This is a genomic window from Flagellimonas oceani (genome assembly GCF_011068285.1).
GTDB lineage: Bacteria > Bacteroidota > Bacteroidia > Flavobacteriales > Flavobacteriaceae > Flagellimonas > Flagellimonas oceani.
The window spans coordinates 1527572-1585242 of the sequence record NZ_CP049616.1 but is presented as its reverse complement, the minus strand read 5'-3'; the positions used below and the strand labels follow the sequence as shown (position 1 = coordinate 1585242).

Annotated in this window: 56 protein-coding genes (2 of these 56 running past the window's edge); 29 read left to right on the top strand and 27 right to left on the bottom strand. The window is 41.3% G+C overall.

Annotation, left to right across the window (positions count from 1 at the left end):
* The 3 genes in view from GVT53_RS07345 to GVT53_RS07335 are tightly spaced (at most 23 nt apart) and all read right to left on the bottom strand, a layout consistent with a single transcriptional unit that may run on beyond the window.
* Window positions 1-625 carry the start of a bifunctional UDP-3-O-[3-hydroxymyristoyl] N-acetylglucosamine deacetylase/3-hydroxyacyl-ACP dehydratase gene (locus tag GVT53_RS07345; RefSeq protein ID WP_166248034.1) on the bottom strand. 788 nt of this gene lie to the left of the window's left edge, so the window shows 625 of its 1413 coding nt (coding positions 1-625); its start codon is at window positions 623-625; its stop codon lies off the left edge, out of view.
* A complete protein-coding gene (gene lpxD, locus GVT53_RS07340; RefSeq protein ID WP_166248033.1) occupies window positions 606-1643 on the bottom strand; it encodes a UDP-3-O-(3-hydroxymyristoyl)glucosamine N-acyltransferase in 1038 nt (345 codons plus the stop codon). Before lpxD ends, GVT53_RS07345 begins: the two co-directional genes overlap by 20 nt.
* A 23-nt stretch (window positions 1644-1666) precedes the next feature.
* Entirely contained in the window at window positions 1667-2890 is a 1224-nt protein-coding gene (locus tag GVT53_RS07335; RefSeq protein ID WP_166248032.1) for an HD domain-containing protein, read from the bottom strand.
* 37 nt (window positions 2891-2927) lie between these two features.
* Here GVT53_RS07335 and porX point away from each other — a divergent pair, with 37 nt between their 5' ends.
* The 6 genes from porX to GVT53_RS07305 all read left to right on the top strand — a co-directional run bounded on the left by porX (window position 2928) and on the right by GVT53_RS07305 (window position 9290).
* Complete coding sequence (gene porX, locus GVT53_RS07330) at window positions 2928-4472, top strand: T9SS response regulator signal transducer PorX (RefSeq protein ID WP_166248031.1); 1545 nt, start codon at window positions 2928-2930, stop codon at window positions 4470-4472.
* Window positions 4473-4479: 7 nt separating this feature from the next.
* Window positions 4480-4896, top strand: coding sequence for a tRNA (adenosine(37)-N6)-threonylcarbamoyltransferase complex ATPase subunit type 1 TsaE (tsaE, locus tag GVT53_RS07325; RefSeq protein WP_166248030.1), 417 nt, complete (start codon window positions 4480-4482; stop codon window positions 4894-4896).
* A gap of 403 nt (window positions 4897-5299) precedes the next feature.
* Window positions 5300-5848, top strand: coding sequence for a hypothetical protein (locus GVT53_RS07320; protein WP_166248029.1), 549 nt, complete (start codon window positions 5300-5302; stop codon window positions 5846-5848).
* Window positions 5849-5893: 45 nt separating this feature from the next.
* Window positions 5894-7093, top strand: a complete 1200-nt coding sequence (locus tag GVT53_RS07315) for an alanine dehydrogenase (RefSeq protein ID WP_166248028.1) — start codon at window positions 5894-5896, stop codon at window positions 7091-7093.
* Between the two features lie 5 nt (window positions 7094-7098).
* The gene (locus GVT53_RS07310; protein ID WP_166248027.1) at window positions 7099-7476 is read left to right on the top strand and encodes a DUF4258 domain-containing protein; all 378 of its coding nucleotides are present in this window, start codon (window positions 7099-7101) and stop codon (window positions 7474-7476) included.
* Window positions 7477-7580: 104 nt separating this feature from the next.
* Window positions 7581-9290 carry a helix-turn-helix domain-containing protein gene (locus tag GVT53_RS07305; RefSeq protein WP_166248026.1) on the top strand — a complete coding sequence of 570 codons (1710 nt, stop codon included), beginning with the start codon at window positions 7581-7583 and terminating at the stop codon, window positions 9288-9290.
* 7 nt (window positions 9291-9297) lie between these two features.
* On the opposite strand, the gene GVT53_RS07300 is transcribed toward GVT53_RS07305, so the two are convergent.
* The 7 genes from GVT53_RS07300 to GVT53_RS07270 form a co-directional block, all read right to left on the bottom strand.
* The gene (locus GVT53_RS07300; RefSeq protein ID WP_240905175.1) at window positions 9298-10170 is read right to left on the bottom strand and encodes a CPBP family intramembrane glutamic endopeptidase; all 873 of its coding nucleotides are present in this window, start codon (window positions 10168-10170) and stop codon (window positions 9298-9300) included.
* A gap of 7 nt (window positions 10171-10177) precedes the next feature.
* The gene (locus GVT53_RS07295; protein ID WP_166248025.1) at window positions 10178-10420 is read right to left on the bottom strand and encodes a hypothetical protein; all 243 of its coding nucleotides are present in this window, start codon (window positions 10418-10420) and stop codon (window positions 10178-10180) included.
* Window positions 10421-10735: 315 nt separating this feature from the next.
* Entirely contained in the window at window positions 10736-10894 is a 159-nt protein-coding gene (locus GVT53_RS07290; protein ID WP_166248024.1) for a hypothetical protein, read from the bottom strand.
* A gap of 134 nt (window positions 10895-11028) precedes the next feature.
* Complete coding sequence (locus GVT53_RS07285) at window positions 11029-11340, bottom strand: HTH domain-containing protein (protein WP_166248023.1); 312 nt, start codon at window positions 11338-11340, stop codon at window positions 11029-11031.
* 14 nt (window positions 11341-11354) lie between these two features.
* Window positions 11355-13532 (bottom strand): peptidase domain-containing ABC transporter, encoded by a 2178-nt coding sequence (locus GVT53_RS07280; RefSeq protein ID WP_166248022.1) that lies wholly within the window; start codon window positions 13530-13532, stop codon window positions 11355-11357.
* 1 nt (window position 13533) lies between these two features.
* Complete coding sequence (locus GVT53_RS07275) at window positions 13534-14565, bottom strand: HlyD family secretion protein (protein ID WP_240905174.1); 1032 nt, start codon at window positions 14563-14565, stop codon at window positions 13534-13536.
* 274 nt (window positions 14566-14839) lie between these two features.
* Complete coding sequence (locus GVT53_RS07270) at window positions 14840-16012, bottom strand: proline dehydrogenase family protein (RefSeq protein ID WP_166248020.1); 1173 nt, start codon at window positions 16010-16012, stop codon at window positions 14840-14842.
* Between the two features lie 515 nt (window positions 16013-16527).
* Between GVT53_RS07270 and aroB the strand changes: the two genes are divergently transcribed.
* Together aroB and GVT53_RS07260 are read left to right on the top strand one after the other, a co-directional pair.
* Window positions 16528-17583, top strand: coding sequence for a 3-dehydroquinate synthase (aroB, locus tag GVT53_RS07265; RefSeq protein ID WP_166248019.1), 1056 nt, complete (start codon window positions 16528-16530; stop codon window positions 17581-17583).
* A 94-nt stretch (window positions 17584-17677) separates the two neighbouring features.
* On the top strand, window positions 17678-18004 hold the full coding sequence (locus tag GVT53_RS07260) for a hypothetical protein (protein ID WP_166248018.1): 327 nt from the start codon (window positions 17678-17680) through the stop codon (window positions 18002-18004).
* Here the strand turns inward: GVT53_RS07260 and GVT53_RS07255 are convergent, their stop codons facing one another.
* The 3 genes from GVT53_RS07255 to GVT53_RS07245 form a co-directional block, all read right to left on the bottom strand.
* Window positions 18005-18523, bottom strand: coding sequence for a DinB family protein (locus GVT53_RS07255; protein WP_166248017.1), 519 nt, complete (start codon window positions 18521-18523; stop codon window positions 18005-18007).
* Window positions 18524-18535: 12 nt separating this feature from the next.
* Window positions 18536-19015: an Lrp/AsnC family transcriptional regulator gene (locus tag GVT53_RS07250; RefSeq protein ID WP_108246105.1), complete on the bottom strand. Its 480-nt coding sequence runs from the start codon at window positions 19013-19015 to the stop codon at window positions 18536-18538.
* A 99-nt stretch (window positions 19016-19114) separates the two neighbouring features.
* Entirely contained in the window at window positions 19115-20218 is a 1104-nt protein-coding gene (locus tag GVT53_RS07245; protein WP_166248016.1) for a M14 family metallopeptidase, read from the bottom strand.
* A gap of 284 nt (window positions 20219-20502) precedes the next feature.
* Here GVT53_RS07245 and GVT53_RS07240 point away from each other — a divergent pair, with 284 nt between their 5' ends.
* Together GVT53_RS07240 and GVT53_RS07235 are read left to right on the top strand one after the other, a co-directional pair.
* Window positions 20503-20907, top strand: coding sequence for a helix-turn-helix transcriptional regulator (locus tag GVT53_RS07240; RefSeq protein ID WP_166248015.1), 405 nt, complete (start codon window positions 20503-20505; stop codon window positions 20905-20907).
* A 32-nt stretch (window positions 20908-20939) separates the two neighbouring features.
* Complete coding sequence (locus tag GVT53_RS07235) at window positions 20940-21317, top strand: DNA topoisomerase IV (RefSeq protein WP_166248014.1); 378 nt, start codon at window positions 20940-20942, stop codon at window positions 21315-21317.
* 27 nt (window positions 21318-21344) lie between these two features.
* Here the strand turns inward: GVT53_RS07235 and GVT53_RS07230 are convergent, their stop codons facing one another.
* From GVT53_RS07230 to GVT53_RS07205, 6 genes are all read right to left on the bottom strand, one after another.
* Window positions 21345-22307, bottom strand: coding sequence for a sterol desaturase family protein (locus GVT53_RS07230; RefSeq protein ID WP_166248013.1), 963 nt, complete (start codon window positions 22305-22307; stop codon window positions 21345-21347).
* Between the two features lie 63 nt (window positions 22308-22370).
* On the bottom strand, window positions 22371-24998 hold the full coding sequence (locus GVT53_RS07225; protein ID WP_166248012.1) for a DNA gyrase/topoisomerase IV subunit A: 2628 nt from the start codon (window positions 24996-24998) through the stop codon (window positions 22371-22373).
* A 14-nt stretch (window positions 24999-25012) separates the two neighbouring features.
* Window positions 25013-26881, bottom strand: a complete 1869-nt coding sequence (locus GVT53_RS07220; protein ID WP_166248011.1) for a DNA topoisomerase IV subunit B — start codon at window positions 26879-26881, stop codon at window positions 25013-25015.
* 102 nt (window positions 26882-26983) lie between these two features.
* The gene (locus GVT53_RS07215) at window positions 26984-27886 is read right to left on the bottom strand and encodes a DMT family transporter (protein ID WP_166248010.1); all 903 of its coding nucleotides are present in this window, start codon (window positions 27884-27886) and stop codon (window positions 26984-26986) included.
* A gap of 67 nt (window positions 27887-27953) precedes the next feature.
* Complete coding sequence (gene ychF, locus GVT53_RS07210; protein WP_166248009.1) at window positions 27954-29048, bottom strand: redox-regulated ATPase YchF; 1095 nt, start codon at window positions 29046-29048, stop codon at window positions 27954-27956.
* Between the two features lie 236 nt (window positions 29049-29284).
* Window positions 29285-29638, bottom strand: a complete 354-nt coding sequence (locus GVT53_RS07205) for a 4Fe-4S dicluster domain-containing protein (RefSeq protein WP_166248008.1) — start codon at window positions 29636-29638, stop codon at window positions 29285-29287.
* A gap of 85 nt (window positions 29639-29723) precedes the next feature.
* Here GVT53_RS07205 and GVT53_RS07200 point away from each other — a divergent pair, with 85 nt between their 5' ends.
* The 8 genes from GVT53_RS07200 to GVT53_RS07165 all read left to right on the top strand — a co-directional run bounded on the left by GVT53_RS07200 (window position 29724) and on the right by GVT53_RS07165 (window position 38091).
* Window positions 29724-30770: an acyl-CoA reductase gene (locus GVT53_RS07200; RefSeq protein ID WP_166248007.1), complete on the top strand. Its 1047-nt coding sequence runs from the start codon at window positions 29724-29726 to the stop codon at window positions 30768-30770.
* Between the two features lie 71 nt (window positions 30771-30841).
* Window positions 30842-31906, top strand: a complete 1065-nt coding sequence (gene serC, locus GVT53_RS07195; protein WP_166248006.1) for a 3-phosphoserine/phosphohydroxythreonine transaminase — start codon at window positions 30842-30844, stop codon at window positions 31904-31906.
* 4 nt (window positions 31907-31910) lie between these two features.
* Entirely contained in the window at window positions 31911-32867 is a 957-nt protein-coding gene (locus GVT53_RS07190) for a D-2-hydroxyacid dehydrogenase (RefSeq protein WP_166248005.1), read from the top strand.
* A 73-nt stretch (window positions 32868-32940) separates the two neighbouring features.
* Window positions 32941-33582, top strand: a complete 642-nt coding sequence (locus tag GVT53_RS07185; RefSeq protein WP_166248004.1) for a DUF937 domain-containing protein — start codon at window positions 32941-32943, stop codon at window positions 33580-33582.
* Window positions 33583-33650: 68 nt separating this feature from the next.
* Window positions 33651-34109 carry a DUF6146 family protein gene (locus GVT53_RS07180; RefSeq protein WP_166248003.1) on the top strand — a complete coding sequence of 153 codons (459 nt, stop codon included), beginning with the start codon at window positions 33651-33653 and terminating at the stop codon, window positions 34107-34109.
* Between the two features lie 37 nt (window positions 34110-34146).
* Window positions 34147-34662 (top strand): DUF6787 family protein, encoded by a 516-nt coding sequence (locus GVT53_RS07175; protein WP_166248002.1) that lies wholly within the window; start codon window positions 34147-34149, stop codon window positions 34660-34662.
* Window positions 34663-35108: 446 nt separating this feature from the next.
* Window positions 35109-37520, top strand: coding sequence for a TonB-dependent receptor (locus GVT53_RS07170; RefSeq protein ID WP_309474602.1), 2412 nt, complete (start codon window positions 35109-35111; stop codon window positions 37518-37520).
* 16 nt (window positions 37521-37536) lie between these two features.
* Entirely contained in the window at window positions 37537-38091 is a 555-nt protein-coding gene (locus tag GVT53_RS07165) for a type 1 periplasmic binding fold superfamily protein (protein ID WP_166248001.1), read from the top strand.
* A 39-nt stretch (window positions 38092-38130) separates the two neighbouring features.
* On the opposite strand, the gene GVT53_RS07160 is transcribed toward GVT53_RS07165, so the two are convergent.
* The 3 genes from GVT53_RS07160 to msrA are packed head-to-tail and all read right to left on the bottom strand — an operon-like array spanning window position 38131 to window position 39611.
* The gene (locus GVT53_RS07160) at window positions 38131-38421 is read right to left on the bottom strand and encodes a hypothetical protein (protein WP_166248000.1); all 291 of its coding nucleotides are present in this window, start codon (window positions 38419-38421) and stop codon (window positions 38131-38133) included.
* A 40-nt stretch (window positions 38422-38461) separates the two neighbouring features.
* Window positions 38462-39061 carry a GTP cyclohydrolase I FolE gene (folE, locus tag GVT53_RS07155; RefSeq protein ID WP_166247999.1) on the bottom strand — a complete coding sequence of 200 codons (600 nt, stop codon included), beginning with the start codon at window positions 39059-39061 and terminating at the stop codon, window positions 38462-38464.
* Window positions 39048-39611: a peptide-methionine (S)-S-oxide reductase MsrA gene (msrA, locus tag GVT53_RS07150; protein WP_166247998.1), complete on the bottom strand. Its 564-nt coding sequence runs from the start codon at window positions 39609-39611 to the stop codon at window positions 39048-39050. Before msrA ends, folE begins: the two co-directional genes overlap by 14 nt.
* Before the next feature lie 299 nt (window positions 39612-39910).
* Between msrA and GVT53_RS07145 the strand changes: the two genes are divergently transcribed.
* From GVT53_RS07145 to GVT53_RS07135, 3 genes are all read left to right on the top strand, one after another.
* Window positions 39911-40579 (top strand): ABC transporter ATP-binding protein, encoded by a 669-nt coding sequence (locus GVT53_RS07145; RefSeq protein ID WP_166247997.1) that lies wholly within the window; start codon window positions 39911-39913, stop codon window positions 40577-40579.
* A 1-nt stretch (window position 40580) separates the two neighbouring features.
* Entirely contained in the window at window positions 40581-41345 is a 765-nt protein-coding gene (locus GVT53_RS07140) for a TIGR02757 family protein (protein WP_166247996.1), read from the top strand.
* Window positions 41346-41421: 76 nt separating this feature from the next.
* Window positions 41422-42333: a hypothetical protein gene (locus GVT53_RS07135; protein ID WP_166247995.1), complete on the top strand. Its 912-nt coding sequence runs from the start codon at window positions 41422-41424 to the stop codon at window positions 42331-42333.
* Window positions 42334-42336: 3 nt separating this feature from the next.
* Here GVT53_RS07135 and GVT53_RS07130 read toward each other — a convergent pair whose 3' ends face one another.
* The 3 genes from GVT53_RS07130 to GVT53_RS07120 form a co-directional block, all read right to left on the bottom strand.
* The gene (locus GVT53_RS07130) at window positions 42337-43476 is read right to left on the bottom strand and encodes a Gfo/Idh/MocA family protein (RefSeq protein WP_166247994.1); all 1140 of its coding nucleotides are present in this window, start codon (window positions 43474-43476) and stop codon (window positions 42337-42339) included.
* Window positions 43477-43585: 109 nt separating this feature from the next.
* A complete protein-coding gene (locus GVT53_RS07125) occupies window positions 43586-45334 on the bottom strand; it encodes a cytochrome-c peroxidase (RefSeq protein WP_166247993.1) in 1749 nt (582 codons plus the stop codon).
* A 170-nt stretch (window positions 45335-45504) separates the two neighbouring features.
* Window positions 45505-47109, bottom strand: coding sequence for a PhoX family protein (locus GVT53_RS07120; RefSeq protein WP_166246866.1), 1605 nt, complete (start codon window positions 47107-47109; stop codon window positions 45505-45507).
* Window positions 47110-47346: 237 nt separating this feature from the next.
* Between GVT53_RS07120 and GVT53_RS07115 the strand changes: the two genes are divergently transcribed.
* The 7 genes from GVT53_RS07115 to GVT53_RS07085 all read left to right on the top strand — a co-directional run bounded on the left by GVT53_RS07115 (window position 47347) and on the right by GVT53_RS07085 (window position 54995).
* Window positions 47347-48831 (top strand): S10 family peptidase, encoded by a 1485-nt coding sequence (locus GVT53_RS07115; RefSeq protein ID WP_166247992.1) that lies wholly within the window; start codon window positions 47347-47349, stop codon window positions 48829-48831.
* Between the two features lie 106 nt (window positions 48832-48937).
* Window positions 48938-49627, top strand: coding sequence for an SGNH/GDSL hydrolase family protein (locus tag GVT53_RS07110; RefSeq protein ID WP_166247991.1), 690 nt, complete (start codon window positions 48938-48940; stop codon window positions 49625-49627).
* A 50-nt stretch (window positions 49628-49677) separates the two neighbouring features.
* On the top strand, window positions 49678-50685 hold the full coding sequence (locus tag GVT53_RS07105; RefSeq protein ID WP_166247990.1) for a glycosyltransferase family 2 protein: 1008 nt from the start codon (window positions 49678-49680) through the stop codon (window positions 50683-50685).
* A 112-nt stretch (window positions 50686-50797) separates the two neighbouring features.
* A complete protein-coding gene (locus GVT53_RS07100) occupies window positions 50798-52750 on the top strand; it encodes a BatA domain-containing protein (RefSeq protein WP_166247989.1) in 1953 nt (650 codons plus the stop codon).
* The gene (locus tag GVT53_RS07095; RefSeq protein WP_166247988.1) at window positions 52747-54000 is read left to right on the top strand and encodes a dihydroorotase; all 1254 of its coding nucleotides are present in this window, start codon (window positions 52747-52749) and stop codon (window positions 53998-54000) included. The genes GVT53_RS07100 and GVT53_RS07095 overlap by 4 nt, the downstream gene beginning before the upstream one ends.
* A complete protein-coding gene (locus GVT53_RS07090) occupies window positions 54000-54326 on the top strand; it encodes a hypothetical protein (protein ID WP_166247987.1) in 327 nt (108 codons plus the stop codon). Before GVT53_RS07095 ends, GVT53_RS07090 begins: the two co-directional genes overlap by 1 nt.
* A 9-nt stretch (window positions 54327-54335) precedes the next feature.
* Entirely contained in the window at window positions 54336-54995 is a 660-nt protein-coding gene (locus GVT53_RS07085) for an alpha/beta hydrolase (protein WP_166247986.1), read from the top strand.
* Window positions 54996-55018: 23 nt separating this feature from the next.
* Here GVT53_RS07085 and GVT53_RS07080 read toward each other — a convergent pair whose 3' ends face one another.
* Entirely contained in the window at window positions 55019-55516 is a 498-nt protein-coding gene (locus GVT53_RS07080) for a hydrolase (protein ID WP_166247985.1), read from the bottom strand.
* Window positions 55517-55521: 5 nt separating this feature from the next.
* Window positions 55522-56286 carry an MBL fold metallo-hydrolase gene (locus GVT53_RS07075; protein ID WP_166250436.1) on the bottom strand — a complete coding sequence of 255 codons (765 nt, stop codon included), beginning with the start codon at window positions 56284-56286 and terminating at the stop codon, window positions 55522-55524.
* 88 nt (window positions 56287-56374) lie between these two features.
* On the opposite strand from GVT53_RS07075, the gene GVT53_RS07070 reads away from it, so the two are divergent.
* Window positions 56375-57671 carry the 5' portion of a TonB-dependent receptor gene (locus GVT53_RS07070; RefSeq protein WP_166247984.1) on the top strand. It continues 155 nt past the right edge of the window, so the window shows 1297 of its 1452 coding nt (coding positions 1-1297); it begins with the start codon at window positions 56375-56377; its stop codon lies beyond the right edge, outside the window.

Genomic DNA, 57671 nt, shown 5'->3' with positions numbered 1-57671 from the left:
TTAGGCCGTTTTCCAACAACATTTCAAGTTCATGAAGAAAACTGAATGTACGGGAATCGGCTATTTCCGTTTTAAAATCGGACATTTTTTCCAATGTCGCATTTTGTGTCCCCAAAACCTTGGTTCCAAAATCCACCATGGTGGTCACTTGGTACTCATCGGCGGGAATAACAGTAATTTCGCTGCCTGTGGCCTCATCTTTATAAGAAACCACATCTTTGACTATGTATTCCTCTCTTTCCTCTTGTTGTTCAACGATACCGGCTTCTTCCAATGCCTTCACAAAAAACTTGGAGGAACCATCCATAATCGGAGGCTCTGGAGCATCGAGTTCAATCAGTACGTTGTCGATATCCAGACCTACAAGCGCAGCAAGCACGTGTTCGGAGGTATGAATTTTGACACCGTTCTTTTCCAGATTGGTGCCCCGTTGCGTGTTTACCACGTAATTGGCATCGGCCTCGATTATGGGTTCTCCTTCCAAATCGATTCTTTGGAACGCAAAACCGTGGTTCTCGTCCGCGGGCAAAAAGCTCATGGTCACGTTTTCGCCCGTATGTAACCCTACACCTTGTAGCGTTACTTTTTTGCCAATGGTGCGTTGTTTATTGCTTGGTTTGCTCACCTTCTACTCTTTTTTCTATGTTAGAGATTTGACTTGCCAGTTTGGGCAAATTCTTAAAGTGTACATATGATTTATTGAAGTCGCCATAGTTCAACGCGGGTGAACCTTGAAGCGCTTCATCATCTTTTACGTTTCTTCCGATACCGGATTGGGCCTGGATTCGGACCCTATCACCTATGGTGATGTGCCCTACGATCCCTACTTGTCCGCCGATCAGGCAGTTCTTGCCGATTTTAGTGGAACCTGCAATTCCTGTCTGGGCCGCAATGGCCGTATGCTCGCCAATTTCCACATTGTGCGCAATCTGGATTTGGTTGTCCAGTTTTACGCCCTTTCTCAAAATTGTAGATCCTAATGTAGCGCGGTCTATGGTAGTCCCGGCGCCAATGTCCACATTATCTTCAATGATCACATTGCCCGTTTGGGGCACTTTACTGTATTCTCCATTGGAATTTGGGGTAAAACCAAATCCGTCCGCACCAATGATCGCACCACCATGGATTACACAATTGTTCCCGATAATGGTCTCCGAATATACTTTTGCCCCTGCAAAAACAATAACATTGTTGCCAATAGTCACATTATCGCCGATGTAAGCGTTCGGGTATATTTTAACGTTGTCCCCAATTTTTACATTATCGCCCAAATAAGCGAATGCGCCAAGGTAAAAACCTTCACCATATTTGGCTGTTTCGGATATGTAGCAGGGATTCTCCACCCCTACCTTATTGTTTTTTACCTGATTGTAATACTCCAATAGTTTGGAAAAGGATTTATAGGCATCCTCCACTTTTATGAGCGTTGTGGAAACGGATTGCTCCGGCACAAAATCCTTGTTTACAATAGTTATCGAGGCTTTGGTGGAATATATGTAAGAAGTGTATTTTGGATTGGCCAAAAAGGTCAACGAGCCTTTTTCCCCCTCTTCGATCTTGGACAATTTATGGACAGCGATTTGAGGATTTCCCTCAACTTCCCCTTCTAGGATTCCGGCAATTTGGGTAGCTGTAAATTTCATTGGTGCAAAAGTAACAAAATTTGTTAAACGGCTTTCTTTGGATAACAGCTGTAATATTTGGTCACGGTTTCGGCCAGTGCCTTTAGGCTAAGTTGGTCGGATTCCTTGAGTACATCTGAAATTTTCCCGTTCTTTTTCAATATTTGAATGGCCTCGTCCTTGCTATATGCCTTATTGGATATTTCTCCTTGGAATACAAAATTGGAAGCTTCCTCAACGGAAAGATCATGCTTTTTGATGATCCATTCCAACTTTTCGTTCAATTTTTCCGGGGCAATGGGCCGCTTTTTAACTTTAATGTGCAAAAGTCGCCTGTTCAATAACATTTCACATAGCTTGGACAGCACAAAATCAGTATGGAACTGCCAATTTTTGAGAGCACTAAGAATGTCAATATCATCTAACTTGGCAAATGTTTTCAAAACCTCTTTATCAAAAGTAATGGTTCCATTGTTTTTCAAGAAGAACAAAAAAGGTTCACTAGCAGTAAGTTTTTCGCCTTGTAAGAGCAGCAGTCGGGCCCTCTGCATGATCCTGACCAAAAGTTGCTCGGCCACCAAGCCCGTTTTGTGAAGATACACCTGCCAGTACATAAACCTGCGGGCCATCAAAAACTTTTCTACAGCATAAATGGCCTTTTCCTCTACCACCAAATTGCCATCAACTACGTTTAGCATGGAAATCAACCTTTCCGAGTTGATGTTTCCCTCGGTGACCCCAGAGTAAAAACTGTCTCTTTTTAAGTAATCCAAACGGTCCATATCCAACTGACTGGAGACCAGTTGGTTTAAAAAGGGTTTGGAATAATCACCTTTGAAAATGGCGATGGCCGTATCTAGCTGCCCTTTGAACTCTTTGTTCAATTCCATCATAAATTTCAGGGAGATCCGCTCATGGCTGATTTCTTTGGCCACAAAGCCTTCCAACGCATGTGAAAATGGACCGTGACCTATATCATGCAATAAAATGGCACACAATAAACCTTTCTCTTCCTCTGGGGTGATTTCTACATTTTTTAACTTTAAGACCTGAATGGCCTTCGTCATTAAATGCATGCTGCCCAACGCATGATGAAATCGCGTGTGATGCGCACCCGGGTAGACCAAATAAGACAGTCCCATTTGCGATATCCGCCTCAGCCTTTGAAAGTAAGGATGCGAGATCAGACTAAAAATTAGTTCGTTGGGAGTTCCAATAAAACCGTAAATTGGGTCGTTGAAAACATTAAGTTTATTGGTTTTTACCAAGGATTTTTGTTTTAATTCCCACAAAGATAAACACTATATGAACAAGATAACAATTCTTTGGGTCGATGATGAAATAGACCTATTAAAACCCCACATATTATTTTTAGAGAGCAAAGGCTACAAAGTTGTGACCAGCCAAAGCGGACAAGATGCCATTGAGGAGGTGACGAGCACTTTTTTTGATATTGTTTTTTTGGACGAGAACATGCCCGGGCTGTCCGGTTTGGAAACCTTGACCGAAATTAAAAAATACGACGGTTCCATTCCCGTGGTAATGATCACCAAAAGTGAGGAGGAATATATTATGGACGAGGCCATTGGTTCCAAGATAGCCGATTACTTGATAAAGCCCGTAAATCCCAATCAAATTCTTTTGTCTTTGAAAAAGAGTTTGGACAATTCCCGTTTGGTTTCAGAAAAGACCACGGCCAATTACCAACAGGAATTCCGTAAGATAGCCATGGACCTTTCTATGATCAACACACAGGAGGAATGGGTGGAACTTTACAAAAAACTGATTTATTGGGAACTGGAACTCGAACAAATAGAGGATTCTGGCATGTTCGAGATATTGGAATCCCAAAAAGTGGAGGCCAATGCACAGTTCGGGAAGTTCGTGGACAAAAACTATAAGGGCTGGTTCCAAGATGGGGATGCCCCAATAATGTCGCATACCTTATTTAAAAATAAAATTCAACCCGAACTGGATGATAGCAAGACCCTCTTGGTAGTTATTGATAATTTACGGTATGACCAATGGTTGGCTTTTGAGAAAACATTGTCCGTCCATTACAAAAAGAAACAAGAATGCGCCTATTTTAGTATTCTGCCAACGGCAACCCAATATGCCCGTAATGCTCTTTTTTCAGGATTGATGCCCTCCGAAATGGAAAAACGGTATCCAGATTGGTGGAAAAACGATACGGACGAAGGCGGCAAAAACCTGCATGAATCAGAGTTTTTGGGGGAACAACTGAAAAGATTGGGACTGAACCTTAAATGGGAATACCATAAAATAAGCAATCTTAAACAAGGGAAACAACTCGCTCAAAACTTCAAAACGCAAAAAAACAATGACCTGACCGTGGTGGTCTACAACTTTGTGGACATGCTCTCCCATTCCAAAACCGAAATGGAAGTGGTCAAAGAACTCGCCTCCAATGATAAGGCCTACCGGTCACTTACCTTGAGTTGGTTCAAAAACTCACCGTTGCTGGAAATCATTCAGCAGGCACAAGACCTTGGAATGAAATTGATTTTGACCACCGATCACGGGACCATCAATGTAAACCAGCCTTCCAAGGTCATCGGGGACCGCGAGACCAGTTTAAACTTGCGCTACAAAACCGGCCGAAGCCTCACCTATCAGGAAAAAGACGTACTGGCCACCAAAAACCCTCAGGAAATCCATTTGCCCAACATTAATTTGAGCAGCAGTTTCATTTTTGCGAAGAACGATTTGTTTTTTGCATATCCCAACAATTACAATCATTATGTGAGTTACTATCGGAATACCTATCAACATGGCGGTGTTTCTTTGGAAGAGATGATTGTTCCTTTTGTAGTTTTGGACCCAAAATAGTATTGGAGTGAAGAGAACCTTTCAATTGAACGAAATCCACCAAGTGGCCAAAGAATTATTGGAAAAAGCACCGAATAAAGTTTTGTGTCTATATGGTGATATGGGTGTGGGAAAGACCACTTTGGTCAAAGCTTTGGTGAAAGAACTTGGAGCGGTGGATGTAGCCAGCAGCCCCACTTTTGGTTTGGTAAATGAATATTCCGACGAAAATGATGCACCCTTGGCCTATCATTTTGATTTTTATAGGCTCAATGATGAAATGGAAGCTTTGGATATGGGTTTTGAAGATTATTTAAATTCCAACGCATGGTTGTTTATTGAGTGGCCGGAAAAAATACCTTCGTTGATTCCAGAGGACGCTGTGGGGGTATTCCTGCACTTTATCGAGGAAAGCACGCGTTCAATCGAGTTAAATATTTCCTAAAATGGGATTGCCATATCTTCAAACAAATTATTGCACAGAGCAACACTTTTTCGATAAAACGTTTATTTTTTAGGTTTAAAAACCATTTTTATCGATAAAACGTATGGTGGGTTGAAATATTTTCCTACATTTGCAATGTGAATTAATTCATTTATTAACCAAAAACTCTTTTACGATGAACACTAAAAAAGTTTTTTTTGGATTGCTAGCTGTTGCATTTTTGGCAATGACCGCTGTTTCAACAAGCGCTGTATCTATTGACAAAGACCAGACTACTAGCATCAGAAAAGATCAGCTAAAGAAACTTTAGTAATCTTTTTCCAAAGTGTACCAATAATCCCTTTTTTCGAGAAGGGATTATTTTTTTTACAATAATCCTTCATTTTTTAAGTTATCTACAACAATGAAGGATACGACCAGAATCAAGAAAAAATTTATTATTGAGGGGGTTATAGCATTGTTTATAGCCGTTTCCCCTATACTTTTCTATGGCTACAAGTATTTACCTGTCGGTGCTAAATCATGGACCTTTTTAGGTATTGAATTCACGGACAATGGATTTGATAATGATGTAAGTTTAGCGTTCTACTATTACTTGAACAAGTTAATACCGTTGCTTCTATTGGTTATTTGGTTTGTTACCTCCAAAAATTGGTGGTACCATGCCATATTGATTCCAATTGCCATGTACAGCTTCCAGCTATATACGGTATTGAATTATACGAACAGCGAGCGAATCGATGAAAATGAAATCCTTTATGTGATTGCCGTTACCATGGTGATAGTGCCCGTGGTATACTTTATTCGGGTAAAGTTGGTGGACAAGCACGTACATGGCATCGACTTGGAAGCTATGGACACCGAACTTCAAATATTAAAAGAGAAAGAAGAATTGCGCAAGGAGCGCGAGAAATTGGAACAGCGTCAAAAAACTGCTTCAAAAAAAATGTAAATTTGCTCAAATGTCAAATCGGCATCTTGAATAGATTTACTTCTTATGAGCCATGCTTCCTCCCCATTTAGTAAACAACAATTGCTTCCCCAAGAAGAAACCTTGGAGGTCATCAAACAAAAGGGCGAACTTTTTATCGGGATACCCAAGGAAAACCAGTACCAAGAAAAGCGGGTTTGCCTTACGCCGGATGCCGTTAACGCCATAACTGCGAACGGGCACCGGGTATTGTTGGAATCCGGGGCTGGCGAAGGGGCCAATTTTTCCGATATCGATTATACCAATGCCGGTGCGGAAATTACGCGGGACACTAAAAAGGTGTTTTCCTGTCCCATAATTCTAAAAGTGGAGCCCCCTACCCTTTCCGAGATTGAGATGCTGAATCCGCAGACCATTGTTATTTCTGCGCTTCAGATCAAGACCCAAAACAAGCAATATTTTGAAAAGATGGCCAAAAGCAGGTTAACGGCCATAGCTTTTGAATACATACGGGATGATGATGGAAACTACCCGGCCGTCCGCTCGCTAAGTGAAATAGCTGGGACCTCCTCCATTTTGATAGCTTCAGAACTGATGTCAAACCCCAATACGGGCAATGGATTGATGTTCGGGAATATAAGCGGTGTCCCACCCGTGGAAGTCGTTATCATTGGTGCCGGAACCGTGGGAGAGTTTGCTGCGAGGTCAGCTATTGGGTTGGGGGCCAATATTAAGGTTTTTGATAATTCCATCAGTAAGTTGAGAAAGCTGCAGGCCAATTTGAAGCAGACGGTATACACCTCTACCGTACAGCCCAAAAATTTACTGAAATCCCTAAAGCGTTGCGATGTGGCCATCGGTGCAACACGCGGTAAGGACCGTTCGCCCGTAGTGGTTTCCAAATCCATGGTGGAGAACATGAAAAAAGGGGCCGTGATCATCGATGTTAGCATTGATATGGGAGGTTGTTTTGAAACTTCCGAGGTAACCACGCACAGAAAACCCACCTTTGAGAAATGCGGGGTCATTCATTATGGGGTGCCCAATATTCCTTCGCGGTATCCAAGGACCTCCTCCATTTCCATCAGCAATATTTTTACACCTTATTTATTAAAAATTGGCGAGGAAGGTGGTCTGGAACATTCGCTAAGATTTGATAAAGGCCTGCGCAACGGACTTTACATGTACCACGGTATTTTAACGAACAAGTCCGTGGGCGACTGGTTCGGCCTGAGCTACAACGATATTAACTTTCTTATTTTTTAATGTAAATGGCATTTTTAAAACGGTTGGGATGGTACTTGGTTGGACTGTCCATTGGGTTGATTTTTTTGGTTTTTATTTTGAAGAAAAAATCAGGTGAAGAGGGGTTGGATTTTTGCTATTTGCCCAATTGCAGGGTGCTTAAGGATATGCGTTCCAAACCTTTGGTTTTCTCGGAATCTTTACCAGAACAATATCAAGATACACTTTTGATTCAATCTTTTTTGAAAGATGGTAATGTCGATTTTGGAAAGAGTGACACCAAATCAGAACCGTGTAAAACCTATTTTATTTCGCATGAATACAATGGCAATGAATTGGAATTAAAGGCTAAAAATTGTGAAGAAGAAGTTACCATTGAAAATATATTAAAAATTGATGGATGATATGTTTATCGTTCATTGGTCAATTCAGATAAGCCATGCATCAATTAATAAGTGAATTTTTATTTTCAAAGCATATATTTCTTACTTTTTAACTTTAATCTAGTATGAAATTTGTTTTGGTCAAAGAATTTAAATTAACTCTATGTCTTCTTCTTAGCAGTGTGGTTTTCTGCTGGGCTCAAAATAAGGACATCTATTCAGAAGATTTATCCAACCTTACCTACAATGAACTCTATGATATTATGGTTTCCGATGCCGATTCTCTCTATTTGGAAAAGGTATTTAATATCTATGCTGAAAAAGCAAGGAACAATAAAGACACACTTGAGTTGGCGCAGGCCTATCGCTTGAAAGCTTATAATTTGAATTTGACGGCAGGAATAAAATATGTTGATTCCTCAATGGTAATCGCAGAAAGTATTCGTGTAATTAAGGAATTGGACTTGGATGAATTCATGGCTCATGCCCATTATACCAAGGGAGCTCTTTTTTATGATAACGATAAAAATTATTTGGCAGCTGATGAATACATAAAGTGTTATAATCTAGCAAGACAGTCCAATAATCATGATTTATCCATAATTGTTTTAATATTCATAGCGGATATCAAAGCTGTATTTGGTCAAGAAGATGAAGCTATTCTACTTCAAAGAAAAACAAGGGATTATCTTGACCTAAATAAAACCAATATTGAACAATTTGAGAATCTTGAATTGTTTTGGGTAGAACAAATGTCTAGGAGTTTTCTATTTGCAATGGAGTTAGATTCTGCAAACAAGTATATCAGAAAGGGGTTGGATTTATCTAAAAAATATAATGATAAAAATTTTCTCACTCAATTTATAACACAAAGTGCAAAACTGGATTTTTATTTGAACAATTTTAGGAGGGCAAAGGATACTCTGGAGAGGTATAATAAAAAAAGTAATAACCTTCAATCTGCTGACGACCTATTTTATTTGGGAATGATTGAAGGCGAATTGGGAAATCAAGACAGAAAAAGAGATTACTTTTTGACCATTGACAGTCTTTTAAGCCTAAAAAACTATCCATTACGTGATAATTGTAGCGAGATTTACCAATTTCTTTTAAAGGAAGCAGTAAACGATGGAAATACCGCTTTGGCCGATCACTATTTAAATAGGGTTGTTTATTATGACAGTTTACTCTTGACCACTCAAAAAAACCTACGTGAGATAACCCTAAAAAAGTTTGACCTTCCTATGCAGGAGGAAGAAAGAGAATTGCTGGGAAAGATAATCTCGTCAAAATCCAAATGGCTGACATGGTTATATGTAATGTGCGGATGTACGCTGCTAGGGTTGACGGCCTATTTTATAAAATACAAAAGGACGAAAAATCGGCTAGCTCGCCTAATGGGCGACAGTCTAACACTTGAAAAACCCGATACTTTAAAGGAAACTAAGGACCAATTGGATGAAGAAACAGTTGCCAAAGTGTTGCAAAAACTACAAATTTGGGAGCAAAAGAGAGGTTTTCTAGAAAATTCCTTGACACAACAATCCTTAGCCAAGGAACTGAACACCAATAGTTCTTATCTATCCAAGGTAATCAATGTACATAAAAGCAAAAATTTCGCGAGTTATCTGAAGGATATTAGAATTACCTATGCAATAAACCATTTGAAGGAAAACCCGGAAATCGTTAAAACAAAGTCCATGATCCAGATTGCCGAAATGTTTGGTTTTAACTCTATTAGCGTTTTTACCAAATGCTTTAAAGATAAAACAGGGTTGACACCAGGGGTCTTTTTCAAAAGAATTTTGGATGATCAGTGGAAGAAATCCTCATAGCCAACCTTTACATCCCAATGCTCAACTTTTCTTTTTTCTTGTTGTTGAATACTACGTAGAGTGCGACTATTAAAGTTATTTGAAACAAAATTGCTAAAACAGAGCCTTCAAAACCGAAATCCCCTCCGTTGACCCAGGTGTCCTGTGTGGTTTTAAACTCGATTAGAGAATAGGAGTCAAGACCACTTACATTAAACCCGAATAGGGATTGAAAGAAATTCCAGCTAAAATGGAAAGCAATGGGAAACATGAGGTTTTTAGTATAGATGTAGGGCAAGCCCAATACAACTCCTGCAAGGAAAAGGTTGATGTTTCCAATCAGGGATAGATTTGGATTGGCCGCATGCATAAGTGCAAACAATAATGCAGATACAAGCAATGCCACATACTTGTTCATGGACTCCATAAAGTTTCGCAGAACATATCCGCGAAAAAATATCTCCTCGGATATAGAAACTATGAGAAATAAGAAGCCGGTCATTAAAAACTCACTACCCAAGAATATGGTCTCTGCAAATTCTATTTGATTTAAAGCTTCGAGAACTAAATATCCAGCAACTATAATGAATAAACCCGCAATTAGCCCTAATAAGATGCCTTTTTTATGATTTTTAAGATGCAGGCCAACGTCAGCAAAGCGTTCGTCATCAACCAACTCGACAAATAGATAAATTACCAATAAGGTGCCCAGTAAACCGAAGAATGAAGTGATGAGATGCTGTTCGGTTGTTTCTTGTACGTATTCAGGTGAAATTTCTTTACCTGATACATAGGCCCCAGCAAACTGGAAAAGACCGACTATAATAAAATTAGGAATTATGATTAGGAGTACCCGTGCCCAGCCTTTGGTTTTTCCACCTTGAATATTATCCTGTTTCAATTGATTATTAGCGAGCGTATAAATTATAAAACCTCTTAAGTTGAAACTTAGTTCTTTCTTTAAAAATAAATATCCGTTTTTGAAAAAGAACAACCTGCTTTTTCAAGTAATTATTTTGAACACTTATTTTTTTATTATAAACTCTATCTGCTTTAGCACGTATCCATTTTAACTTTTTGGAATAATCATTCAAAAGAATGTGATCTTCAAATTCTTGATGGATGATATTTTGTTTTTTTGTACTATCCATAATTTTTGCTAACATAATAACCTACAACAAAAGCTGCTAAAAAAGTTAAGGCTAATACAATATAAATAATCCTATTTGTTTTGGTGGTTTTAGACATATAATTTTCTATTTAGATTTATAAAAGGGAGGAAGCTAAGCTTCCTCCCTTTTTTATTCATGGTCACAATTCCTATGATAGAATTCCCTACCTGCATTCCAAGATTTCAAAAATAATATGGTCAATCTACTCAAAGGGGTGCTGTACCCTCCATTTATACTCATTTGCTCTTTTAAAGTTAAATGTTTCATGGTAATAATTTTTAAATTAATATTTATCTAATGGTCGGATACAGAAGATTCATAGATATACCCACCCATAAAACCAAGCAAAACTGCATCGGTTGCAAGAATTAATAAAAGTGGGAGGATACCTCCCTGGCAATCAGCTATTTCTTTTGAGTTCATTTCTTGAACTCCATAGTTCTCTAAATTCATCTTAATTTAAATTTTTAGTTAAACAATTTGTTTTGCAACCCAAGCCAGAAATTTCTTTTGCGCGCTGCTTTGTATTACATTTCAAATATGAGACATGTCACTCTCAAATTTTGAGAGTGATTCGATGAAAAATGTTAAAATTTCATTAATCGTTTCATATTGCCAAAGCCATACCCACCCGAAAGGTTCCGCTCAGATGTTTCATCCAATTCTTCCACATAAAAACCACATTTAAAATTGGTGGTTTCCGTATAAACATAACTTTGGCGTGCCAGATCATAACAGATGGGGGCATTAAGTTCTTTCATCGTCTCTATCATTCTAAACACGGTTGCCTCCGAAACCTCTAGCCTTTCAGCTAATTGTTTGGGTCTTCCTGTAGCTTTTAATCGTATCAATTGGTCAATCCGTTCTAAAACTGCTATTTGTTGTGTAAGCTTTGCCATAAACGTAAGATTTATCAGTTAACCGGTTTAAGTATCGATAGGAATGAAGGCACTTGTTGTTGCCACAACTTAAAATAAGCTCCCTTTTGATCATATAATTGATAATGCGAGCCCTCTTCCAAAACTTTTCCTTTGTCCAACACCACTATTTTATCCGCATTGATAACAGTACTCAACCTATGGGCTATGATGATTACGGTTTTGCCTTCAGAACGTAAATTATCAATGGTTTTTTGCACATAATTCTCCGAGTTACTATCTAAAGAGGAAGTGGCTTCGTCCAATACCAAAATTTCTGGATCTTTATACAATGCCCTTGCAATGGCTATCCGCTGCTTTTGACCACCTGACAAGGATGCGCCATTTTCACCTAAATAGGTACTGAAGTCGTTGGGTAGGCTCTCAATAAAATCCAAAATACCAATGTCCTTGCATATTTTGTGAATCTTTTCAAAATCAGGTTGGAGTTCCCCTACCGCAATATTCTCAATAACATTCCCAGCAAACAGGTCAATTTTCTGAGGCACTACGCTTATCAAATTACGGAGACTATGGTTTTCTATATGGTTAATATCTATGTCCCCGATTCGGATTTTGCCTTTATTAATGGGATAGATGTTCTGTATGAGGGATACAAGGGTCGATTTTCCTGAGCCACTTTCCCCCACAAAGGCAGTTATGCTGCCTTTCTGAATGGTCAGGTTTAAATTTTTAAAGACTTCGACCCTTGTTCCATACTGAAAACATACCTCCGAGAAGGTAATGTCATCAACCTTATCCCTACTGAACACTAAATTTTTATCTTTCTCCTCTCGCTCCAAATCCATAATTTCAAAAAGCCGGTCAGCTGCTATAAGGGCATTTTGAATTTCTTTATTTGCTCCTATCAAACTACCCAATGGCCCCGTGAAATAGCCAATAATTGCGTAAAATGATAATAGTTCTCCAGGGCTGATTTGTCTTTCGATGACAAATCCAGAACCTGCCCAGAGTAGCACTATGATGAATATCTGTGAAATTGCCTTTGATGATGTTTGGGAAAAAATGGTGTTCAATGCGGAAGTGTATCCTGTTCTTAAAAGTGTAATAAAGCGAGTCTCGGTTTTGATATTGGCAAAATCTTCCAATCCAAATCGTTTAATGGTACCTACCGAATTCAAGGACTCCACCAATTGACTTTCCAGATCGGCAGCATTTTCCATGACCCTACGTTCTACTTTCTTGTTGAGTTTGTTTACAATCCAATAAATTAAAGTGTAAACCGGAATTATGATCAACATGATCAGAGCCAGCTTCCAATAATACGTGAACATCAAAGCAAACGAGAAAATCACGATAAGAATGTTCACCGTCAGATTAAGGGAGACTCCATTGATAAAGTTTCTAATCTTGACCGCATCATTGATTCGGGATATGATCTCCCCTACCCTCATGGTGTCAAAAAATTGTTGGGGCAACTTTAATAAGTGTTTGTAATAGCCTAAAATCAACCGAGCATCAATCTGCTGACCTGTCTTTAAAAGGAAGGTGTCCTTATAATAACCAATAGCGAGTTGGACTACTAATAGGACAATCATCACGACGCTCAACAAATTCAATAGTTGGACATTTCCATCTACCAAGACGTGGTCCGTTATCTTTTGAATATAGATAGATGTGGAGAAACCCAATAAAGTGTACACCAAAGCACCAATAAAGGCTTGTACAAGTACCGCTCTATGAGGTTTCAGCAAAAACCAGAACCGTTTGAACACAGATACTTTTTCGTTACCCTTTTCAAAACTCTCATTGGGCAGCAAAAGTACCAAAACCCCGGTCCACTCCTTTTTAAAATCCTCATGGCTTCGCTTTTCCAGTTTCCCCGTGCCAGGATCCATGACCTTTATGTATGTTTTGGTCACTTCGTAAATCACCACATAATGATGCAATCGTTCACGAACAATTACATGAGCAATGGTTGGTTTGGGTATTTTAAATAGACTTTCAAAATCACCACGTACCCCTTTGGCCTCAAAACCCAACTTTTCAGCAGCTTTTATAAGACCCAGAACGTTTGTGCCTTTTTTATCGGTGCCTGCATATTGCCGTATGCGTGAAATAGGTATTTGAAAATTGTAGTTTGCTGAAATAGAAGCCAGGCAAGCAGCCCCACAATCTGTAATATCGTGTTGTTTGATGGTTACTTTTCCCATTTTACTCGATTGAAGTGATTTGACTGTGTTTTTTAGTTGGATTCATCCAATCATCTACCTTGTCATACAATAATTGATATATAGTACGCTCGGTTAGTTCAAATCGGGCATTGAAGGTCATACCCTTTTTTATGGTTCCCCGCGCCCCATTTTTAAGTTCCAAGTATTCCTCGTTCATTTGGCATCTGACCTTAAATACGGGTTGCTCATTGATCAATTCAATATCTTGGGATATTTGAAGAATTTTTCCAGTTGCCAGACCCCATTGGTTGTAGTTAAAGGCATCTATTTGAAAATTAATCGGTTTTGATTTATCGATAAGCCCTATATCCATTGGGCTCACATAACATTCGGCCAAAAGTTCTGTATCAGGTGATATTTCGACCAACATAGTTCCTGAAGTGACTATACTTCCCCTTTCAATACCAATTGGATTTACAAGAGACCCAGATACAGGAGACGTTACGACGTATTCTTTTTTGTTTTCTTGGTATTGGGAACTTTTGTTTTGGGTGATCTCTAATTCATTCCTGAGCTCGGTTAAACTGGATTCCCATTTATTGAATTGCTGTTTTTTGAATTGGTTAAAAGCACTAAGCGCCAAATCATATTCCAGTTTGATATCTTCAAATTCAGCTTTTGCTATTACTCCTTTGTCCAATAACTTTTGGTTACGATCAAAGTCAACTTTTAACTTTTTTATTCGAGTGTTATGCTCAAACGAAATTTCTATGAACTGAAAAAATTCCTTTTGGTATTTTGGAGATTGAATACCATCGCTGGATATTTGCCCTTTGGTCAAAAGATATTGCAAGTCCTCTATTTCTTCCAATAATCTTTCTGTATCGTACTTGGCAAATGCTATTTGTTCATTGAGGACATTGTTCTCGATGATAAGCAATACATCCCCTTTATTTACATATTTGTTGCTTCGAATGTCAGCAAACAATACTTTTCCAGAGTTAAGACTTGTTATTGCAATTCGCTCCTTGGAAGGTTTGACTACCCCTTGTGCATTTTTATAAATTTTCACCTTTAAAAAAGGCATAGCGCAGATAGCCAGCAGGATACTAACTAATATTATTCCATAAACCACCCTGCTCTTAACCCCATTTTTAGGAACGTAAGATTGAATCGTATTATCAATGATTTCTTTTGGAAAAATTTGCATGGACTAAATATCCAAGCAAAAAAGACAGTGCACAAATAGAGGTGTTTATAATTTGTAAAAGCTAATTCAGATTTATAAATCAGCCTCAATTCATAGGTTGGTCTATCCATTTTTAACTAATAATTGACTAAGTCAGCTACCCCTCCATCTTCCTGCGCTTCCGTTCTTTGGTGATCAGTGCGAGCTCTCTTGAGGTTTGCCCGGCTACGGAGGTGTTTTCCTCTGCCCTTCTGATCAAATAGGGCATTACGTCACGCACAGGGCCGTAGGGGATATACTTAACGGAGTTATAGCCATGTGCCGCCAAATTATAGGTAATGTGGTCGCTCATCCCGAACAGCTGACCGAACCAAATTCGGGCATCGTTGGAGGGAACCTCCCTTTTCTCCATTAAATCTACCAATTTAAGGGTGCTCTGCTCATTGTGGGTTCCAGCGAAAATGGTAAAATACTCCAAATGCTCCATCATATAATCAATGGCGGCATCAAAATTTTCGTCGGTCAAGCGTTTACTTTTGCAAATAGGACTTTCGTAGCCTTTGTCGTCGGCCCTGTCATTTTCTTTTTCCATGTAAGCTCCTCGAACTACTTTGGCACCAATTTTAAAGCCTTCCTCCTTGGCGGCTTCGTGCAATTTTATGATGTAGCCCATACGATCCCAACGGTACATCTGAAATGTATTGAACACAACTGCTTTTTCTTTGTTGTATTTGCGCATCATGTCCAAAACCAGATCATCGGCCGCATCCTGCATCCAACTTTCCTCGGCATCGATCAATAACGATACGTCAAGATTGTGCGCTTTTTGACAGACTTTTTCGAACCTGTTTACGATTCTTCCCCATTCTGCCTGCTCTTTTTCTGTCAACTTTGTGCCCGCAGTGACTTTTTCGAACAATTTGAATCTACCAAAACCAGTAGGCTTAAAAACAGCGAAGGGCAAGGCATCTTTCTCCTTGACAAAATCCAGGATTTCCAAGGTCTTTTCCATGGCAAAGTCAAACTGATTGTCCACCGATTTCCCCTCTGCCGAATAATCGAGTACGGAACAAACTCCGTTACCGTACATATTGTCTATAATGGGCAAACAATCCTTTTCGTTGACCCCGCCACAAAAATGGTCGAAGACGGTCGTCCTGATCAATCCCTCAACAGGCAAATGGGCCTTTATGGCAATATTCGTCAAGGCAGTACCAATACGAACCAATGGTTCTATGGAAATCATTTTAAAAAGAAAATAAGCTCGCTCCAACTGGGAGTCGGACTTTAGCTCAAAAGCTATTTCAGTATTCTCAAAATTCGGTCGCATTCAAAACAAGGCGTTATAAGACCCGAGGTCGATGTTTATATGTACCCGATTTTCAACTTTATTCAGAATGGCAACAATTTGCAGTAAGTGCTTTACATGCAATATCGCCGCTCAAACGATTGAAAACCAGAATTGTAGTATATTCAGATGAAAATGCCTTATTATTGAATGGAACAAAAATTCAAAAACCTGCATTTCACAGGGCCAAATATAATGATGGGAATGCTATATTTTGACGCTGTAAAACATAAAAATTGACTTAAAACATGTAGTTTTTCGAATCAGGGTCAACAACGCATCTTGTGATTGTGATATAGTGCAAAAACCATTTAATTTTGCGGTCCCGATAGCTTAGGGCAGTTTTCGCGGTAGCGGCACTTTTAATCTAAAAATGTTTGTTCCGATTATAACAGAATCAGCAAAAAAAGAATCAACCCATTAAGATATTGATATAAGTTGGCCAACAAGGAGCTTAAGTATAAAAATAGTCTTTATTTAGTGGTGTAATTAAAATTATGGAGTCGGTAAAATCAAAATCCTACGAGGTACATATTAACGAGTTGGCGCAAGCAGCGCTTAATCAGCATATTTCTAAAAGCGATTATTCCAGAATTTTTCTTTTGGTAGATGAAAATACCAAAGCACACTGTCTTCCAATTTTTAAAAAAATGATGGATGCGCCCATCGATTCCCTTTTGGAAATAAAATCGGGGGAAGAAAACAAGCATATCCATACCTGTTTACAACTTTGGCAAGACCTCTCCAATTTGGATGGCGACCGGAAGAGTCTACTGATAAACCTGGGCGGTGGAGTACTGACGGATATGGGCGGATTTGTGGCCTCCACATTTAAAAGGGGGATTGATTTCATCAACATTCCCACTACCCTACTTTCCATGGTAGATGCTTCCATCGGGGGCAAAACGGGTGTTGACCTTGGCTCTTTGAAGAATCAGATCGGGGTGATCAATCAGCCACAAATGGTGTTGGTCTTCCCTGAGTTTTTGGCAACATTAGATCCCCGACAGACAAAAAGCGGCTATGCCGAGATGTTGAAGCACGGACTTATACAGGACCGGGAGTATTGGAACGACCTTAACCAGAAAGGCGATTTTACCGATGCTTCTTGCATTCAAAAGTCCATTGCCATCAAGAACAAGGTAGTTTTGGAGGATCCCACGGAACAAGGTCTGCGCAAAATCCTCAACTTTGGGCATACCCTGGGGCATGCCATCGAATCGTACTGTTTGGACAATCCAAACAAAAAAACGTTGTTGCACGGAGAGGCCATTGCTGCCGGCATGATTCTGGAGGGTTATTTATCGCACGAGCTGCGTGGACTTTCCAAACTATCCTTGGACGAAATCAAAAAAGGGTTTTTAAGGCATTTTGATCCCGTGGACTTTGCCCCGGACGATATCGAATCCATTCTCCAATTGCTCAAATACGACAAAAAGAACTCGCATGGCAATGTAAATTTTGTTTTGCTTCAGGAGATTGGAAATGCGGTGACCGACATTAAAATTCCAGAAGAACTGTTCCATAAAGCTTTTGCTTACTACAGGGAATAAGGCTTTTATATACTATTTTTTTGCATTTGCAACTCTAAGGATTCATCCGAACATAAAATTGTTAGCTTGGGAATACATTTAATAACTGACCATTATGAAACGGATTCTTATTGACTACAAAAAACTGAGCCATGAAGTGGCCGCAAAATTAATCGATTATTATCCAGATGGTTATGGAGATGACGATATCATCACCATTAAAAAACCAAATGGCGAAGTCATCGAGGCTGTGGAAGTTAGGACAGAAGATACCATCTATCTGGTCAAGATCAGCAAAAGCCTTTCCAATTTCATTGCCAATTTTGAGGAAACCATAGAGAAAGAACTCGACAAGGAGCTAGTGGTTTCGGAATTTGGGGAGGAGTCCTTTGAAGGGCTTGATTCGCCTTCCGAGGATATGGAAGACGATGATCAATATTGATCAACCCAGATAACGCTCCCGTATCACCCTTACATGGTGTGCCTGGTGACCACTTATGATAAATCCAAGTGCACGAACACTCATTTTGGAGCCGCTGGCTATACCTATTCGTTCCAATGCTCCATCATCAAATGAATCGAAGAGGCAAATTGTAGCTTCCCTTACCGCTTTATACTCCGCGATCAAATCCATTTTGGAACGGTTTACCGCATTGGAAAACGGGACATAGTCGTCCTGATCAAAACCGGGCAATGGTGTCTTATCGTTCCGTGCAATGCACAGCGCCCTGTACTGAAAAATACGTTCTGTGTCCAACATGTGCACCAATGCCTCCGCCAAGGACCATTTGCCCTCGGCGTAAGCATAATGTAATCTGTCTTCTGGCATTTCTTCTAAAACGGACAATAGCTCTGTTTTTCCGTTCTTTAGTTCTTCAAGCAGATCCACGTTTCCCAGCGCCATGATATAGGTGTGGTAAAATGGATTGTATTCAGAAGATGGAAGTTCCGAAAGGACCATAAATGGAGCGGGTTACAGCTCGTTGAAGATAGTGTGCATCAAACGCCTCTTATCGTTGATGCTCTCTTCCAAGGAAATCATGGTTTCCGTTCTGCTGATGCCTTCAATATCATCTATCTTAAAAATGATGTTTTTGGCGTGTGTTGTGTCTCGTGCACGGATCTTACAGAAGATATTGAACTTTCCTGTTGTAATGTGTGCCACGGTAACGTATGGTATTTGGCTCAATCTTTCCAAAACAAATTTGGTTTGATGTGTTTTTTCCAAGAAAATACCTACGTAGGCGATGAACGAGTACCCTAATTTTACGTAATCCAGGGTAAGTGAAGAACCTTTTATGATTCCGGATTCTTCCATTTTTTTGACCCGGACATGAACCGTACCTGCGGAAATCAACAACTTCTTAGCGATGTCCGTAAATGGTGTACGGGTGTTATCGATTAACATATCCAAAATCTGGTGATCTATCTCGTCTAGCTTAACTTTGTTCATTACGTTGAATTTTGCAGCAAAAGTAGTTAAAAAAGGAAATTTACGTAATAAAAATGGTTCTTTTTTAAATAATATGCAAGAACATCCGATAAACGCCTCTTATTTATTGATTTTCAGCAGCAAATCAAGAATTTCTTTCTGTGAAGATGTAAACCCAAAATCCTTGGAATCAACACATTCTATGGTTTTATGCCCATAAAATCCTTCCAATGGCCCTATTTCGGCGATTTCCGGTTGAAAAACGATTTTTTTATCGACCAATACCTCTTTAAAGCGAATTCCAACGGAGTGTCCCTTTTCAAATTCGATATTTACCACTTCCGGATGCTTCACCAAGACATCAAAGAATAATTTATCGTTGTTCGGAATAGAAAAATAATCCCCTGTCTTAAAATCATTGATTCGGTTACCTGAAATCGTTTTCAGGGCCTCTACAATGGACAAAAAAATGAGCTTACGTGTCTTTTCCCTCCCATAATCGTTCGGATAATGGCCCGCTTCGAATAAAATGGTGGGCACCCCAAGCATTTGAAGGGTGTCCCCAATGCAATTATCGTTAAAACCATCGTCGTAGCGTCCCACTTGTCCGGGGATGTGTTCCTGGAGCATGGCGTTCATGGCAACGATCAACTTCATCGCCACTTCGCGGTTGGGGGTTATGTGCCGCTCCTTATTACTGGCCGGCGATAAAAATGATACGGTAGCAGGTTTGTTTGTTTTTCCAGCGCTGAACAAAGTACGCTGATCGTGTAGATTAAAACAGAAATCGGGTTTGAAGGATTCAAACAGTTTTCGGAAGGCGACACTTTCGGGCTGTGTCAAATTTTTAGCGTCACGGTTCAGATCAATATCATTGCTATTTACCCGGGTATATTTTTCGGCGCCATCCGGATTTAGCATGGGCACAATGCAAATGGTGCACGCCTCCAATATCTCAATGGCCAAAAGCTCACTCGAATTTAAAAAATTCACCAAATCCCAAACCGCTTTTGTTGTCGTGGACTCGTTACCGTGCATTTGCGACCACATGAGCACTTTTTGATCGCCCTTGCCTATTTGGAAAGCATTTATATCGATACGCTCTACCGACTTGCCAATGCAGTGTACGGGAACGGAAAGTTTATCAAAACATGGTTGAATGGAATCAATGTTAATGTACCGTCCTTGGATGGAATTTTCTTTGAACAATGAAAAGTTGAGCATAGGTTGCAAAAATAAAGTTTACAAAAGTAACCATAGTTGAATTTACAAATGTAAATCAATAATTGTATCTGATTTGATACAATTGTAACTATTGGATAGACTGAAATTGTATCTAAATTGCATTATGTAAACAGTTTCATCGATTGAAATATCAAATATTTTATAATCAAGTATTTAAATTTATTTACATAAAGTATTTAGTTAATATAAAACCTATTTTTAAAGTGCTTTTTTGAACGAAATACTCCATTAATCAGTATCTTTAAATTAAATAATTTACAATTGTGAATAAAGAAATAGTGTCGCGGATTAAAATGGTGATTGAGCACTTGGAACTGTCGGTTTCAGCCTTTGCGGATGAAATAGGTGTGCAGCGTTCAAGTATGTCCCATTTGCTTAATGGAAGAAATAAACCAAGCCTTGACTTTGTAATGAAATTAGTGGATACCTATCCCGAAGTTAGCTTGGATTGGTTGTTAAAGGGTGATGGCAACTTCCCGGCAAAAGCAGAGGCGACCGAAGAATCAATTACATATAGAACGAATACGGATGTTAAGGAGGTGGAGAAAAACGAGTCAAAAAAAGCAGAAGAGGTATCACTGGTCCAAAAATCATCAGAAGAACCCTATAAAATAATCATGTTTTACACGGACGGTACTTTTACTGCTTTCAACACAAAAAAGGATTGACCCTTTCCTCTAGTTTCCGTTACTTTGTAAACATGACAAAGCATCTATTTTCAGCCTTTATTTTATTGATTTTTTTGGCTTGCGGTCAGCCGCCCGAGCGAAATTGTAACGATTTTAAAACCGGCAATTTTACTTTTACCGCTACAGTTAATGGTGAAGAGAAAAAAACAACCTTTAGCCGTACATTGGATTTGGAAGTTGACGAATACGAGGGCAAAGTGGACTCCTCTTCCATTCGCTGGATAAATGACTGCGAATACGTTCTTAAAAATTTAAATCCTAAGAACAAGGCAGAGGAAAAGCCGATTCATATCAAAATATTGACGACCACGGAATCCTCATACACTTTTGAGTACAATGTGGTCGGGGACAATCGAAAATTTAAGGGAACTGCCCACAAAATCGATTGATAGGCCTTAAACCATAAAATAAACAGATTAGTTAGGGCGCTGATAAGCCAACTCTGGAGCAGCCTCCTTTTGTTTTTTGAACAATCGTTGTTGCTGTTTCACGGTAAGTGTACTGCCATCGTGGCTCCACCCCGGAGGGCCAAAAATGTACATGAGTTTATGTGAGAGCTTTTTCGATTTCTTTACGTCCTTCCAGATATCTTTGAATTCATGGGTGAGAATCACTATCGGATTATAGGATTCCGGAGCGTGGATCACGCCGTATTTTACATCAATATCATCGTCCAGTTCCTTCCAGGTACCGAACATCTTATCAAAAATATTCAAGAAACCTCCATGGTTTTTATCCAAATACTCCACATTTTGGGCGTGATGTACTTGGTGCATGGTGTGCGTATTGAATATTTTCTCCAAAAAGCCAAGTTTTGGCACATACACCGTATGGAGTTGAAATTGCCATAAAGCTTCGATTCCCAAGCAAACCACTACCATTTCCGGTGGAAATCCGATAGCGGGCAACCACATGTAAAAGAAAGGCTTGTACAAAATGGTAAACCACCCATTACGGATTGCGGTTCCCAAATTAAAATTATCGGATGAGTGGTGCACGATGTGGGCGGCCCACAAAATGCGGACTTCGTGGTTGGCCCTATGGAACCAATAATAGGTGAAATCATCACCCAATTGACAAAGAATCCAAACGTACCATGCATATCCAAAGGATTCGTAGCCCATAATATTTGTCCTCACCCCATCCACTAGTGGATTGAACAGCTCGTACGTACCCTCAAAAAGAAGAATGGCAAAGGCCACCTTGAACAAAGGACCCAGGATAGCAGATCCAATCCCCATAAAACCGCTCGCAGCTAAATCTTTCCAATGGTACAGATCATGGTGTTCATGATCATGTGTTTTGCTATACGTAAGTTCAAGTAGAATGAAGGCAATAAAAACCGGTACGCCATATACCAGCGGGTTTGTAAAATCCATATAGATGTATTAAGCAATCTGTTTGGTGTGTAACTCAATTGGGCAAATTAGCCATAAAAAGCATTAAAACAAAGTAGTTTGATCAGAACTATCATTCTTTGTTCCTATATCATTATCATCATTGTTTATTTGCTCTTCGTCCACCACCTCAATGTCCTCGGCATCCTGTTCTTCCGGTTCTTCGTAGGGTAGCGAATCCAAAACATTGATGTTCTTCACCTTGTCCGGGGTCAATTGGTTGCCCAATGCCTTGATTCCTTTGACCGATATAAATTCTTCAACATTTACTTCAAGATTCGGTTTGGCATCCTTGCCCCTTGGCTTGATGAATTCAATTTCCAACATGGGCCTCCAATCCGTCGAAACCAGTTCCAAATGGGACTTGGGGTCTTCGTCGATCACCACTTCTTCCTTATTGGGATTTTCTACCAAAAATCGCTTTAGGTAAAAGCGATCCTTATCGCCAACATAATGTACTACGGAAATCGGTTTTTGGGGGTTCCATTTTTCGAGCACAATCATATCGTCGTTAAAACGAGTGAGCAAATCTGGCGGAATGGTTTTTACGACGCCCTTCTGGTCGATGACCAAAAGCAGGTCGTCGCCCCTAAATTCCCCGAGCAGCTCCCCTCTTCCATCAACATTGAGTCGGCTCACTACATCATCGAACCAAATTTTTCGTGGTTTTAATGTGGACACCCCTTTTTCTTTAAGTTCGATGCGCTTTACAGGGTATTTTGTAACCAAATTTCCTTTGGAGGTCCTTCCTTTTATGAGCACATCCGAGAAATCGAGGTCCCATTTCAACTTTTTAATACTGCCGGATTGTCGCAACATAATGGTGACGACTTCGGCCTCGCCATTCGGGTTGGCGGAAAAGTACAGTACTTCGGAAGTCGATTTGTCCCCGGCCAAGTCGTAGATCTTGTCACGCGTCATACTAGTGACATTGAATCGTTTTACGTAGCTGGGCCCGCCTTTCATGCTCTTGTAGATCATGTTGTAGATGGTGCGTTTGTCCTTCTTTTTAAAGACCGCTACGTGGATGATGTTTTTACCGACAAAGACTTTGGAATCCACCTTGGTCACCATCATCTCCCCTTTTTGGGTAAAAACGATAATGTCGTCGATATCGCTACAATCCGTGACGTATTCATCTCGTTTTAAGGATGTTCCAATGAAACCTTCTTCACGGTTTACGTATAATTTTGTATTCCTGATAACCACTTTGGTGGCTTCGATTTCATCAAAAATCCTTATTTCGGATTGGCGTTCACGTCCGGCACCGTATTTCTTTTTGAGTTCCTTGAAATAGTCGATGGCAAAGTCGACCAAATGCTCCAAGTGATGCTTGGTCTGGGCGATTCTATCCTCCAAACTTTCAATAAGTTGCTGCGCTTTGTCCAGATCAAACTTGGATATACGTTTGATCCGGATTTCGGTCAATCGAACAATATCGTCCTTGGTCACCGCTCTTTTAAGATGGGTGATATGTGGTTTTAATCCCTTATCGATGGCCTCGATAACACCCTCCCAGGTTTCCTCTTCTTCGATTTCTCGATAAATCCTGTTCTCGATAAAGATGCGTTCCAAGGATGAAAAATGCCATTGCTCCTCCAATTCGTCCAGCTGGATTTGAAGTTCTGCTTTAAGCAACTCCACGGTATTGTCCGTGGATCTTTCCAGCATTTCCTTCACCCCGATAAAGAGAGGTTTGTTATCCTCGATCACACAGCCCAGTGGCGAAATGGACGATTCGCAAGCCGTGAAGGCATAAAGTGCATCAATGGTCTTGTCCGGAGAAATGCCATTGGGCAGGTGCACCAAAATCTCTACCTCGGCGGCCGTGTTGTCCTCAATCTTTTTTATTTTGATTTTCCCCTTGTCGTTAGCCTTTAAGATGGAGTCAATTAAAGAGGAAGTATTGGTGCCGTAGGGTATTTCGTTGATCACCAAGGTGTTCTTGTCCAAGGTCGATATTTTGGCCCGCACACGGATTTTTCCGCCGCGCATACCATCGTTATAATTGGTGACATCAATGATTCCTGCGGTCGGAAAATCGGGAACCAAGGTAAATCGCTTGCCTTTTAGATGCTTTATCGAGGCGTCGATAAGTTCGTTAAAGTTGTGCGGTAGTATTTTTGTGGAAAGTCCGACCGCAATCCCTTCTGCACCTTGTGCAAGCAACAGTGGAAACTTTACCGGCAAATTCACAGGTTCCTTTTTCCTCCCATCATAGGAAAGTTGCCATTCGGTAATTTTTGGACTGTACACCACTTCCAAGGCGAACCTGGACAATCGTGCTTCAATATAACGTGGAGCCGCGGCTCCATCACCTGTTAAAATATTCCCCCAGTTTCCTTGGGTATCGATAAGGAGGTCCTTTTGCCCAATCTGGACCATGGCATCGGCAATACTGGCATCACCGTGCGGATGGTACTGCATGGTATGGCCCACCACGTTGGCGACTTTGTTGTAGCGACCATCGTCCAGTTCTTTTAGCGAATGCATGATTCTTCGCTGCACTGGCTTGAATCCATCCTCGATAGCGGGCACGGCACGCTCCAAGATTACATAAGAAGCATAATCCAAAAACCAATCCTTGTACATCCCGGTAACCTTTACCAGGCTATCTTGGGATTCGTCTTGGTTCTCTAAACTTTCATCGTTCAGTTCTTCGTTCTCTTCCATTTAGAAAGGCGGCATTATTTGGGTTGTAGTTGGTTTTCTTCGACAAGGTCAAGCTCCACTTTAAGGTTGTTTATAATGAATTCCTGTCGGTCTGGTGTATTTTTGCCCATGTAAAACTTCAAAAGTGCGTCAATGCTCATGGCTTTGTCCAGCATTACGGGTTCCAAACGGATATCATCACCAATAAAATTTTTGAACTCATCCGGAGAAATTTCACCCAATCCCTTAAATCGGGTAATCTCTGCTTTTCCAGTAAGTTTTTCAATGGCCTGTTTCCGTTCCTCTTCGCTGTAGCAATAAATGGTCTCTTTTTTATTGCGCACCCGGAACAATGGTGTTTGAAGAATATATAAGTGGTTTTCTTTTATCAATTCTGGAAAAAACTGCAAAAAGAAGGTAATCAACAACAAGCGGATGTGCATTCCATCCACATCGGCATCGGTTGCGATCACAATATTGTTGTAGCGCAGGTCCTCCATGGAATCTTCGATATTGAGTGCTGCTTGCAGGAGATTGAATTCTTCGTTCTCGTAAACGATTTTTTTGGACATGCCGTAAGAGTTCAACGGTTTTCCGCGTAAACTAAATACGGCCTGCGTGTTTACGTCCCTGGACTTTGTTATGGAACCAGAAGCGGAATCACCCTCTGTAATGAACAATGTGGATTCCAGCCGTCTGTCCTTTTTCATATCCTGAAGGTGAACGCGGCAATCCCGCAATTTTTTATTGTGAAGGCTCGCCTTTTTGGCACGGTCCCTCGCCAGTTTTCGGATTCCAGAAAGCTCCTTGCGCTCTTTCTCCGCCTGTACTATTTTCTTTTGTAGTGCATCGGCAGTCGCTTGGTTCTTATGTAGGTAATTGTCCAGTTGCGTCCCTATAAAATCATTGATATAGGTACGGACCGTAGGCAAATCCCCTCCCATATCAGTGGAACCCAACTTGGTCTTGGTCTGGCTCTCGAAAACAGGTTCCATCACTTTAATGGAAACCGCCGATATAATGGACTTTCGAACATCGGAGGCATCATAATTTTTTCCATAGAAATCACGGATGGTTTTTACTACGGCCTCCCGAAATGCAGATTGGTGTGTTCCTCCCTGTGTGGTATGCTGTCCATTCACGAAAGAATGGTATTCCTCGCTGTACTGGGTTTTGCTATGGGTCATGGCAACTTCAATATCGTCACCTTTGAGATGGATTACCGGATACAGAAAGTCTTCTTCGTTGTTGTTGTCCTCCAACAAATCCTTTAGGCCATTATCGGAATGGAATTTTTCGCCATTGAAAACGATGGTCAGACCCGGATTCAGGTAAACGTAGTATTTGAGCATCCGCTCTACATACTCGTTCCTGTATTTGTATTTTTTAAAGATGGATTCATCCGGAGTGAAACTTACCTTGGTCCCCTTTCTTCGGGAAGATTCCTCCAAAAGTTCTTCGTTGACCAAATTTCCGGTCTCAAACTCGGCAGACTTGGATTGCCCGTCTCTGTTGGATTCTACCCTAAAATACGTGGACAGTGCATTCACGGCTTTGGTACCTACCCCGTTCAATCCCACGGATTTTTTAAAGGCCCGGGTATCGTACTTTCCACCGGTGTTCATTTTGGAAACCACATCCACCACTTTACCCAGCGGAATGCCACGACCATAATCACGAACGTGAACGGTATTGTCCTTAATGCTGATTTCGATGGTTTTTCCGGCACCCATCACAAATTCGTCGATGGAGTTGTCGAGTACCTCTTTTAAAAGAATGTAAATGCCGTCATCTGCGGAGGAACCGTCGCCCAATTTTCCAATGTACATCCCCGGACGCATACGAATATGCTCCTTCCAGTCCAGCGAACGGATATTATCCTCAGTATATTGGGTATCTGCCATGAGTTAAGGGTTAATCATTGCAATATAAAATTTAGGAGCAAAAATAAAAGGGTGTACGGTAGAAAGTAATCAACAATGAAAAATAATAATTGTTAATATATATCAGCCTTTAGCCCGCTTTTTGCCTTGGATTGACAGGTATGTTACGCCAAAAATAACAACCAGCATTCCAACGAGCTGCCAATATGTGAGTTTTTCGTCCAAAAACACAAAGGCGAGCAAAATTGTGGAAATGGGTCCCAAGCTTCCCAAAATTGAAAAATTGGACGCCCCTAAACGTTCGATGGCCGCCGAAACCAAAAAAGAGGGAATCAAAGTGGCAAAAATGGCCATGGCAAGGCCATAAGCGTAAACGGGCCAAGGGTAATCCATAAATTCCCAATCTCCCGACACCAAATAATGCAACACAATGCAGATGGTGGACACGATCATGGCATAGCAGGTAAACCGGAGCACCCCAAATTTGGGAATCAACCAACCGCTGCCCACCAAATAGGAGGCGTAGGTAATGGCACTCAACAATACCAAAAATCCTCCCAATACGACCTCGTTGCCCGATACGTCCAACTCATCCCAAAAGGTGATGAGCACACCCACGTAGGTAACGAGAATCGCAATGAACTGTACTTGGGTAATCTTTTTTCTGAAAATCAACCAGCTTAGAAACACGACAATGGTAGGATACACAAATAGAATAATCCGCTCCAGGCCGGCTTTGATGTAATTCAGTCCTTCAAAATCAAAGTAACTGGCCAAGTAGTAGCCCACGAAGCCAAAAAGAAAAAGCCACGCATAGTCTGTTGGGACAATTTTCGCTTTGGCGGTCTTTTTTCGAATCAAAAAGAGAATGAAAATGTAAAATGGAAGGGAAAACAGCATCCGAAACAATAGCAAATCCAAGGTTTCGACGTTGTAGCGGTACGCCAATTTGACCATTACGGCTTTGGAGGAGAATAGCACTACTCCCAAGACTCCGTATAAAATCCCCAAACTTTTACTGGACATAGAGCAAAGCTATTTTATGCCCAGAAATTGGAAAATCATAAAATATATGGATTACAATGCCCAGCAGTTACACGTTGAACCTAAAGTGCATCACATCACCGTCCTTTACAATGTATTCTTTGCCCTCCACGCGCATACGACCAGCCTCTTTTACCTTGGCTTCGCTGCCATATTTTACGTAATCGTCATAAGCAATGACCTCGGCACGGATAAAGCCTTTTTCAAAATCGGTATGGATGACACCTGCGGCCTGGGGCGCTGTTGCGCCAACAGGAATGGTCCAAGCGCGGACTTCTTTTTCCCCAGCGGTAAAATAGGTTTCAAGGTCGAGCAGTTTGTAGGCGCCGCGAATCAGTTTGGCAGAACCCGGCTCGGAAAGCCCGATATCCTCCAAGAACATTTGGCGTTCTTCATAAGATTCCAATTCGGTAATATCGGCCTCGGTGCCTACGGCCAAAAAAATGACTTCGGCATTTTCGTCAGCTACGGTTTGTTTTACTTTTTCCACGTATGCATTGCCATCAACAGCTGCGCCTTCATCCACGTTGCAAACGTACATTACGGGCTTGTCGGTAATCAACTGCATGGGTCTAACAAACTCATCGCGATCATCTTCGCTCAACGCAATGGCCCGTACAGATTTTCCGGTTTCCAAACCTTCTTTTAAGGCGGAAAGCACAGCTTCTTCTTTCTGGGCTTCTTTGTTACCGGTTTTAGCGGCGCGCTTTACTTTGTCGAGTTTCTTTTCAACACTCTCCAAATCCTTCAATTGTAGTTCCATATCAATGGTCTCCTTGTCCCGAATGGGATCTACGGAACCATCAACGTGCACCACATTATCATTGTCAAAACAGCGTAGCACGTGGAGAATGGCATCAGTTTCCCGGATGTTCCCCAAAAATTGGTTGCCCAGTCCTTCGCCCTTACTTGCGCCTTTTACGAGACCGGCGATATCCACAATTTCCACCGTAGCAGGCACCACACGCTCTGGGTTTACCAGTTCTTCCAGTTTTTCCAAGCGTTGGTCGGGCACGTTCACCACACCAATATTGGGTTCAATGGTACAAAAAGGGAAGTTGGCACTTTGTGCCTTTGCGTTGGACAAACAGTTGAAAAGGGTCGATTTTCCTACATTCGGTAATCCTACAATACCTGCTTTCATCTAAATTCTTGTGTTTTGAGGGTGCAAATATAAGTTGAAGTTTTGGTACTGGAACTCAATATCCTTGAATCAAAAGGTAAAGTCCAATTATTACCAAGGCTATGATGCCAAAAATGGCGACGAGGGACAATATGCATCCTGCCTGCTTCCAAATTCCATTGTATTCCTTCTCTTTTTCTTGCATAAAAAAACCCGAACCATTTAAGATTCGGGCTAAATTAAATGTTTTTTATTGCTTAACCATCGGGGTGCATAAACTTTTGCTTGCCCAATAGTTCTTCTTCGGTCTCTACATGGTCTTCATCGGGAACGCAGCAATCTACGGGACATACTGCCGCACATTGTGGTTCTTCGTGGAATCCTTTGCATTCGGTGCACTTATCCGGAACTATATAATAAAGTTCGTCGCTAACAGGTTCTTGAACTTCATCGGCGTTGACCTCTTTGCCATTGGGCAAAACCACATCGCCTTCAAGGGAAGTCCCTTCACTATATCTCCACTCATCTGCACCTTCATAAATTGCCGTGTTCGGGCATTCTGGCTCGCAAGCACCACAATTTATGCACTCATCTGTTATAATAATTGCCATAATTTTCTTTTCCTTTTGGGCTGATTCTTATCAGCATGCTTACTTTTGACAAAAATAAACCCTACTAAATTAGTGTACAAATTTAATGGCACCAGATAGAAATACCATAGCTGCTTTTGTTAAACTTGGAAAATACCTAACGGATTTTTGTGATAAATGTTATTCCAATGACCCAGAAGTTGACCAAAACCTCAAGGAAATCATTGCGCAGGCGGGTCATCACAATGGATGGTTTACCGAGGACAACATCCTATTTTCTTTGAAACAATGGGGCGATTTGCTCACGGAGCAAAATATAACGGCCTGGTTGTCCAACTATTCGTTCAATAAACAAATTAATCCAAAAACCGTGGGAATCGTTATGGCGGGGAACATCCCATTGGTAGGCTTTCACGACTTTTTATGTGTACTGCTGTCCGGTAACAAGGTTTTGGTCAAGCTATCATCAAACGATAAAGTGCTGTTGCCCTATCTGTGTAAATATTTGATGGAGCAAGAACCATCGCTTGCGGAAAAAATCGAATTTGTAGAGGGCAAACTTGAAAACTTCGATGCGGTTATCGCCACGGGAAGCAACAATACCAGTCGCTATTTTGAATATTATTTTGGTAACAAGCCCAACATCATCAGAAAAAATAGAAATTCGGTTGCTGTGCTTACCGGAAACGAGAGCGAAGAAGAATTGAAAGCGCTTGGCGAGGATATTTTCAGGTATTATGGTTTGGGCTGCCGCAACGTGTCCAAAATTTACGTGCCGAAGAATTATAATTTTGATAGTTTGTTCCATGCGCTCTTTCACTACAAGGACATCATCCATCAACATAAATACGCCAACAATTACGATTACAACAAGGCCGTGTATTTGATGAGCCAGTTTAAGATTTTGGACAATGGATTCTTGGTGTTGAAGGAAGATGATTCGCTCACCTCCCCTATTTCTGCTTTGTTCTACTCATTTTATGATGATGAATCCAGCTTAAGAGAAAAGTTACAAGAAATGGAGGGTCAAATTCAATGTGTGGTTTCCAGTAAAGCAAAGGAAAACGAAGTAAACTTTGGCGACACCCAAAAACCCAGTTTAAACGACTACGCAGACGGAATCGATACTATGGAGTTCCTATTGAAACTTTAAGAAAATCCTAACCACGGGAAACGTTTTACGATCCAACAATTTTTAAGACCTTTACCCCTTAAACCTAGTCAATGAAAAAGCACAATTTTAGCGCAGGACCCTGCATTTTGCCCGCAGAGGTTATGCGAAAAGCGTCCGAAGCTGTTCTGGAACTGGACGGTATTGGACTATCCCTTATTGAAATCTCCCACCGAAGCAAGGAGTTTGTGGCCATTATGGAAAAGGCACGCGCTCTGGCCTTGGAACTTTTGGGGCTTGAAGACAAAGGATACCAGGCATTGTTCCTTCAAGGTGGAGCAAGTATGCAGTTTTTAATGACGGCCTTTAATCTTTTGGATAAAAAGGCTGGATACGTAAATACTGGAACTTGGAGCCAAAAAGCCATTAAAGAGGCGCGTTTGTTCGGCGACATTGTCGAGGTGGCTTCATCACAAAAGGATAATTTTAAGTACATCCCCAAAGGTTTTGATATTCCTTCGGATTTGGATTACCTGCACCTAACCTCCAACAATACCATTTACGGGACGCAGTTCAAAGAATTCCCAAAAACCGATGTGCCGTTGGTATGCGATATGAGTTCGGATATTTTTTCACGCCAATTGGATTTCTCCCAATTCGATTTGATCTATGCAGGCGCACAAAAGAACATGGGCCCCGCAGGAACTACCCTTGTGGTGGTGAAAGAAGATATATTGGGAAAAGTTTCCCGTAAAATCCCTTCCATGATGGATTATTCGGTGCATGTGGCCAAGGACAGCATGTTCAACACCCCTCCCGTTTTTGCCGTGTACGTTTCCATGCTCACCATGCAATGGTTGAAGGATTTGGGGGGAATTGCTGCCATTGAAGAAATCAACGAGCGTAAAGCTAGCTTGATCTATTCCGAAATTGAACTCAACCCTGTTTTCTCAGGAATTGCTGCCAAGGAGGACCGTTCCAACATGAACGCCACCTTTAACATTACAGATGATGAATTAAAAGATGTTTTTGATGAAATGTGCAAAGAAGCGGGAATCAGTGGCATCAACGGCCACAGGTCCGTTGGTGGATACCGTGCATCTATGTACAATGCCCTCCCGATGGAAAGTGTTGGCGTGTTGGTTGACATTATGAGTGAACTTGAAAAGAAAGGATAGTTTAATGGTAAAGATTTTAGCAAATGATGGCTTAGCCCAGTCAGGAGTTGATTTACTTGAAAAAGAAGGTTTCGAAGTAAAGAATGCAAAGGTAGCCGAAGAACAATTGGCAAACTATATCAACAAAAACAAAATTTCAGGATTATTGGTGCGCAGCGCAACCAAAGTCGATAAAAAACTTATCGACGAATGCCCCAACTTAAAGTTGATCGGCCGTGGTGGCGTAGGTCTGGACAATGTTGATGTGGAACATGCCGAATCCAAAGGGATTCAAGTTTTCAATACGCCCGAAGCATCCTCTGAATCCGTGGCGGAACTCGTTTTTGCCCACCTCTTAAATGGTGTTCGATTTTTACATGATGCCAACCGAAACATGCCTTTGGATGGAGACAGCCAGTTCAAACAACTCAAAAAAAGTTATGCAGCAGGTACCGAACTTCGTGGCAAGACCTTGGGAATTATAGGTTTTGGAAGAATAGGTCAAGCTACTGCTAGATTGGCGCTGGCGTTGGGCATGGAAGTACTCTTTACCGACCATACCATCGAAGAAACTACAATTTCCCTTTCATTTTTTAATGGTAAATCGGTTGATTTCACATTAAAAAGCAGTGAGTTGAAGGACGTTCTTGCACATTCGGATTTTGTGAGTTTGCACGTACCGGCACAGGATAAATATTTGATCGGGAAAAAAGAACTGGGACTTATGAAACCTGGGGCCGGTATCATCAACACCTCCCGCGGAGGCGTTTTGGACGAAGTTTCCTTGGTCGAGGCGCTGGATAACGGCCATTTGGCCTTTGCAGGATTGGATGTATTCGAGTCAGAGCCCCATCCGGAAATAAAAATATTGATGAACCCAAAAATTTCGCTCAGTCCGCACGTTGGCGGTTCAACGGTTGAGGCACAGGAACGTATTGGTGTAGAATTGGCCCAAAAGGTTATCAAATTGCTAAAACCATAGGTTTTTTAAGGCGTATCATCCCCGGAAAACCCACTTTTTTGTACATTGTCACTTTAACCTTAACACTAACACAATGTCGGGATTATTAGACTTGATCAACAGCCCAGTGGGCAAACAACTGGTAAGCGGAGTTGCCGGACAAACAGGGCAACCAGAAAATAAAACAGCCGAAGTTTTGAGCATGGCAATGCCTTTATTAATGGGCGCCATGAAAAAGAACGCCTCTACACCGGGCGGCGCACAAGGACTTATGGATGCACTTTCATCCAAGCACGACGGTGGTATTTTGGACGATCTGGGCGGCCTTTTTGGAGGTGGTGTGGACCAACATGTTATGGACGATGGCGCAGGAATACTTGGTCACGTACTTGGCTCTAAACAACCCCAGGTAGAAAATGCCCTGAGCAACAAATCGGGAATCGATGCAGGGGCTATTTCTCAGATATTGAAAATTGCAGCTCCTATCCTTTTGGGTTATCTGGGGAAACAGACCAGACAACAAAATGTGAGCAGTCCAGAAGGCCTTAATGGGCTGTTGGGCGGTTTAATGGGAGGAAATAAAACAGCCGCAAAACAACAATCTTTGATAGAGACCTTCTTGGACAGTGATGGCGACGGTAGCGTTATCGATGATTTGGCTGGAATGGTGTTGAACGGCGGTGGTCGGAAAAAAAGCGGACTTGGTGGAGTACTGGGCGGCCTTTTTGGAAAGTAGGCCTTCCCGTTAACGATATTTAACAGGGCCACTTGAATTCTCAAGTGGCTTTTTTGTATCTTATGATTATGAAAAAGATAATCATAAACCCAATATGGCCCTGCTTGATGCTTTGCATAGGTCTGGTCTCCTGTACCTCACAAAAATCAACTTTGGAGGTTTCCAGCGAAGAAAAAGCAGTTTTTGATTCCAATGACGAAGAACCTGTTGAAATAGCCGATGATGAGACCGAGTATGAAATCATCATTATAGAACCTGGTTTTAATACCTGGTTAAATTCCATAGCAAGACCGGAAGGCTACTATTCACAATCCTATATGGAAAACAGGAACGCGATAATGGTCACCAACTGGAACCAACGAGTGCTCAACCCAATGCGTTGGAACCCCAACCTTTATGAAATGCAGATCAATTACGACCCCAGCATAGATTATGGGTACGAGGTGAATTATAAGCTCTATAATTACTTTATTTATTTTCAAAGAAAATACAATCAAAGGTTAGGTCCCTTCATCCCAAGGATTTAATGTATTATTTTTGCAGCAATAATAGCTTAAGCTTGCAATGCAAAAAATAAAACAACGCTGGGAAATTCAAAAGAACTGGCAAATCCTCTTTCCAATCCTGGGTGCAATCCTTAACCTGCTGGCCGCTTATATTGTTTCCAGGAGTTTGTTACATGCCTTTGACCTCAACAATTCCGTATACGAATGGGTTTTTACCATTGGAGTTACGTTGGTCCTACATGTAATTTTCCTAAAGTTTTTTCTTTGGTGCTTCAAAAAGTTGGAGAACAAATGGAAAGTAAATTTTAAGTGGGAAATGATAGCCATTTTTATCGTATTTGCCATTACCGGAAGTCTGTCGGGCAAATTGGCCGGCCCTTTGGTGCATTGGATGGGCATTGATGGACAAAATGTAAATGGAGCTATATATTGGGTACTGCGAATCCTTTTGATTTTTCCGATCTATCAAATCCTTCTTGTTGGCATTGGATGGCTGTTCGGTCAGTATAAATTCTTCTGGAGTTTCGAAAAAAAGATGCTCAAACGCATGGGATTGGGCTTTTTACTATCATAGTTTTATGCTTTTTTTAACACAGAACAACGGAGGGCATGGTTACTTTGCGCAAGTATGATGCATAGCCTCCACAAACGCATACTCATTTTAAGTTCCCTACTTATGGTGGCAGCAATTTCAGCTCCCTCCATAATAAAATTAGGGCACACTTTTAATGGGCACAATCAAGAAAAACATTGTGTGGCGTTTGGTACAAATCATATACACGATAGCACCCTGGACTGTGATTTCAATGACTTCACGCTGGCGAACAAAGTTCTCCTTAACACTTGGTTTACTTACATTCCCGTAGAAATACCTAAAATAAGCTATTCAACTTCCACTTACACCTTTATTTACAAACCCAAAGAGGTTTCTTTTCAAGTATTAAGGGCTCCACCAATGGCTTAAGCATCCGGGAAAAAGCCGTTCTTAAAAGTATTTTTTTAGACCTTAAATTAAACGCATTGGTATTTAGAATCAAAGCAATGTTCTGCATTGCCTTTATCATATTAACATCAATTATTGGATATTCTCAAGAGTGCAAGAGCATTCTATCTGGCCAGGTAGTGGATTATCACAATAAAACACCTCTCGATGAGGCTACCATATATATTCTTGAAAATGAGTTCAGGGCCAGCACGAATACAGATGGGAAATTCGAAATTCCCAACATTTGTTCTGGAAATTATACGTTGGAAGTTTCCCATCCAGAATGTAGGACCATCTTATTGGATGTGAAAGTAGATGGAGATACCAAGGTTGATATAAAACTGGAACACCACTTGGAGCAATTGGACGAAGTGAAGGTTATAGGAAACATCCTGAGAGATAAAACCAATTCCGCCCAAGAAGAGACTCTGAATTTGAATACCTTGGAAAATTATAGTGCGGGGAATTTAGGTGATGCCTTGAAGGAAATAGGCGGCGTATCCACCCTTAATACCGGTGCAAATATTGTTAAACCCGCAATTCATGGGTTAAATGGCAGCCGTGTACTTATTTTAAATGATGGTGTTCGAATGCAGGATATGGAATGGGGTGCGGAACACGCTCCCACTATTGATATCAATTCTGCAGGGTCTGTTTCCGTGATCAAAGGTGCTTCCGCACTCCAGTATGGTGGTGATGCCATTGGAGGGGTAATCGTTGCGGAACAGGCGAAAGTACCTAGCAAGGATACGATTTATGGAAAAACAATCTTGAGCGGAGTCAGTAATGGTAGAGGCGGAAATATTGTCTCTGAATTGACCAAAGCCTATGAAAGTGGGTGGTTCGTAAAAGGGCAAGGTTCCTATAAACGTATGGGAGATAACGAGGCGCCGGATTATGTGCTCTCCAACACCGGGGTTAAAGAAATTGCAGCCTCATTACAACTGGGAAAGCATGAATTTACCTGGGGATGGGATGCCCGGTATTCGTATTTCAATACGGAAATTGCCATTCTACGTGCCTCTCACATTGGAAATGTGGACGATCTCATAAGCAGCATCAATAGCGGGGAGCCGGAAATTATCAGACCATTTACCTATGAACTTCAAAATCCGAGGCAAGACGTGACCCATCATTTGGGAAAACTAAAATTCTACAAGCGTTTTGAAGGTCTTGGCAAATGGAATGTGCAATACGATTTTCAGAGCAACAGAAGGTTTGAGTACGATATTCGTAGAGGAGGAAGGGACAACATACCATCCATTGACCTAAAATTGACCACCCACACCCTATCCACTGATTTTAAATGGGACACCAAGGACGACTTGAACATCCTTGTTGGTCTTATGGGAAGGTACCAAGATAACTTTGCGAATCCTGACACCGGTGTTCGCCGTTTGATTCCAGATTATGAAAAAATTGATTTTGGAAGCTTTTTAATTGGTGAATACAGGGTAAGCAATCAGTTTTTGGTGGATGCAGGTATCCGATACGATTACAATAAAATTGATGCGCTCAAGTTTTATCGCACTTCACGTTGGGAAGAACGTGGCTACGATGAAGATTTTGAGGATTTGGTCGTTGAGGATTTGGGCACGCAACTATTGGTCAATCCCGTTTTGGATTTTCATAATATTTCGGCGACCATCGGTGGAAAATACTTGAGCCTTGATGGCACACAAATCAAGTTGAATTATGCCATGTCGTCACGGGCTCCGAATCCTTCAGAGCTTTTTAGCGAGGGGCTGCATCATTCCGCGGCAAGGATTGAACTGGGGGATTTGCGCATTACCAACGAAACTTCGCACAAAATCACCACCACTTTGGAAAAAGACTTTTCAACCTGGGGGATTTTGTTGGAGCCCTACGCCAATTGGATTCAAAACTTTATAGTGCTGGAACCTTCGGGCGTGGAATTTACCGTAAGGGGATCATTCCCTGTTTGGGAATACAGACAGACGAATGCACGATTGTTGGGCGTTGATTTTTCCGCCTATTCCTATTGGACGGATCACTGGTCGACAAATCATAAATTCTCATTGGTAAAAGGACAGGATACAGCGACAAATACGCCGCTAATCAATGTTCCCGCTGCAAATACCAGAAACTCGGTGACATTCACTATGCCCAAATGGAATGGTTTTGAAGCATCCTTGGAAAGTCAGTATGTGTTTCGTCAAAATGAAACACCTGATAATATTGTAGTGTTTTCCCCAGAACAGCAAGAGGATGTTGTCTTGGAAATCAACACGCCACCGGATGCCTATCATTTGTTGGCATTCAGGTCCAAAATGGAATTTCCTATTTCAAACAAAACCAAACTCACGACCTCTTTGTCCATCAATAACTTATTAAATACGAATTATAGAGACTACCTAAACCGTCAGCGCTATTTCGCAGATGATTTGGGTCGAAATTTCACATTGCAATTAAAACTCAATTATTAATCTAACACCTTTTAAGATGAAAACAATTAAAATCTTATCACTGCTTACAGTTGCTGCGACTACTTTTATGGCTTGTTCCAGTGACGATGATGCTCCAGAACCAGTTAATGAAGAAGAGACCATTACAACCATGACGGTTTCTTTGGTTGCTCCAGGTGGCGGCACTACGGTTACGCTCCAATCACGGGACTTGGATGGTGACGGACCCAATGCTCCGGACGTCACAGTTTCTGGAAACTTGGCCGCAAATACTACTTACACAGGCTCGGTCGTGTTTTTAAATGAAACCGAGTCGCCAGCCGAAGACATCACGGAGGAAGTGGAAGAAGAGGATGAAGAGCATCAAGTGTTTTACATCCCTACCGGAAATATCACGGATATTACTTATGATGATGAGGACGGTGATGGAAATCCTTTGGGATTGGCCTTCACATTGGAGACGGGCGATGCAGGAAATGCAACATTGGCCGTTACCTTGATCCATGAGCCAAAAAAACCGAATGATGGGACATTGGCAGACGCCGGGGGTGAACCGGATTTTACCGAAACGTTCCAAATTACAATTGAATAAACATTGGAATTATCAATTCTTTGAAAATGGGGTGCCGAATTAGTTTTTGGCACTCTTTTTTTTGCTCAACAGATAGGTGTAAATCCAGGTAAGCGTAAAGGTCGGGATCACATCCATTCCTGGAACCAACTCTTCGGCAAAAGTGACAAGACCGGCTGCTTGACCTACCCTGCCCTTGTACAATCGGGTCATGAGCCATCCGGCCACAGGTGCCCATATTACATCGGAGAATTCACCAATACCGGGAATAACAAAGGACAACATTCCGACAGCATCGAACAACAATCCTAAAAACAGGTTGCGATACTTATTATCTTTTTCTTCTGCCATGCAGGAAAAATAGCAATTCCAGCTTAATTGGAAAAGCAGTTTAAGACAAATCGGCGCTGATGAGCTTTAAAAACTCGTTCCGTGTTTCAATTTTTTCAAACTGTCCCCTAAAACCAGAGGTCGTGGTTACCGAATTTTGTTTTTGTACCCCGCGCATCATCATGCACATGTGCGATGCTTCTATCACTACGGCGACTCCCTTCGGCTTTAAGGTTTTGTTGATGCACTCCAAAATATCGTGCGTCAAACGTTCTTGTACCTGTAGCCTACGGGCAAACACATCGACCACACGGGGTATTTTGCTCAAACCCACTATATGTCCGTTCGGAATGTAAGCAACATGAGCTTTTCCAAAAAAGGGCAACATATGGTGTTCGCAGAGGGAATATAGCTCAATATCCTTAATGATCACCATATCGTCATAATCCTCGGCAAACATGGCTCCTTTTAGAATTTCCTCGGCATCCTGCTTGTAACCTTGGGTAAGAAAAAGCATAGCTTTGGCAGCACGTTCGGGAGTTTTGATCAATCCCTCTCGGGTAACATCCTCCCCAAGGTCTCCCATAATTTTGGAGAAGTGATCTTTCACCTCATTGGTAATCTCAATATTATATTCCTCGAGGTTTCTATATGGTGCCATGCTTTAGTTTTTTTGAAAAATAATTGTTCAATTTTTTGATCTTTGGATCAATTATAATTTGGCAATACGGTTGTTGCTTGTTTTGATTGTAATAATCGTGATGCTCCTCTTCTGCAAGATAAAAAGGTTTGGCCTCGGAAATAGCGGTTACGATCGGCGACTCAAAAATATTTTCCTTTTCCAATAGATCGATGAAATCCTCCGCCATCTGCTTTTGTTCGGGAGTGGTATAAAAAATTTCGCTGCGATATTGTGTGCCTACATCGTTTCCCTGTTTGTTCAAAGTCGTGGGATCGTGCGTGGCAAAAAACACTTCCAACAATTCGGCATAGGATATTTTTGATGGGTCAAAAGTGATTTTTACCGCTTCGGCATGACCCGTTCTTCCGGTGCAGATTTCGCGATAGGCCGGATTTTTGATTGTTCCGCCAGTATATCCGGAAACTACTTCCTCTACTCCATCAAGTCGTTGAAAAACCGCTTCGGTACACCAAAAACAACCTCCAGCTAAAATTGCGGTATCTAAATATGTATTATTTTGTTTATTCATTTTGATTCAAAGTTAAACAATATTTGAATGATACTATTAATTCTAACAAATATTTATGGATTGTTTGTCGAAAATATGGCATCAAACTTATTTGCTATACTGATATATTTTGATGTCGGTTCGAGTTTTTCCTTTGGAAAAGTATCGAGAACTGGCACCCTGCGTTTTAATCTTACAATTCTCGATACAATTTTGTCCGCTCAACTCAAAAATCTCTCGAATTGACAAATTTATAGCCGGAAAATACAATCTTTGCGATACAACAGTAATGATTATCTTCGACCAGCGAAGTTGTACTTATGATAAAGGCCACAAATATTCAAAAAAGTTATGGAGATCTCAAAGTTCTGCAAGGTGTAGATCTCGAAATCAAAAAAGGAGAAGTTGTATCCATTGTCGGTGCCTCGGGTGCTGGAAAAACCACCTTGTTACAAATTTTGGGCACGTTGGATACGCCGACAAACAAGGGCGAGAGCACCTTGGTCATCAATGATACCAACGTAAACCAACTCAACGACAAGAGCTTGGCCCAGTTCCGAAACGAGCATATTGGATTTATTTTTCAGTTTCACCAATTGTTGCCGGAGTTTACAGCTCTGGAGAATGTTTGTATTCCTGCTTTTATCAAAAAAACGCCGAAAGCAGAGGCTGAAAAGCGTGCGAAGGAACTATTGGACTTTTTAGGGTTAAAAAAACGTTATGATCATAAACCTAATGCACTCTCCGGAGGTGAGCAGCAGCGTGTGGCCGTGGCCCGCTCCCTAATGAACAACCCTTCCGTGGTCTTGGCCGATGAGCCCAGTGGAAATTTGGATTCCGAAAGCGCGGACAATCTGCACAAACTCTTTTTTCAACTTCGGGATGAGTTTGGACAGACCTTTGTTTTGGTGACGCACAACCTGGATTTGGCCGATATGGCAGACCGAAAGCTCACCATGGTGGATGGTTTGATCGTTTCCAAAGATTGATATGACCAAAACGGAGCTCAAAGAATTTTTGGATGCCAAGGTGCTGGAATACAACCATCCCAAATTTTTGGAGGATGATCCCATTCAGATTCCACACGCATTCAATCGGAAGGAAGATATTGAGATCAGTGCTTTTTTAACGGCGACCATAGCTTGGGGCAACCGTAAGAGCATCATCAACAATGCCACAAAATTGATGGAGTTGATCGGCAACACACCTTACGATTTTGTAATCAACCACTCCGAAGAGGATTTGGAACGCCTCTCTCCTTTTGTACACCGCACTTTTAACGGAATCGACCTTGGTTACTTCGTAACCAGTCTGCAAAATATCTATAAAAACCACGGTGGTTTGGAAGCTGTTTTCACCCAACACCAGACCAAGGACTCCATGCTGCCTGCCATTTCTAAGTTCAAACAACTTTTTTTTGAACTGCCCCACCAAAGCAGAACCCAAAAACATGTTTCCGACCCCATCAAGGGTTCCGCGGCCAAACGCATCAATATGTTTTTGCGTTGGATGGTTCGAGACAACAGTACAGGCGTGGATTTTGGTCTTTGGAAGGATATTGATCCCGCAAAGCTCTCCTGTCCGTTGGATGTACACTCGGGCAATGTAGCGCGTAAACTAAAGTTGCTCAAACGTAAACAGAACGATGCCAAGGCCTTACAGGAATTGGACAAAAATCTCAGAAAACTGGACACAGCCGACCCCGTAAAATATGATTTTGCGTTATTTGGGTTGGGGGTTTTTGAGAGGTTTTAATTGCTGTTTGACCATCGTCTTGTTTTAAATCGCAAGAAAATATGTATTCTTGCTATGCAGCGATTATAATATTTCAATGAAAAATCACATAATTTTATTGTTTTTTGTCCTTAATTTATCATGTTCTGACAACAATTCATTTAGTGAAGAGATAGAAAATGAAGAGGAATTGAGTCCTGAAGAACCGGAAGAACAGGGCACTGCGTATTTGAACCAAATATCATCCAATATATCTTCATCGACAGAAAATATTTTTGATTTTACGGACTTTAACAATCTGTTTTCTATCACTGCAGATGGATTATTGCAGTTATGGGAAATAGATTACATCGAAAATAAATCCATGATTGAAATCCAGGTAGAGTCAGGAAGTATCATAAAATTAACCTCAACAGAATTTGACAAAGAAAATGAAAGTTCCACTACCGAAGAAACTATTGTCAGTTATAATGATGACGGTCTAATAACAAGAATAGAAACTTTTTATAACGGAGATAAGGTCCAAGAATATAGTATTGTTCACAATTTATCAGAGATTGATTTTATTGATTTAATAGATGATAGGAATAGAAAAGTAACACTCGACTCAAACAACAATCTAACAAGTTTTTATCAAGAAAATATCGATTTTACCATTCTATTTGAGTATTCGGACGGTAATCTAATCAAAAAAACATTAAATGAAGCCAATATACTTACTTATCAATATGATGATAAAAGTAACCCCTTCAACTCAGATGTTTTCTTAAACCTTTCAACAATAAAGTGTTATCTAAATGTAATTGGTGGCTGGGAATTTTTATTCTATGATGAGAACAACGTTTTTAGCAATTCAAATAACATAGTCCAGTTTACAGTTGAGAAAAATGAATTTGGAGGTCTTCAAAGCAACACCTTTATATACAATTATAACGAAAAAGGCTTTCCAATAGAAAAGAGCAACGAAAACAATTCAATTACTGTAGATTACATTTATACCACTGAATAATTATCACCCCCCAAACCCATAACCAGGCTCAAAATCCAAAGCAATGGTCTCTCCCCCATTGGCAATGGATTGGTAGATAGCCTCTACGATCATCATATCGCGTTTGCCCATTTCGCCAGGAGCTTTGTTGGGCTCACCAAACAATACGTGCCGTGCAAAATCATCCATTTGAAGCTTTTGTTGGCTCTCGTGCGGAAATTTGATTTCATCCCCTTTGGAGGTGACACCGCTCAATGGACCGTAATTATTGGCGGGTTGCAACCTAAACCAGCCCGAAGTACCCGAAACATACATCGCATTGGCATTAAAATTATGCGAGGTGGTGATGTTCCCCACTGCCCCGCTCGGAAACTTAAATTGGGCCGTAATGGTCTCATCGGTATTCTTAAAATACTCAGGGCGTGTACTAAATTCTTGCGCCGACACGGAAACAGGATTTTCTCCCGTACCATAAATGGTACTTTGCACAGCGTATACGCCCATGTTCATTAAAGCACCGCCACCGGACAGTTCCTTGTTCAAACGCCATTGGTCTGGATTTCCGGTAGCACGATAGGATGCATCCGCGGATACAAACAAAATATCTCCGAACGTTTTCTCCTTTACATATTCTTTTACCTGCTGCGTATAGGGTTCGGAGTGCAAGCGATAGCCCATTCCCAATTTTACGCCAGCTTTATCACAGGCATTGATGATGGCCGTACACTCTTCAACGCTGATACCCATGGGTTTTTCACAGATCACATGCTTGCCTGCTTGTGCGGCACGGATACTGAATTCAGCATGCATACTGTTGGGCAGTACCACATACACCACATCAATATCCCCGTTGTTGGCGATATCGTCAAAATTTTGATAATTGTAGATGTTCTTTTCAGGAATTCCATACTTATCCGCCCAAATTTGCTCCTTTTCAGGTGTTCCCGTCACAATTCCTGCCAAATAGCAGTGCTGGGTGTCCTGCAAGGCCGGTGCCAATTGATAAGTACTATAACTCCCAAGTCCGACCAGGGCAATGCCCAGTTTTTTCTTATCCTGATTGGCGCCCATAGCGCACGCAAAAGGTGCGGATGATAACAAAGCGGCCCCTCCCATTCCTTTTATAGTGAGATTGTTAAAATTTCTTCGTGTGATACTTTTCATAGATGGTTGTTTTTAAGATGGCACTTAAATGTAAGCATTGAAAAGCATTTTATTGACCGATATGAGGATTCAAATTGATGTAATAACCAAAAAATCATCAAAAATTCAATTATTCACCAACCTTTTCAAACCTTTTGTCCGTTAACGAGTGCATAAACGAAATCAATGCCCTCTGTTCCCTATCGCTCAAGTTCAACGAATCTGGAGGCAAGGTCTGGTAGGGCACATCCAATCCCATGCCTTGTCCGCCCCCTACGTTGTAAAAAGTAATCACCTCTTCCAAGGTTTCATACACCCCATTGTGCATGTAAGGTGCGGTGAGGGCGATATTTCTAACCGTTGTGGTTTTAAAGAAGTTTCTTTTTTCCTCAACTTTATAAGGATGGTATTGGCCCGGGTCATCATCCAAAACAGGATTTTCAAAATCAGCATTTTTTGGAACTCCCAAATTCTCAAATTCAGTTTCAAGGTATTTTGGCGGTACGGTGCCATTGAATGCCGGCGGGAAATGGCATGTGGCACAAGCTGCTTTTCCCATAAATAAATTGAAGCCCAACTTTTCGTCGGATGTCAGTGAATTTTCTTGACCTTGCATGTTTCTGTCAAACTTGGAATCGAAAGGTGCCAGACTACGGATATAGGTTGCTATGGCATGGCGCACATTTTGATTGGAGATCTCACCATCGTATAATTCTTCAAACGATGGTTTATAGGATGCGTTTTCCTTTACTTTTCGCTCAATGGTATTCAAATCTGAATGAAATTCGTTCTCATCGTTCACCACATTCACGATCTGGCTTTCCAAACCAGCTGCTCTTCCATCATAAAAAAAGCTTTGCTGAAATACCGCATAGGTCAGTGTTGGCGTGTTGCGCTGTAGTTCTACGCCATTTATTCCCAATCCCTTTTTGTGCCCGTCCGTAAAAGCTTTGTCCTCCAAATGACAGGTAGCGCAGCTTATGGTTCCGGTGCTGGAAAGGGCTGGGTCGTTGAACAGTTTTTTTCCAAGTAAAATTCTTTCATCGCTCATGTCCGGAGAACCTTGCAACGAAAATTGCTTGATATTGAAGAAATCCTTATCAAAAAGATTGGTCGCTGTAGTATTTAATGAGCGGGATGTGTTCAGGGCAATGCCCCAATCATCGGCGGTTTGGTTGATAAGTTCCAACTGCTTGTTGGTGTGGTCTTTTATAAAGCCATATCGATCAAAATCATCAAAATTACTGGATTGCAAGCTGTTTATGGTCCGGTCGATCTCGTTGCTCCATTGCTCGTACAATGCTTGATCCTTAAAGGCTTCCTTATAAATGTTCAATACTTTATGGATGGACTCATAATTGTAGATGGCCTCGTTAAGGGAGTTGGCCAACATCGGCGAATCGAAACCTGTGATGCCTTTTGTAGCTATATTTACGATGGCATCCCGTATCATTTTAAGATGGTGCCTATCGCGTTGTGTGTAGATTATATGATTTTTTCTGATATATGGAATTCGGGCTTGAAGGTAGTTTATCACCAAGTGCAAATCCATATTGGGTACTTTTTCGTCGGCATACAACAATTCTTCCAGCACCTGATAACTTTGGGGGTTCAACTTTTTGATATCGGTATAGTCATCGATTTCCACTTTAAGAAGGTTGGGAGCGTTCATGGACAAATAATTCTGATAATCGTATGCCATGATCATGGGCTCCGCCCTTTTGTACCATTCCCTGCTCTTTAAAAAATATGCTTTGTTTTGCTCCAACGTTGCCAGCGTATCCAACTTTTGGATATAGTGTGCGGCACTGTCCAAGGTTTGGAAATAGTGGTTTCTTATTTCCTCGTTGAACATGGATTCGGCATCTGCACTGGTCATTTTTTTAGGAGCTTCCTTCTCTTTACAGGAAGCAAGACACAGGAAAACAAGGCAAAGACCCAGTAAAAAATAAGCTGGAGATTTCATAAAGTAGAAAGTATTTTAAATGAAGAAAAAGGCTCCCTTTTTTAAAGGGAACCTTTTAGGTAATATTTTATGGCCGGGCCATGTTATCTTGGAAGCCCTGTAATTTTGAACAAGAAGGACCCTTCCAATTCAGTGGCTGCTTCGTCAATGGCGGTTGGGTCCACAAACTTGGCACCATCGGCTCTGAATGTTGCCGGATTGTTGCTGTCATAAGTCCAACCGTGTACCTGTGCACCAGCAATAAATGTGGGTTCGGAAGTACCCAAAATATCGGTTACATCGATCATACCGGTAATTTCCCAGTATGTATCCGTGTTTCCGATTCCTAGTTCCGATGCAGCTATTTGGTTACACTCCATTACTTCGGTGAAGTCACCTGTCATAATATCATATTGCCAAAGTTTGGCGTATCCTTGAATTTCCGGGTTCCTATCGGCATATCCATTGGGATCTTCTTGAATGTAAGCATACCTTTCGGTCACCACAATATTATCGGGCGAGTGCATACCGTCACCTTTTCCGCCCTCCAAATCACCATCTACCACCACGGTAAGCTTAGCGTCACCGATCGGGTCGTTTGGATTTAGTTCCAATTTGTAAACTCTTCCAAAAGAGGTTCCTCTATTGGCCAGATCAGGATTGTTGATTCTCCCTGTCGCATTGAAGAACACATTTCTATTGTTTTCTGCCGAGCCTCTCTGCCAATCGATGTCCTCGATTCTTTGGAACCCTATGGCAACCGAATCAATAGCTTCTTGGTTCAGCTCTTCAAGGGTTCTTTCGGTAACCTCTACCCACTCTACATCATATTCGATGTCTTGGGCCATACCCATTTCAAATTTAAGCCCGCCGCCGCCAATGGCAGTTTCGGTGGTATCCTTTCCTCTCAGCACATATAGCTTTCCACCATATAGATCTCCTCTGGCGCCTACATACATACCAAAATGAGCCGATGGATATTCGTTTTGACTATCGTCATCACCCATAAAAACTACGGTTTGGTTTGGATAGGCATTTTTGCTAATGGCAACTGCATTTTCTGTGGACCACTCGCCCAGGGCAGGTAATCTTTCGGCCTCCACTCTGTCTTCGGCAGAACGGAAAGGGTTGATCTTATAGACACCTTTGGCGTTTCCTCCCCATTCACCTCCGGAAAGGTAAAGCGGACCAAAACCATGTTCTTCAACAGTAATGGCAGAGCCGGAACATTGGGCCGTAAATGCCGTAGCGGTAGCGTTTACGATATAATCGCCCTCCAATGGCTGAAGATCGGAGTTTACCCTGATCCTTGCGATGGAAAAATCCCTTTCCAGGTTATTGATCAAGGCAAAAGTGCCATCTTCATAAGGAAAAAGAGCAGCACCATCGGTATAGGCGCCAAAAACGAAGGTCGAATCAGAAGGAAGGATATCGGCAGAGGTCATGATCATTTCCAATTGTGCCGTACCGGCAAATGCTCCCTTTAATTCAAATACATTGTTCGGGACAACGGAACTGGTCAATGGAGTAAGCTCTTCCGAAGTCAAATCTTCACCGTCCTCACCATCAATACCGTCGGCGCCATCTTGTCCGTCGGCGCCATCGACACCATCAATGCCGTCACGGCCATCTTCACCCTCACAACTGGTGAGTCCGAAGGAAACAATGGACACAATGGCCATGCTCAAAAATAATCTTGTAAATTTCATAAATGTTCAGTGTTAAGGTTAATGCCGTAAAACTAACCACACACCCTTATGAAAGCATTAACTGGGAATATCCATTGGTTTAAGCTTTTCTTAACATAATGTTACTATGTAAAATTTAGTTCTCTTTTTTGTTTCCCAAAATCAAACTTAACGTTAACCACATTTTTTAATCGAATTGGAAACCTTATCCTACAAATTCCCTATTTTTATGGACTAGACTAATTCAACCAAATAATAATGAAAAAACTCTTACTGTTAGGTATGGCGTTGTGCACGTCATTCGCCTTTGCCCAAGAACGCAAACTTCCTGTAGACACTACGGTAACCACACAACATTCCGTAACCATTAATGGCTCAAGAATCGATTACACTGCAACCACGGGCACGCAACCGGTCTGGGACGAACTGGGTGAGCCCATTGCGTCTCTTCACTACACCTATTACACCAAAAATGATGTTAAGGACAGGGCCTCAAGGCCACTTTTGATTTCCTTCAATGGAGGACCAGGGTCTGGTTCCGTTTGGATGCACCTGGCCTACACAGGGCCTCGTATCCTTAAAATCGATGATGAGGGTTATCCTGTTCAGCCCTATGGTGTCAAGGAGAATCCGTTTTCCGTTTTGGACGTGACCGATATTGTTTATGTGAACCCCGTTAATACAGGTTACTCGCGTACCATTCCAGAAACTGGAAAGGAAGTAGATCGTGAAAAGTTTTTCGGGATCAATGCCGATACCAAATACTTGGCCGAATGGCTCAATACCTTTGTGACCCGAAACAACAGATGGAACTCGCCAAAATATATTGTTGGGGAAAGTTATGGGGGTACCCGTGTTATGGGGCTTTCCTTGGCGCTCCAAAACCAACAATGGATGTATTTGAACGGAGTGATCATGGTTTCCCCTGCCGATTACAAGGTATTCCGTGACAACGATCCTGTCTCCAGTGCCTTGAATCTACCATATTTTGCCGCCACGGCATGGCACCACAAGGCGTTGCCATCTGATTTACAAAGTAAAGATCTTTTGGAAGTATTGCCGGAAGTGGAAGAATTTACGATCAACGAATTGTTGCCAGCTATTGCCAAGGGCGGATTTATAGCAGATTCCGAACGTAAATCCATTGCAGATAAAATGGCGCGTTATTCGGGATTGGACGTTCAGGATATACTGGACCACAACTTGGATGTACCTACCCAATTCTTCTGGAAAGCCTTGAAAAGAAGAAACGGAGGTTACACCATTGGGCGTTTGGACAGCCGCTATTTGGGAATCGACAAAACCTTGGCAGGTACCCGTCCCGACTATTCCCCCGAGTTGACCTCTTGGTTGCACAGCTTCACTCCCGCCATAAACTATTATTTGCAGGAGGAGCTTGATTTTAAAACCGATATCAAATACAATATGTTCGGTCCTGTTCACCCTTGGAACAATGACGATGATAGCGTCCGTGATGATTTGCGTCAGGCCATGGCACAGAATCCATATTTGAACGTGTTGGTACAATCCGGCTATTATGATGGTGCCTGCACCTATTTCGCGGCCAAGTACACCATGTCCCAAGTAGATCCAAGTGGTAGAATGAAAGATCGTTTTGAATTCAAGGGCTACCGTTCCGGTCACATGATGTATTTAAGAAGGGAAGATTTAAAATCTGCCAACGAGGATATCAGGGCGTTTATTTTAAGAACCCTGTCCAAAGGAAAGAGTGCAAAATACTAAGCAACATAAAATTTAGATTTATAAAGCGGTGTAACATAATTGTTGCACCGTTTTTTATTGAAATGATTTCAGTTGAAATTCCCTATTTTTATCCAAACTGCACATAATGAAAAAACAAACCATCCTCTGGATCATGCTATCATTTTTAGGATTGTCGAGCACTTCAAAAATCAATGCCCAAGATTGGCCCAATTTGGAAAAGTACAAAAGTACCAATGCAGAACTCGCTGCGCCTTCCGGAGAAGATCGTGTGGTGTTCATGGGAAATTCCATAACAGAAATGTGGAAAGATGCGCATCCAGAATTTTTTGCTGAAAACCCGTATGTAAATCGTGGCATTGGCGGACAGACCACGCCACAGATGGTACTTCGTTTTCGCCAAGATGTGATTGACCTTGACCCCAAAGTGGTGGTTATTTTAGCGGGCACCAACGATATTGCCGGCAATACAGGCCCGATGACACTGGAACAAATCCACGACAACATATTATCCATGGTACAACTGGCAAAAGCAAACGGCATTAAACCGATTGTTTGTTCCGTGCTCCCTGCCTACGATTATCCGTGGCGTCCCGGTTTGGAGCCAAACCTCAAAATCCCGAAACTGAACAAAATGCTCCAGGAAATGACCGAAGCTCAGGAAGTGATGTATTTGGATTATTTCTCCGAAATGGCGGATGATAGAAATGGGCTGCCAACCGAACTGACCACGGACGAAGTACATGTGACCAAGGCAGGTTACAAGATTATGGAGAAAATGGTGCAAGAAGCTATTGCAAAGACTTTAAAAAATTAACCCATCTACTTTTCCCGGTTCCAAATCAGTAGCTTCAATTAGTTTGCAGCATGCAAAACAGTAAGGTCAGCATCATAATTCCTTTTAAGAACACTGTACATTTTTTGATCGAATGTTTGGATTCCATCATAGGGCAAACCTATAGGGAATGGGAGGTTTTAGCGGTAAACGATCATTCTACGGATGAAAGCTTTGAACTCCTTACCTCCTACTCCCAAAAAGATGACCGAATCAAGGTCTTCCAAAATGAGGGAAATGGAATCATTCCCGCACTTCAAACAGCGTATGCAAAAAGTAATGGAGATTTTGTGACAAGAATGGATTCGGATGATATTATGGAACCCGATCGTTTAGAGGTCATGGTCAATTCTTTGATAGCGTACGGAAAAGGGCATGTTGCCGTAGGACAGGTGAAATACTTTTCGAACCGAGGTATCAGCAATGGCTATGAACGCTATGAAAAGTGGCTGAACCGATTGACATCCAAAGGAAACAACTTTGATGAGATATACAAAGAGTGCGTTATTCCCTCACCTTGTTGGATGATACAACGAAGCGATTTTGAACGATCTCAAGGCTTTGACCCCAACCGTTACCCCGAGGATTACGACCTCACGTTTCGTTTTTATGAGCACGGCTTCAACATTATTCCCTGCAACCAAGTATTGCATCTTTGGCGCGATTATGACACTCGAACATCGCGAACCCATGAGCACTATGCCCAAAACTACTTTTTGGACATCAAACTGCACTATTTTCTTAAACTGGATCACCACAAAGACCGACCATTGGTGGTATGGGGCGCAGGATTTAAGGGGAAAAAGATAGCCAAAGGATTAAAAAGGCATGGGTTGGATTTTGTTTGGCTGTGCGATAACCCAAAAAAAATAGGCAAAAAAATCTACGGTAAAGAACTCGTACATTTTAAGGCATTACAGCATTTGAAAAATCCACAAAGCATCATCACCGTGGCCAATGAGGATGCACAAGAAGAAATTCGAGGTTTTTTTTCTGAGCTTGGCCAATCCCCAATGCAGGATTATTTCTTTTTTTGTTGATTCTGCGCTGTTCTGGATGAGATACGACGAACGCACTCGAATACCAATAAATTGTGGATTGTTTATTGGTCTTTGATAATTGCAAACCGAAGTTTGAAATCAAAATGTTTTAATGCCTATCTTTGATCAAGCAATATTGGGAATGCAGTTTAAACATCCAGAAATTCTTTGGGCACTTTTTCTTCTAGTCATACCCATTTTAATTCATTTATTCCAGTTACGGCGCTTTACTAAAACCCCTTTTACCAATGTAGCCATGCTGCAAAAGGTAATTTTGGAATCCAGAAAGAGCAACACGCTCAAAAAATGGTTGTTGCTCATTACAAGGTTGTTGTTGCTAGCGGCCATCATTATTGCTTTTGCACAACCATTTTCCTCGACGGTAAGTGCGCTTCAAGAAAAAGAGACCGTTGTTTATTTGGACGATTCCTTCAGTATGCAGGCCAAGAACAATGGTATTTCACTTTTGGAAAAAGCTGTACAGGATTTTATTAAAAATATTGATGGGGATACCGAATTCAGTCTCTTTACAAACGAAAAAACCTTTCGAAATGTTCGCGTTAAGGATATTCAGAATTCGCTGTTATCGCTCCCCTACTCCTACAAACAATTAAGTTTGGATGAAATTGCCCTAAAGGCCAATAGCTTGTTTTCCAAAAATAGCGGTAGTATAAAAAACCTTATTCTAGTTTCAGATTTTCAAGAAAGAATGTCTACTGGAAGTACAAACGTGGACTCCGTTTTAGCTGTTCATTTTATTCCAATGCGACCACGGGAAGCGCAAAATGTATCCATCGACTCTGTTTTTGTGGACGATGGCTTAAACGAACAAGCCACATTGAATGTTTTTCTTTCTGGCGGTAACCAAGATGGAGCATTGCCCATTTCATTGTATAATAATAATGAATTGATAGCCAAAACAGCTGCTAAATTCAAATCGAACGAAAATGCGAAAGTCGAATTTACCATACCTGCCGATGAAGCATTGAATGGGAGGTTGAGCATCATTGATAATGCCTTAGGGTATGACAATAAGTTCTATTTCAATATCAATTCCAAAGAAAAAATAAAGGTTTTAGCAATCAGCGAATCAGATAGTGATTTCTTAAACCGTTTGTTTCGTAGTGATGAATTCGATTTTCAAAAATATGCATTGAACCAATTGGATTACAGCACCCTGGACAATCAAAATGTGGTGATCCTTAATAATTTAAAAGCAGTTCCGAGCAGTCTGCAAAATATCTTGCGCACTTTTAAAAACGATGGCGGCACCTTGATCGTAATCCCAGCTATCAACAGCGACCTTGATACATACAATACATTATTGTCCAGCCTATCAGCTACGCAGTTCTCAGAAAGAATCGTTTCGGATGAACAATTGACCAAAATATCATTCGACCATCCGTTGTACCGCAATGTTTTTGAGCAAGAAGTTACCAACTTCCAGTATCCGTCCGTCAAGGAATATTTTAAAATACAGACCAGTCTACCTACAGCGCTGTCCTTGGATGGTGGGGATTCATTTTTAGTGGGAGACGATGGATTGTATGTGTTTACGGTTCCGTTGGAAGTCGGAAATTCCAATTTCATTAACTCCCCGTTGATTGTGCCCACCTTTTACAATATGGCCCAATCCAGTTTGCAGACACCCAGAACATATCAAACACTTGGTGAATCGACTACCGTGGATATTTCGGCGGAAATCGGCAACGATGACATCTTGAAGGTGGCAAAAGACGGGTATGAGTTTATTCCCCTTCAGCAGACCTTCCCGAACCGGGTACGCTTAACTTTTGAACAGAATCCCACCGAGGATGGAATTTACTCCATACTCCAAAATCAACAACCCCTCCAAAATATAAGTTTTAACTTTCCCCGAACAGAAAGCCAACTCAAATATCTGGATATAGGTACGTTGGAAAACGTAAACACCATGGATTCCATTCCAGAGCTGTTCCAATATCTGAAAGCCGAGAACAACATTACGGCTTATTGGAAATGGTTTGTTATTTTAGCGCTGCTTCTGGCGCTGATAGAGGTACTCATTCAAAAATTTGTTACATGAACATTCTGCTGAAGTCTGCAAAAATTGTATGCCCAGAGAACAAGGACCTTCACTTGAAAAAGCGTGACATCCTTATCAAAAAAGGGGTCATCGAAAAAATTGGTGCCACTGTGGATGCGCCGTCCAATATTAAAGTGGTGGAGAAAGAAAACTTGCATGTTTCCTTGGGGTGGTTCGATAGCAGCGTAAGTTTTGGCGAACCGGGTTTTGAGGAACGCGAGACCATTGCTAACGGATTGTTTACCGCGGGCAAAAGCGGTTTTACCGATATTGTCCTCAACCCCAACACGCACCCCGTACCCGATACCAGCTCCGATGTGGTGTTTTTAAAAGAACGCGGTCAGGGAAAGGCCACAAAACTCTATCCCTTGGGAACTTTGACCAAAAACGCGGAAGGAATTGATCTGGCCGAACTCTTTGATATGAGAAATGCAGGCGCAGTTGCTTTTTTTGATTTCAAAAAACAAATCTCGAATCCCAATTTGCTCAAAATAGCTTTGCTATATGCCCAAAACTTTGATGGGTTGGTCTATTCGTTCCCACAAGATGGCGACATTAAAGGAAAAGGCGTTGCCAACGAGGGGGAAATATCTACCAAATTAGGTCTAAAGGGAATTCCGGCATTGTCCGAAGAACTACAGATCGCAAGAGACTTATATATTTTGGAATACACGGGAGGAAAACTCCATATTCCGACAATCTCATCTGCGGGTTCGGTAAAACTGATTGCCGAGGCCAAGAAAAAAGGGTTGGATGTATCATGCAGTGTTGCGGTACATAACCTCTTCTTTTCCGATGAAACCTTGGTCGGTTTTGATACCCATTTTAAGGTATCCCCTCCACTACGGACAAAATCCGATTGCAAGGCCTTGATCAAAGGGTTGAAAAATGGGACCATAGATTTTGTGACATCGGACCACATTCCCATGGATATTGAGCACAAACGTGTGGAGTTCGATAATGCAAAAAATGGAAGCCTTGGCTTGGAATCCGCATTTGGTAGCTTGAACACTATTTTTGAACTCGATGAAACCATCAGCTTGTTGACCAAGGGTCGGGAGCGGTACCAGATTGATTCCCCAAAACTGGAAGAGGGTGCCAAAGCCTGCCTTACACTCTTCAACCCGGAAGGTGAGTATGTTTTTGAAACAAACGATGTGCTGTCAACATCAAAAAATAGCATGTTCGTAGGTGCCACCTTAAAGGGTAAAGTTTACGGAATCATACATAACGATTTAAGTACTTTATAATGAGCGACCCATCTATTCCAGGAAAAACTACGGCTGTTGTAGCTTATATTACCATTGTTGGCTGCTTGATCGCCATTACCATGAACATTGAGGATAAAAATGCCTATGCACGTTTTCATATACGGCAGGCGTTCGGAATTCACGTGCTTTTTCATGCCTTGGCCATTATAATGACCTATGCCGGATATGCATATTTGGCCATCCCTGTATACCTTTTTTATATTGCCATATGGATTTTTGGTTTTTTACAGGCGCTGAACGATAAGACCAAGCCACTGCCCTTATTGGGCAATTATTTTCAAAAATGGTTCAAATTCATTTCATAAATCGATACAATGTCCCTAAAAACCTTATCATTAGAATATTTGCTTCGACCTTCATCCAAAGTTTCAGGAAAGATTCCTGCGCTTTTTATGTTCCACGGTTATGGCAGTAACGAAGAGGACCTGTTTTCCTTTGCTTCCGAATTACCAGGGGAATTAATGGTAATTTCCGTTAAGGCGCCCTATAACCTTGAGCCCTTTGGACATGCATGGTACGCCATTAATTTTGATGCGGAACAAGGGAAGTGGAGCGACGATGGGCAGGCCAGGGAATCCAGGGAGAAAATTGTTCAATTTATAGATGAGGCCGTTGAAGCTTACAACCTTGATAAAGAAAACATTACCCTTTTAGGGTTCAGCCAAGGAACCATTTTGAGCTATTCCGTTGCACTATCCTACCCGGAAAAAGTAAAAAATGTTGTGGCATTGAGCGGATACATCAACGAGAATATTTTGGTCGATGGTTACGCCGAAAAAGACCATAGCAAATTGAATTTCTATGCTTCACATGGGCAAGTGGACCAAGTGATTCCTTTGGAATGGGCCCAAAAATCGCCAGATTTCCTAAAAAAATTGAATATTCCAACGACCTATGAGGAATTTCCTGTAGGGCACGGTGTTTCCCAACAGAATTTTTTCTCGTTTAAAAAATGGTTGGAAAAACATATTTAGTTGATGTCCAAAATTTGCGAAGATCAATAATCTTGCAGGGCATAGAGCAAATGTTCGGACAGTGTAAAGTCCACGCTCAAATCATCCTTTAACTCATATTTTATAATAAGGTCGCCCCAGTATTTCCCGTCGGAAAAGTCTGCAAGAATCCATTTATGGTTCAATACTTTGATTTTGTTGATTTTAAAATCACTCTCCATCCCTTCGTAGGGAATCAAAGGATTGTCGCCTTTTTGTTCGTTGGTTTCCAATAACTTATCTTGGATATAAAGTGAAGGGTTTTCCAGATTCAGGTGGTCATAATACGCCAAGGCATCGTCATTGTTCTCCAACGTAAAATATTGCATGTCCAATACTTTTAAATGCATGGTCTGTAATGAATCCTCTAGCTTCACCACCTCTTGTTCCAATTGTTTTACATCTGATATCAATGCTTTTTGCATGTTATTGCCCGTCACAAATTGAAAGAGGGCCAATAAGGCAGCAAAAACAAATAGGTATAGAAATATATTCTTCTTCATTGAATCTAAATTTTGATCTGTAGGTTATCGTAGGCCAAATGTATGTTTTTGGGAAGACTTTTTTCTACTTCTTCATGAAATCCCAACAAGGCACTGATATGGGTGAAATAAGTTTGTTCCGCCCCTACTTTTTTGGCAAATTCCAGAGCTTCTTCCAAATTAAAATGGGAATGGTGCGGCTCGATACGTAGCGCATTGATCACCAATACTTTGGCGCCTTTCATCTTTTTTATTTCCTCCTCCTCTACCCTTTTTACATCGGTCATATAAATAAATTCGCCGAAACGGTAACCAAAGACCTGCAGTCTATTGTGAAAGGCTTCAATGGGAACTACATCCAAATCGCCCAAAGTGATTTTTTCATCCTTATGCACCTCATTCACTTGAACAGCAGGAGCTCCGGGGTAACGGTCTTCGTCGGCAAAAATGTAGTCGAAACGCCTATTTAAGGATTGGATTACCCTGGGATGGGCAAAGATCGGGATGTCCCCCTGCCTAAAGAAAAAGGGGCGGATATCGTCCATACCTGCCGTATGGTCCGCATGTTCGTGGGTGAACAAAATCCCATCCAACTTATCTATGGGGTTGGCAAGCATTTGTTGTCTAAAATCCGGGCCACAATCAATCACATAATTGTAGTTTTTCCACGAAATCAATACGGATACGCGCAGTCTTTTATCCCTCGGGTCCTCGCTCAGGCATACGGGATGATTGCTCCCTATAACCGGGATTCCTTGCGAGGTTCCCGTACCCAAAAAAGTAATGGTCATCTGATCATCCATTAATTTCAAAATTATAACTTATTTATTTAATAGATTGATTGAAGAGTGTAACTTTGTTTCATCTTAAAATTTGGATATGCCTACCGTACCAAGCAAAGAAAATGCTTTTGAAAACATTCCTTCCATAAAGGCGAAAACCCTTAGGATAAATTTGAACCGTGATATTTACGGAACCTTTGCCGAAATTGGAGCTGGGCAGGAGACCGCAAGACATTTTTTTAGAGCTGGCGGGGCCTCTGGAACCATTGCAAAGGCGATGAGCGCTTACGATAAGTCTTTCAGTGACGCTATTTATGGTATTGAGGAAGATGGGCGCTACGTTACCCAATCCCGTTTAAAAAAGATGCTGGACCACGAAATGCGCTTGGTCGAGGAACGGATCAGTAGGGACAGCAATCCGGATTATTTGTTCTTTAGCTACGCCAATACGGTGGCAACAATAGATTTTTCCAAGAGATATAAAGGACATGGATGGGTAGGATTACGTTTTCAATTGGATCCCGACCAAAAGGAATACGATGAAATTGTACTCCACATCCGTTTTAAACAAAATGAAGCCAGATTACAGCAAGAAACACTTGGAATCCTTGGTGTTAACTTGATCTATGGTGCGTTTTTTAAGTTCCATAAACCACGAAAGCTTTTAAAATACCTATATGATCATATTGACCACGATACGTTGGAGATTGATATGATCAACTTTACCGGACCTAATTTTGCCGATGTCGATAACCGTTTGATGAGCCTTCAGCTTATTAAAAACGATATGACGGATGCGGTGATGTTCGGACCTGATGGCAATAACTTGCTGCCCGCTGCCGTACTTTATAAAAAGAACATCTTGGCGCTCCGCGGTAGTTTTAGGCCCGTTACCAAAGTGAATATGGACATGTTCCAGAAGTCCTACGATATTTTTATCCGGGAACAGACGGTGGATATGGAAAACGCCATTGTGGTTTTTGAGATAACATTGTCCAACCTTAAGGCATCTGGGGAAATAGATGAGCAGGATTTTATGGATCGGGCCGAGCTACTTTGTTCCCTTGGCCACACGGTACTGATTTCCAAGTTCCAAGAATACTATAAACTGGTAGAGTACTTTAATAATTACACCAAGGCCAAAATCGGTTTGACGATGGGAGTCAACAATTTGGTGGATGTATTCGATGAAAAATATTACCGACACTTGAGCGGTGGTATCTTGGAAGCCTTCGGTAAACTGTTCTTCAAGGATTTGAAGGTTTACCTATATCCAATGAAGGATCCTGAAACCGGTCAGGTCCTCACAAGCAATAACGTAAAGGTCCACCCACGGATGAAGGAATTGTACAAATTCTTCAAGTACAACGGTAAGGTGATGGACATTATCGATT

Excerpts from the sequence above, each read along its gene's own strand:
- GVT53_RS07130 (WP_166247994.1), bottom strand. The coding sequence starts at position 43,476 with ATGAAAAGTATCACACGAAGAAATTTTAACAATCTCACTATAAAAGGA.
- GVT53_RS07295 (WP_166248025.1), bottom strand. The coding sequence starts at position 10,420 with ATGGATAGTACAAAAAAACAAAATATCATCCATCAAGAATTTGAAGAT.
- GVT53_RS07250 (WP_108246105.1), bottom strand. The coding sequence starts at position 19,015 with ATGAACAAAGTTAAGCTAGACGAGATAGATCACCAGATTTTGGATATG.
- porX (WP_166248031.1), top strand. The coding sequence starts at position 2,928 with ATGAACAAGATAACAATTCTTTGGGTCGATGATGAAATAGACCTATTA.
- lpxD (WP_166248033.1), bottom strand. The coding sequence starts at position 1,643 with ATGAAATTTACAGCTACCCAAATTGCCGGAATCCTAGAAGGGGAAGTT.
- GVT53_RS07215 (WP_166248010.1), bottom strand. The coding sequence starts at position 27,886 with ATGTCCAGTAAAAGTTTGGGGATTTTATACGGAGTCTTGGGAGTAGTG.
- GVT53_RS07290 (WP_166248024.1), bottom strand. The coding sequence starts at position 10,894 with ATGAATTTAGAGAACTATGGAGTTCAAGAAATGAACTCAAAAGAAATA.
- GVT53_RS07220 (WP_166248011.1), bottom strand. The coding sequence starts at position 26,881 with ATGGCAGATACCCAATATACTGAGGATAATATCCGTTCGCTGGACTGG.
- aroB (WP_166248019.1), top strand. The coding sequence starts at position 16,528 with ATGGAGTCGGTAAAATCAAAATCCTACGAGGTACATATTAACGAGTTG.
- GVT53_RS07305 (WP_166248026.1), top strand. The coding sequence starts at position 7,581 with ATGAAATTTGTTTTGGTCAAAGAATTTAAATTAACTCTATGTCTTCTT.
- GVT53_RS07225 (WP_166248012.1), bottom strand. The coding sequence starts at position 24,998 with ATGGAAGAGAACGAAGAACTGAACGATGAAAGTTTAGAGAACCAAGAC.
- GVT53_RS07205 (WP_166248008.1), bottom strand. The coding sequence starts at position 29,638 with ATGGCAATTATTATAACAGATGAGTGCATAAATTGTGGTGCTTGCGAG.
- GVT53_RS07185 (WP_166248004.1), top strand. The coding sequence starts at position 32,941 with ATGTCGGGATTATTAGACTTGATCAACAGCCCAGTGGGCAAACAACTG.
- GVT53_RS07140 (WP_166247996.1), top strand. The coding sequence starts at position 40,581 with ATGACCAAAACGGAGCTCAAAGAATTTTTGGATGCCAAGGTGCTGGAA.
- GVT53_RS07310 (WP_166248027.1), top strand. The coding sequence starts at position 7,099 with ATGGCATTTTTAAAACGGTTGGGATGGTACTTGGTTGGACTGTCCATT.
- GVT53_RS07245 (WP_166248016.1), bottom strand. The coding sequence starts at position 20,218 with ATGCTCAACTTTTCATTGTTCAAAGAAAATTCCATCCAAGGACGGTAC.
- GVT53_RS07095 (WP_166247988.1), top strand. The coding sequence starts at position 52,747 with ATGAACATTCTGCTGAAGTCTGCAAAAATTGTATGCCCAGAGAACAAG.
- GVT53_RS07085 (WP_166247986.1), top strand. The coding sequence starts at position 54,336 with ATGTCCCTAAAAACCTTATCATTAGAATATTTGCTTCGACCTTCATCC.
- GVT53_RS07125 (WP_166247993.1), bottom strand. The coding sequence starts at position 45,334 with ATGACCAGTGCAGATGCCGAATCCATGTTCAACGAGGAAATAAGAAAC.
- GVT53_RS07235 (WP_166248014.1), top strand. The coding sequence starts at position 20,940 with ATGACAAAGCATCTATTTTCAGCCTTTATTTTATTGATTTTTTTGGCT.
- GVT53_RS07255 (WP_166248017.1), bottom strand. The coding sequence starts at position 18,523 with ATGGTCCTTTCGGAACTTCCATCTTCTGAATACAATCCATTTTACCAC.
- GVT53_RS07190 (WP_166248005.1), top strand. The coding sequence starts at position 31,911 with ATGGTAAAGATTTTAGCAAATGATGGCTTAGCCCAGTCAGGAGTTGAT.
- ychF (WP_166248009.1), bottom strand. The coding sequence starts at position 29,048 with ATGAAAGCAGGTATTGTAGGATTACCGAATGTAGGAAAATCGACCCTT.
- GVT53_RS07160 (WP_166248000.1), bottom strand. The coding sequence starts at position 38,421 with ATGGCAGAAGAAAAAGATAATAAGTATCGCAACCTGTTTTTAGGATTG.
- GVT53_RS07115 (WP_166247992.1), top strand. The coding sequence starts at position 47,347 with ATGAAAAAACTCTTACTGTTAGGTATGGCGTTGTGCACGTCATTCGCC.
- GVT53_RS07135 (WP_166247995.1), top strand. The coding sequence starts at position 41,422 with ATGAAAAATCACATAATTTTATTGTTTTTTGTCCTTAATTTATCATGT.
- GVT53_RS07110 (WP_166247991.1), top strand. The coding sequence starts at position 48,938 with ATGAAAAAACAAACCATCCTCTGGATCATGCTATCATTTTTAGGATTG.
- GVT53_RS07200 (WP_166248007.1), top strand. The coding sequence starts at position 29,724 with ATGGCACCAGATAGAAATACCATAGCTGCTTTTGTTAAACTTGGAAAA.
- folE (WP_166247999.1), bottom strand. The coding sequence starts at position 39,061 with ATGGCACCATATAGAAACCTCGAGGAATATAATATTGAGATTACCAAT.
- GVT53_RS07315 (WP_166248028.1), top strand. The coding sequence starts at position 5,894 with ATGAGCCATGCTTCCTCCCCATTTAGTAAACAACAATTGCTTCCCCAA.
- GVT53_RS07100 (WP_166247989.1), top strand. The coding sequence starts at position 50,798 with ATGCCTATCTTTGATCAAGCAATATTGGGAATGCAGTTTAAACATCCA.
- GVT53_RS07120 (WP_166246866.1), bottom strand. The coding sequence starts at position 47,109 with ATGAAATTTACAAGATTATTTTTGAGCATGGCCATTGTGTCCATTGTT.
- GVT53_RS07090 (WP_166247987.1), top strand. The coding sequence starts at position 54,000 with ATGAGCGACCCATCTATTCCAGGAAAAACTACGGCTGTTGTAGCTTAT.
- GVT53_RS07270 (WP_166248020.1), bottom strand. The coding sequence starts at position 16,012 with ATGCGACCGAATTTTGAGAATACTGAAATAGCTTTTGAGCTAAAGTCC.
- GVT53_RS07080 (WP_166247985.1), bottom strand. The coding sequence starts at position 55,516 with ATGAAGAAGAATATATTTCTATACCTATTTGTTTTTGCTGCCTTATTG.
- GVT53_RS07105 (WP_166247990.1), top strand. The coding sequence starts at position 49,678 with ATGCAAAACAGTAAGGTCAGCATCATAATTCCTTTTAAGAACACTGTA.
- GVT53_RS07175 (WP_166248002.1), top strand. The coding sequence starts at position 34,147 with ATGCAAAAAATAAAACAACGCTGGGAAATTCAAAAGAACTGGCAAATC.
- GVT53_RS07260 (WP_166248018.1), top strand. The coding sequence starts at position 17,678 with ATGAAACGGATTCTTATTGACTACAAAAAACTGAGCCATGAAGTGGCC.
- GVT53_RS07320 (WP_166248029.1), top strand. The coding sequence starts at position 5,300 with ATGAAGGATACGACCAGAATCAAGAAAAAATTTATTATTGAGGGGGTT.
- GVT53_RS07280 (WP_166248022.1), bottom strand. The coding sequence starts at position 13,532 with ATGGGAAAAGTAACCATCAAACAACACGATATTACAGATTGTGGGGCT.
- msrA (WP_166247998.1), bottom strand. The coding sequence starts at position 39,611 with ATGAATAAACAAAATAATACATATTTAGATACCGCAATTTTAGCTGGA.
- GVT53_RS07180 (WP_166248003.1), top strand. The coding sequence starts at position 33,651 with ATGAAAAAGATAATCATAAACCCAATATGGCCCTGCTTGATGCTTTGC.
- GVT53_RS07230 (WP_166248013.1), bottom strand. The coding sequence starts at position 22,307 with ATGGATTTTACAAACCCGCTGGTATATGGCGTACCGGTTTTTATTGCC.
- GVT53_RS07165 (WP_166248001.1), top strand. The coding sequence starts at position 37,537 with ATGAAAACAATTAAAATCTTATCACTGCTTACAGTTGCTGCGACTACT.
- GVT53_RS07145 (WP_166247997.1), top strand. The coding sequence starts at position 39,911 with ATGATAAAGGCCACAAATATTCAAAAAAGTTATGGAGATCTCAAAGTT.
- serC (WP_166248006.1), top strand. The coding sequence starts at position 30,842 with ATGAAAAAGCACAATTTTAGCGCAGGACCCTGCATTTTGCCCGCAGAG.
- GVT53_RS07075 (WP_166250436.1), bottom strand. The coding sequence starts at position 56,286 with ATGACCATTACTTTTTTGGGTACGGGAACCTCGCAAGGAATCCCGGTT.
- GVT53_RS07285 (WP_166248023.1), bottom strand. The coding sequence starts at position 11,340 with ATGGCAAAGCTTACACAACAAATAGCAGTTTTAGAACGGATTGACCAA.